The following is a 53,800-nucleotide window of genomic DNA, read 5'->3' as shown; positions in this document are numbered from 1 at the left end:
TAACCCAATGCTGAATGGCGACTAAGGCAAATAAACCGGGGATCCCAAGAAAACCAGAAACAGCAGAAGTGGCAAAATTAATAGGGACATGAATTCCAAAACTGTTTCCTGCAACATTTAGGAAAAATAAGAATAACGCACCAATCAATAATTTAATGGCGGCTTGGCCAACAAATTTTACTGGTTTAATAGGAGAACCAGAAAATAATAATAGAAGAATAAGTCCCCCTAAAACAGAAATGACAACAATTGGTTCCAAAAAAGCTATCCCCTTTCCAGATTACTTTTATTAATAACATATGTACAAGTTATTAAAAAAGACCTGTGAAGTGGATAGCCTTCTCTTTTCATCTTTTTATGGTAACATTCCGCTGTTTCGCTTCTCTTATAAGGAAGAAATATTTCGCTTCTGCAATTTTGGTTTCACAAATCACTTCTTCTGAAGGGTCAAAACTTTTTTCCAATAGAAGTTTTTGCCGTTGGGATTGTTCCTTAAACCGCTGTAATTGAGTTAATAGCTTTTCGTCATATTCATTGCGAAGCCTGCCTTTTCGCCGAAAAAACATGGTTGATTCCTCCGGTAGAGCAAATAAATAGCCCATCATTATTGTGATGCATTGGATGAATCCATTATCATTATAATTCTCTTCGTCCTTCCAATGCTTTTGATAAAGTAACCTCATCTGCATATTCAAGATCGCCGCCAACCGGCAGCCCGTGGGCAATTCTAGTTGTTTTGATCCCTGATGGCTTTAACAGTCGAGAAATATACATAGCCGTTGCTTCCCCTTCAATGTTAGGGTTTGTTGCTAATATGACTTCCTGGACCGATTCATCCTGCAGCCGTTTTAATAAATCAGGGATATTAATATCCTCAGGACCAATGCCATCCATTGGTGAAATCGCACCATGCAAGACATGGTACAACCCATTAAACTCCTTCATCTTTTCCATCGCAATAACATCCTTAGGATCTTGAACAACACAGATGATGCTCTTATCGCGGCGGACATCCTCGCAGATATAGCATGGATCCTGGTCTGTAATATGCCCGCATACAGAACAATACGTTAGATTTCTCTTTGCATTTACTAAGGCCTTAGCAAAATCTAATACAGTATCTTCCTTCATACTTAAGACAAAAAAAGCCAGACGAGCGGCTGTTTTCGGGCCGATACCTGGCAACTTCATAAAGCTGTCAATCAGCTTTGAAATCGGTTCTGGATAATGCATTTTTTATTATTCCTCTCTTAAAAAGGAAGATTCATTCCTTTAGTAAATTGCCCCATTGTATTGTTTGTCAGCTCTTCCGCTTTCTTAAGCGCATCATTGGTTGCTAATAGTACAAGGTCTTGAAGCGTTTCAACATCTTCCGGATCCACTGCCTCCGGGTTAATTTTTACTTCTAAAATCTCTTTATGGCCAGAAACCACGACAGTCACCATGCCTCCGCCTGCAGTTCCTTCAATCTTTTGCTGGCCTAACTCTTCTTGAGCCTCTGCCATTTTCTTTTGCATTTTTTGCATTTGTTTCATCATATTTTGCATATTTCCCATTCCGCCACCGCGCATCATTTTCATTACCTCCAATTTTTTTAATCAATTATTTCAACAAATTCAGCACCAAACAATTTTTTCGCCTCCGCAATGTGAGGCTCTTCTTCCGGCTTGGAGTCATTACTCTCTCCACCGTCGGTATGCTGGTTATTTAAAAAGTCTTCCCGGATCGCTGACCATTGATCTTCAGGAACACCTAGTAATAATAATTTTTTTCCTGTTAATTCATGCAAAGCATTTGTAATCGTGTCGAGAAAAACGCTGTTATCCATTGCCATTTGGCAATGTATTTCATGTTTGAATTTCAAAATAAAGGCATTGGCTGAGGCCGCAACGGGCTCAGCTTCATTTAATAAGGCTGCATGAGACTTCATCAACCTTGACCGCATTTCGGACCATATACCTTTGAGTTGATTCAAATCCCCTTTTGTAGCACTTCGTAACACTTCATTAATTTTCCCGACTGCCGGCTGAAATCCTTTTCTGGACGATCGATGAGCCTGTTTTTGTGCCGGTGCTGGTGTTTCATGCGAAACAGTCAGTCCGCCTGCTTTTAATTGATTTACTTCCTGTTCAAGCTGATCAATTTTGGCAAGCAATTTTGAGATTTGGTCAGACGGAACAGGTTCTGTCTGCTTTATCTCTGTCTGGCACATTTTCACGATGGCCACTTCCAAAAAAATCCTCGGGTGATTAGTCCACCGCATTTCCTGCTGTGTTTTATTCAGTAATTCAATCAACTGATAAATGGCTTGAGTAGGAATTGATTCTGCTATTAGGCGGAAGTCATCATCGAGCATAACTCTTTCAAGTGATTCTTCGAGTGTCGGTGCTGTTTTATACAGCAGCATATCCCGATAAAATAGAATCAAATCTTCAATAAACCGTGCAGGGTCCTTCCCATGAAACAAAAGCTCATCCAACACTTCTAAACCACTTGCAACATCCTTCTCTTGAAAGGCATGGGCTATTTTATTTAAAAAACCTTGTGAGACTGACCCCGTTACAGTTAATGCATCCTCTACTGTGACTCGCTCCTGGCTAAAGGAAATCGCCTGATCCAGTAAACTTAACGCATCACGCATTCCGCCTTCTGCTGCCCTGGCAACCATATGTAATGCTTGGTCGTCACAATCGACACCTGTTTCCTCAACAATTAACTTCATTCTGTTCACGATCGCTTGCGCGGTGATGCGCCTGAAGTCAAAACGCTGACATCTTGAAATAATCGTAAGTGGGATTTTATGAGGTTCGGTGGTTGCTAAAATAAAAATAACATGCTTCGGTGGTTCTTCTAATGTTTTTAACAGAGCATTAAAGGCGCTAATAGATAGCATATGCACTTCATCGATGATATAGACCTTGTATTTAACCGCAGTAGGAGCGAATTTGACTTTGTCCAAAACATCCCGCATTTCTTCGACCCTGGAGTTGGAAGCCGCGTCAAATTCTAAAACATCCGAAATGGTTCCATTTGTAATTCCTAAGCAGGCCGGGCATTCATTGCACGGTTCTGAAACAGGTGCACGCTCACAGTTAACTGCCTTTGCCAGAATTTTCGCTGCACTGGTTTTCCCTGTACCTCTGGGTCCGGAAAAAAGATAAGCATGTGAAATTTTCTGTTGAAGCAGGGCGTTTTGCAATGTCTTGGTCACATGCTCCTGTCCAACGACATCGAAAAATTGCTGTGGACGCCAAACACGATATAAAGCCTGATAAGCCAAGTAACACCGCCCCCTTCTAAATTTTCATCTCATTTATTATACCGTAACTGTCCACAAAGTGAAATCATAAGAATAGACAAAAAACTCATCTCGCGAATCTGAGATGAGTTAATGATAAAGGAATATGTAATAACTGCCGTGCACCTTCCTTTGACTGGCGCCCATAAGCGTTACTTAAGCAGTTAGCTCGGCCCAGGCGACCCTGCGGCACATGGGAGCGTCCACTTAATGCTGCTTCCTTCCGGACCTGACATGGTTCATGGATTCCCATTGCGCAGGACCCGGGCGTCAACACCACTTACTTAAGGCAGACCCTACAGGCCACCAGCCTCGGGAAGGGATTCAGTCCCGCTAGAGCGGATTGCGGATACAGGGCACCGCTACCTCCCCACCTAGCACGGCAAAGTTGATACCAATGTTTAGTGCGTCGTATCTGACGCTTTTTTAGTATACTAACATTTAATGAAAAAAGCAATCCTTATCATTTGTAAATTACTGTAAATCCCCATTGTTCTGTTTCTTCTCTTGCTTTCTTTTTTCCCGGATTTTGCGAAAAAATGCCGAAAGCAGTTGCCCGCACTCTTCCGCCATTACACCTTTTACAACTTCACTTTGATGGTTAAACCGGTCATCCTGTAACAGGTTCATAAAAGTCCCAGCACATCCTGCCTTAGGGTCAGATGCCCCATAAACCACCTTTTTTACCCGAGACAAAATAATCGCTCCGGAACACATGGGACATGGTTCTAACGTGACATAAAGAGTGGCATTTTCTAATCGCCACGAGCCAATTTCCCGGCATGCTTGATCAATCGCCAGCAATTCCGCATGTGCAACAGCACTTTGCTGACTTTCCCGTAAATTATGTGCCCGGGCAATAATCTTGTCCTCAATGACAACGACAGCTCCAATCGGTACTTCGTTTAACTCTTCTGCCTTTTTTGCTTCCTTTATTGCTTCTATCATAAAATGGTCATCATAATTCTGTTCCACTTACTTGTTCCTTTCATATAACTGGTTTAAATTTTCCACACTAAAGGGAAAGGAGTGATAATGATGAATGATATCCGCCCTGCCCTCATTATTATTGACATGATTAATGACTTTGATTTTTCCCATGGCCCTATTCTTGCCAAAAAGGCACTTAAAATCGCCATGCCTATTAAAAAATTAAAGGATGACTTTAATACCAGAAATCTTCCCGTCATTTTTATCAATGATCACTATAACTTATGGCAGGCTGACTATACAAAAATAATTGACTATTGCCGAAATAAATGGAGTAATCCTATTTTACAAATTTTACTTCCCGAAGAGAACGATTTTTTTCTAATCAAACCAAAGCATTCTGCATTTTATGAAACGGCTTTGAATACACTTCTCTTTCAATTAAAAGTAAACACTCTCGTATTAACGGGGATTGCCGGAAATATATGCGTTTTGTTTACAGCCAATGATGCCTATATGCGCGAGTACCGATTACATGTTCCAAAGAATTGTTTGGCATCTGCTGATGATGAGGATAACCGATATGCCCTAACGATGATGAAGAATGTTTTAAAAGCCAGCACCCAGCCAAGCAATCAGAAAATTTATTGGAAATAATAACATCTAAACCCTCCCGCATTCATAAATTAGTTATAGTGCAAGTTGTGTTCTAAAACAAATAATTGGGAACATACCTATCTAACAAGAAATAGAATGCAAAATGAAAAAGAGAAGGGGAGGTATTTTTGTGCATATTCATGTGGTTCAAAAAGGGGAAACTCCATGGCAGATAGCGCATCGATATGGTGTAAATTTAAATCAAATGCTGCTGATGAATCAGCTTCCTAACGAACATGCAATCCTTGTTGGGCAAGCACTTCTTATACAGGATCCGGAAAGCGAGTATGTTTTCCAGCGCGGTGATAATATCCAAACCATTGCAGCCCGGTACGGTATAACTGCAGATGAGCTTTTAAAAATGAACAATATTGTCAATGCCGGACTCATCTACCCGGGTCAGGTGTTGGAGGTTCCGATCCTTCATAAAGTTCTGCCTGGTGAAACACTGCCCGCCATTGCCCGTAGGCATGGAACGACTGTTCAAACCATTGTTTCGGTAAATCATTTATCCTCCACTCATATTCATGCAGGGCAAGTACTTAGAATACCAAGGCCAAAGGAACCATCTATTGAAGTGAATGCTTTTACAGAACCATCTGCACCGGGAACCCAAGAAGCACGACATGTCGCTCCTTATTTAACTTATTTAAGCCCCTTTGGCTATCGGATGCATGTGGATGGCAGTTTAGAGCCATTAAATGATACGGCACTGGTGCAGTCCGTAATTGCCAATAATGTTGTTCCAATGATGGCGATTACCAACTTTTCTACGACTGACCCTGGGACGAAAACGGCCCATGCGATTCTTAGCAATCCTGATGTCATTACAAAATTACTGGACAATGTTGTCAGTATCATGAAATCGAAGGGTTATCGCGGATTAAATATCGACTTTGAGAATGTCAGGGAAACGGACCGCGAGCTTTATAATCAATTTCTCAGGAAAACTGTCGACAGGCTTCATCCACTAGGTTATTTTGTCTCTTCTTCACTCGCACCAAAAACAAGCACCGGGCAAAAAGGGTTGTTATATGAAGCACATGATTACAAAGCACATGGAGAAATTCTCGACTTTGTTGTTCTCATGACTTATGAATGGGGCTACCGGTTTGGACCGCCGCAGTCCATTTCACCGATCAACCAAATCAAAGCCGTATTAGATTACGCCGTTACCGTCATTCCGAGAAATAAAATTTTTATGGGGTTCCAATTATATGCCCGCGACTGGGTACTCCCGCATGTTGAGCATGTTGAAGCGGAAACCTTTAGTATGCAGGAAGCGGTCCGCCGCGCAGTCGAGAACAAGGCTGAAATTCAATATGAACATAAAACAGAAACTCCATTTTTCCGGTACCATGGTGCGGATGGAAAGACCCATGAAGTTTGGTTTGAGGATGCACGGAGTGCGCAGGCAAAATTTGATCTAGCTAAGCAATATCGCCTCAGAGGCATTAGTTATTGGGTATTGGGTTATCCGTTCCCGCAAAACTGGGCCCTTCTTGGCAATAATTTTACGATCATTAAAAAGTAATCTTATATAAAATTTTATGACAAAAACTGTCGTCATTCGGCAGTTTTTTTATATATTTGACATAAAACTGACATCTACTAAATATTCCATATCCCTTCCTGCGACAGATTATGATAAAATATTCTTTGTGTCTTTTAGAAATGATAAATTACCTAGTTATATCTAGTTAAACATAGAAACAGCAGGCAGTTGGAGAAGGAGGACTTGCAATGGGGGATACACCCTTTATTACCGTTGAAGGGCCGATTGGTGTAGGCAAAACATCTCTTGCCAAGGCCATTTCAAAACAGTTCAATTTTGCTTTATTAAAAGAGATTGTTGATGAAAATCCATTCTTAGGGAAATTTTATGAAAATATCGAGGAATGGAGCTTCCAAACGGAAATGTTTTTTCTCTGCAATCGCTTTAAGCAATTAGGGGATATCAACACCCATTACTTGAGCAAACAACAATCAGTCGTTGCGGATTATCATATTTTTAAAAATCTGATCTTTGCTCAAAGAACACTAAATTCTGAGGAATACCAAAAGTACTTTAGAATTTATCAAATATTGACAGAAGATATGCCGAAACCCAATGTCATTATTTATTTAAATGCAAGCCTTGATACCCTATTAAAACGAATTAAAATAAGGGGACGGGAAGTCGAAAAAAATATTAGTCCCTTATATTTGGAACAGCTATCCATTGATTATGAAAATGCCATAACGAGCTTTGAACAGGCACATCCAGAGGTCCCCGTACTTCGCTTTAACGGCGATGAGCTGGATTTTGTAAAAAATGAAGATGACCTGCAACATATTTTTGATCAGCTGGCAAAATCGTTAAAACAAAAGACAAACACATTATAAGAACGGGGGATGTTCGTGAGTATCGTCATTGGTGGTATGATTGGACTTGGAAAAACAAGTGTCGCAGATACATTAAATGCACACTTTCAAAATAGAGGAATCGAAAGCAAGGTTTTTTATGAAGCGGTGGATGACAATCCCATTCTTCCCCTTTACTATGAATTGACACCTGAGGAACTAGATGCAAAGCGTATTCCTTTCCTCTTGCAGCTATTCTTCTTAAATAAACGTTTTAAAACCATAAAAGAATGCATCAATTGGCAGGAGCCCCTTTACACCATTCAGGATCGTTCCATTTATGAAGACTGGTATTTTGCCTATGTAAATAAAAACCTTGGCAGAATCTCTGATTTGGAATTTAAAATATATGAAGAGCTTGTTGAAAATATGATGGAAGAGCTGAATCAGCTTCCTAAAAAAGCTCCGGATTTAATGGTTTATTTAAAAGGCTCCTTTGATACCGTAATTGACCGCATTATGGCGCGCGGCAGAAGCTTTGAAATTAACCCGGAATTAAAAGAGTATTACTTTGAGGTTTGGAAAGGCTATGATGAATGGGTTATCAATCAATACGATGCCAGTGAAGTATTAATCATCGATATGGATACAACTGATGTGGTAAATAGTGATGAAGATGCCATTCGCGTTTGCCGCGATGTGGAAGAAAAATTAAATGAAATATTAGGTAAAACAAAAGCACATATCGGTTAAGATATGTGTTTTTTGTTTTTCGAACATAAAAAAACCGCTACATTTCTGTAACGGTTTTTTATCTCCAGTTTTATGCGCGATTGAATATTTGTAAGTTATGGCGGAGGAAGAGGGATTCGAACCCCCGCGCGGTTTAACCCGCCTGTCGGTTTTCAAGACCGATCCCTTCAGCCGGACTTGGGTATTCCTCCGTAACAACAAAAACTAATTTATCATATTCCGAATCCAATGTCAAACAATAAATAAATCATTTTCGGACGGAATTCCTCCCGCCCGAAAAAATAAATCTTACTCTGGTTTTATAACATTTCGATTGCCCATATATGGCTGTAAAACAGTCGGTATGACCACACTGCCATCCGCCTGCTGGTAATTTTCCAATATTGCGGCGACCGTACGGCCAATCGCAAGGCCAGATCCATTCAATGTATGCACATGCTCCGGCTTAGCCTTTGGATCGCGGCGGAAGCGAATATTGGCACGACGAGCCTGGAATGCCTCGAAATTACTGCAAGAAGAAATCTCCCGGTATGTTCCATAGCTTGGAATCCACACTTCAATATCGTACTTTTTCGCGGCCGTAAAGCCAAGGTCACCCGTACACATGCTAAGGACCCGGTATGGAAGCTCAAGCAATTGCAGAACACGTTCCGCATCATTTGTTAGTTTCTCGAGCTCGTCATAAGAATCCTCTGGCTTAACAAATTTAACCAACTCTACCTTGTTAAATTGATGCTGGCGAATCAGACCGCGCGTGTCACGTCCTGCAGAACCTGCTTCAGAGCGGAAACACGCACTGTACGCCGCAAAGCGAATCGGCAGATCCTCACCGCTTAAAATTTCGTCGCGATGATAGTTGGTGACAGGCACCTCTGCAGTAGGAATTAAAAAATAATCCTCACTTTCGATTAAAAAGGCATCTTCTTCAAATTTAGGCAACTGCCCTGTGCCTGTCATACTTGTTCGATTCACCATATAAGGCGGCAGGATTTCTTTATAGCCATGCTCATCGACATGAAGGTCCAGCATAAAGTTCATTAACGCACGCTCTAAACGGGCTCCAAGACCTTTATAAAAAACAAAACGGCTGCCGGTAACTTTACCAGCACGTTCAAAATCAAGGATTCCTAATTGGTCGGCAACGTCCCAATGCGGCTTTGCTTCAAAATCAAATTCACGTACCTGGCCCCACTTTCGAATCTCCACATTATCATCTTCAGATTCTCCAATCGGTGTGCTTTCATGGGGAATATTTGGAATACTTAATAGTAAAAGCTCCAATGTTTCTTCTACACCGCGCAGTTCATCATCCAATACCTTAATGCGGTCACCTACTTCACGCATTTCTTGAATCAAATGATCGGCATCCTGTTTCTCACGTTTTAATGCTGCAACCTGCTGTGAGACCTCATTGCGTTTGCTCTTCAGCTGCTCTGCCTCAACAATTAATTCACGCCGTTTTAGATCAAGCTCTTCAAATCTTCCGAGGTCGGTTAAATCTTCGCCGCGATGCTGAAGCTTTTCCTTTACTTCAACAAAATTTGCCCGTAATACTTTAATATCAAGCATGGACGTTTCACTCCTTTTTAAAAATAAAAAAACTCCCGCCCCTATAAACAGGGACGAGAGTTACCCGCGTTACCACCCTGGTTGACAGAAACTTCTGTCCACCTTGAAAAATTTAACGGTTTCTACCGAAAGTACTTACTTGCTCCAAAGAGCGTTCCGCACCTTGCTCGAGGATGGATTCACAAGTTCCATTCACCGGTTTACACCAGCCACCGGCTCTCTTTTAGAATGACTTCCTGCTACTAGTTCCTCTCATAGCTTTAAGCATATGAATGATTTGTATTTTATAATCTACTATAATTATCCACAAAATGCAATGTATTTATACAAATTGTTTCGCCTTCGCTTCTTTAACCATCTCAACAAAGTAAGCTGTAAAGAGATGATTTTCTGTTAATTCCGGGTGGAAGGAGCATCCCAGGAATTGGCCTTCCCGTGCGGCGACAATGCGGTCATTGTGCTTTGCTAGGATTTCAACCTCTGGTCCTGCTTCGACGATGTGCGGCGCACGAATAAACACGGCTGGGAAGCATCCGGCTACATCCTTGATATCAAGGTCAGCCTCGAAGCTGTCAACCTGACGGCCGAAGGAGTTGCGTTCGACCGTAACGTCCATTACCCCTATATGCGGCTCACCATAATCAACAATATTTTTCGCTAAAAGAATCAACCCCGCGCAAGTCCCGAACATCGGCTTACCTGCTTGAGCAAATTCCTTAAGGGCATCCATAAAATCATATTTATCAATCAATCGGCGCATGGCGGTGCTTTCTCCGCCAGGAAGGATGAGGCCATCTACCTCTTTTAACTGCTCTTTTCTTTTTATGGCAATGGCTTGCACACCGCATTCCTCTACTGACTTAATATGTTCACGTACAGCGCCTTGCAAGGCTAGAACTCCTATCGTTACCATAAAAATGCTCCTTATGCTTTGAACTTTAGAATACGGCGATTCTTTTTTCTTATTACCAGCCGCGCTCTTGCATGCGTGCTTCAGGGGCCAAGGAAGAAATTTCAATTCCCTTCATCGGTGTTCCAAGGTCTTTAGAAAGCTCGGCAATTAATTTATAGTCTTGGTAGTGTGTTGTTGCTTCCACAATCGCTCTTGCAAATTTTGCAGGATTTTCGGATTTGAAAATTCCGGAACCAACAAATACTCCGTCAGAACCTAATTGCATCATAAGAGCTGCATCCGCAGGAGTGGCTACTCCACCTGCTGCAAAGTTAACAACTGGAAGACGTCCAAGACGTTTGATTTCTAGAAGAATTTCATATGGTGCACCTAAAAGCTTTGCTTCAGTCATAAGCTCGTCCTCATTCATGGCAACAACCTTGCGCACTTGTGCATTTACCTTACGAATATGACGAACGGCTTCAACGATGTTCCCTGTTCCAGGTTCACCTTTTGTACGAAGCATGGAAGCACCTTCACCAATTCTGCGGGCAGCTTCGCCAAGATCACGGCAGCCGCATACGAATGGAACGGTATATTCCTTTTTATTTAAGTGGAACTCTTCATCAGCAGGTGTTAAAACTTCACTTTCATCAATGTAATCTACACCCATTGCTTCAAGAACGCGTGCTTCCACAATATGGCCAATTCTTGCTTTTGCCATAACCGGGATTGAAACAGCATTTAAAACCTCTTCAACGATTCGTGGATCAGCCATTCTGGCTACACCGCCGGCTGCACGAATATCGGAAGGTACACGCTCTAATGCCATTACAGCAACTGCTCCAGCCTCTTCTGCGATTTTTGCTTGCTCTGCATTGACAACGTCCATAATAACGCCGCCCTTTTGCATTTCTGCCATACCACGTTTTACACGATCCGTACCTGTTAACATTCCAAATCCCCCTTAACTTTACTATTAGAAATTTTTAGATAAATTCAAACGGAAATTATTATGCTTCCTTTATGACAATATCAACAAAAAAGGATTCATGTCAAGACATGAATCCTCTTTTCTTATCTTGGAATAATATCCAATGTTTCCCTCTATTTAAACCAGCCTTTTACTGTCGTGGATATTCCATGGAATACATCACCAAAAAAGCTGCCAACGCCTCTCATCATCAGAACAAACCAATTAGCTTTTTCAACATCCTGTGCGGCCACTACATCGATATTAGCACTCTTTTGTCCCTCTGGTGTTAAGAAACTTACCTTGTCGCCATTCTTGGAGGTTACTGTTAAATAACCAATTTTTTCCCCTTTTTTAATCGGAGCAGTCAAGTTTCCATTCTTGTCCAACATCTTCTTATCCAAAACTAGCACCGGTTGATAATTTTGTTTATCACCGTTCGCAATTGTCATGTTTAGAGCAGATTTTGTATAGATCTCGACTTCACTTGCTTTTCCTTTCGTTACAGGAAGAGTTTTATGTCCTTTTACCTGGTATTGGGCTGGCACCAATTCTTGGTTTGAAAACGTATTAAAGGCATAATCAAGCATTTTTCTTGTTTCGGTAAAACGGGCATTTTTATCACCGGTTTGCCCCTGTGCATTCTTTGCATTTTGGATAACTGTGATAAACCTTTGGCCATTACGCATTGCCGTACCCGTAAAACAAGCACCGGCAAAATTGGTTGTCCCTGTTTTTAATCCATCCATCCCTTGATAACCATAAATAAGACCTGGGAGCATCCAGTTCCAATTCTCCATGTTAATCGCATCAGGAGTGCCCGGACGGAATACCTTTTTTGGAATACTTGCCGTTTTTAAAACATCAGGAAAGTCATTAATTAAGTGAAATGCTAAAGTGGCAACGCTTCGAGCGGACATCGCATTTTCATCAGTAGGACCTGTCCCTTGCGGCTGTTCGCCATGATAATCACTATTATTTAAACCAGTAGAGTTAACAAATTTATAATCCTTTAACCCTAATGATTTTGCTTCATTATTCATTAATTTTAAAAAGTTTGTTTCAGAACCGGCAATAACTTCTGCAAGTGCAATGGTTTCAGCATTCGCAGAATAAATGGCCATTGCATCATATAATTCCCGTACCGTATACACACCATCACGACGCAAGGGAACATTGGATAATTCACGTTTTTGAGACATCTTATAGACAAGATCATCTACAGAATATTTTTGATCCCACTTCACTTTTCCATTTTTAACGGAATCAAGAAGAATATATTCCGTCATCATCTTGGACATACTCGCAATACCTAGCAAACTATCAGCGTTTTGTTCAAACAAAACCTTTCCAGTTTTACCATCGACGATAATGGCACTGTCAGCATTGACCTTTAATGGTGGTGCTGCTGCTTCAGCTTTATTTATCCCGGTAAATAGGCTAAAGAACATAATCAATGCCAATCCACCAGGTATACATTTTTGATAAAAACGTTTTTTCACTATAACGCCCTCCAACGAATTAATACACCTTGGTTATTTTAACACAAGTCTTTGGCAAATCCTAGCGAGAGCAAAGACCTAATCTTTTTCCATATTCTATACTTTTTTCCTAAAAAAAAGAGAAGCAGCTGCTTCTCCTGTTTATGATAGTGAATAATTAGGTGCCTCTTTTGTGATTTGCACATCATGCGGGTGGCTTTCTTTTAGACCGGCACCTGTCATCTTGATAAACTGTGCATTATTTCTTAATTGCTCTAAATCCTTCGTGCCGCAATATCCCATACCTGAACGCAGCCCGCCAATTAATTGATAAATTGTTTCGGCTAATGGACCCTTATAAGGAAGGCGGCCTTCAATCCCCTCAGGGACAAACTTTTTATTTTCCTCTTGGAAATAGCGGTCTTTAGAACCCTTTTCCATAGCGGCAACAGACCCCATTCCGCGATACACTTTAAATCGCCTTCCTTGGAAGATTTCCGTCTCTCCTGGGCTTTCAGATACACCGGCCAATAAACTGCCGAGCATAACCGCATGCCCGCCGGCAGCCAGTGCCTTCACAATGTCTCCAGAGTACTTGATTCCGCCATCAGCAATGATTGTTTTCCCATGCTTCATGGCCTCAGTGGCACAATCGTATACGGCTGTAATTTGCGGTACGCCGACCCCCGCCACGACTCTGGTTGTACAAATGGAGCCTGGACCAATTCCGACCTTCACAACATCGGCTCCTGCTTCGATTAAATCTTTTGTTGCTTCAGCTGTTGCAACATTCCCAGCCACAATCGTTAAATTCGGATAAGCGTTCCGAATCTCTTTCACTGTATCCAGCACGCCTTGCGAATGGCCATGGGCTGTATCCACTACGATGACATCGACGTTCGCTTTGACAAGCATATCCACCCGCTTCATCGTGTCCTTCGTAACGCCAACAGCTGCCCCTGCTAATAGACGGCCTTGCGTATCTTTGGCAGAATGAGGGAATTCAATCACCTTTTCGATATCCTTGATTGTGATTAATCCTTTTAACACACCATGATCATCTACTAATGGCAGCTTTTCAATTTTGTATTTTTGCAGAATTTTTTCTGCTTCTTTCAATGTAGTCCCTACTGGAGCCGTAACGAGATTTTCCTTCGTCATTACATCTGAAATTTTAAAAGAATAGTCCTGATCCTGAATAAAACGGAGGTCTCTGTTGGTGATTATTCCCACCAATTTCTGATCATCAATGTTATTAACAATCGGGACACCGGATATGCGATATTTCCCCATAAGATGCTCTGCATCAAATACTTGGTGCTCCGGAGTCAAGAAGAAGGGATCGGTGATGACGCCACTTTCCGATCTTTTTACCTTTTCTACCTGCTCGGCCTGCTGATCAATGGTCATATTTTTATGGATAATTCCTAAGCCGCCCTGCCGCGCCATTGAAATCGCCATTTCAGCTTCTGTAACTGTATCCATGCCCGCACTAATGATTGGTATATTTAGCTTTACATTTGGCGCCAATTCCACCTTTAAGCTAACATCACGCGGAAGTACTTCAGACTTACCTGGAATTAATAAAACATCATCAAACGTTAAACCCTCTTTTGAAAATTTGTTTTCCCACATCATTTAAAAGGCCTCCAGGACAAAATTTTTTTATTTGTAGGTTATCAATTGGACAAAATACTGTCAAGAGCCAAGTTTTAATTAGATTTTTCTGAAAAAGGTGATTATGTGGATATCCCATATTTAGGGTGGAAAAGCTTTTCCTGTTTTTTTTCGGCAGAATATTGTCAAACCTATTTGAAAAATAGCTATAAAAGGAATAATTTGGAGAATCCTGAACAAAAAAGCTACGAAAATTGTTATGCCTTTTTATATTATTTGGAGCATGGTCAAATCTATTACGAACAGGCGGAAGCAGCACCGCTTATTATTAAACCAATTCTCTTATTTTATGGGCTAGTCCACTTGATTAAAGCATGCATTCTTTCCATTGATCCCTTTTATCCGGAAACAACAACGGTGCTGGCACATGGGGTTTCAACAAGGAAGAGAAAAAAACAAAATTACCAATTCTTCCAAGATGAAGTCAAACTTCAAAAAAATGGCCTTTTTCCTTTTATGTCTGAGAAAATGTTCCACATGAAACAGTTAGAAGGAGAAAAAATCATTATGGAGGAATTGCTGCGGCTGATCCCCGAATTAGATGAGCTGATGTTTTTGTTTGAGGGAAAGCGCGCTTTTACAAAAATACAGGCTCAAGGAAATCAATATGTTATTCCAGAAAAGATTTTAGACTATTACCATATGACAGAAAGCCGCTTTCGAGAGTATTTAACTTCTAAAGCAAACATTGATTTTCCAAATGAGGGACTTAATTTTGAATTTAAAAAGAATACCCAAAGGGGAATTTCACCGCTCAAATTTCACTTTGAAGGTAAGTTTTATGTCCTGCCCTTAACCAAAAGTGAGCTTGCTCATTTTCCGGAGCTGTTGGTCCATTATTTGCTGTTATATAACTTAAGTATGATTGCCCGCTATGAAACGGAATGGTGGAGTGAATTAACGAAGATGATGCCTAATCGCGATTATCCGGTTATTCGATCATTTTTGGATGTTACGATACATAAAGGGCCGTTTCTTATTTATGAGTTTTTGATGGGGGGAATTTAGGTGATATTTTTTAGTTTGTAATTTGGGGGGATTTAAGAATTTTATGTGCCACTTTGAATGATTTATGTGACAACTTCCTTTTTCGGCAGTTAAAAAGGTAATTTTTCTTTCCTTTATTGTAGTAAAATTCCTTTTTTATTAAAAATCGTTTTATTACATTTTACGGTTTATGTGCCAACTTGAATGATTTATGTGCCGTTTTCGTTTATTTATGAGCTGCTTTTTTGAATTTATTTGTCACTTTCAACGGTTTATGTGCCACTTCACTTCCACCCATACAAAGAAGACAACCCATTACAGGTTGTCTTCTTTATTGCCTGGCAACGTCCTACTCTCACAGGGGGACAGCCCCCAACTACCATCGGCGCTGAGAAGCTTAACTTCCGTGTTCGGGATGGGAACGGGTGTGACCTTCTCGCCATTATTGCCAGACTATTTGCTTGAGAGATCGTTCCCTCAAAACTAGATAATACAGAAGAAGTTTTCGTAAAAACGAGGTAATCATTTTGGTTAAGTCCTCGATCGATTAGTATCAGTCAGCTCCACATGTTGCCACGCTTCCACCTCTGACCTATCAACCTGATCATCTTTCAGGGATCTTACTAGCTTGACGCTATGGGAAATCTCATCTTGAGGGGGGCTTCATGCTTAGATGCTTTCAGCACTTATCCCGTCCGCACATAGCTACCCAGCGATGCCTTTGGCAAGACAACTGGTACACCAGCGGTGCGTCCATCCCGGTCCTCTCGTACTAAGGACAGCTCCTCTCAAATTTCCTGCGCCCACGACGGATAGGGACCGAACTGTCTCACGACGTTCTGAACCCAGCTCGCGTACCGCTTTAATGGGCGAACAGCCCAACCCTTGGGACCGACTACAGCCCCAGGATGCGATGAGCCGACATCGAGGTGCCAAACCTCCCCGTCGATGTGGACTCTTGGGGGAGATAAGCCTGTTATCCCCAGGGTAGCTTTTATCCGTTGAGCGATGGCCCTTCCATGCGGAACCACCGGATCACTAAGCCCGACTTTCGTCCCTGCTCGACTTGTAGGTCTCGCAGTCAAGCTCCCTTATGCCTTTACACTCTGCGAATGATTTCCAACCATTCTGAGGGAACCTTTGGGCGCCTCCGTTACTCTTTAGGAGGCGACCGCCCCAGTCAAACTGCCCACCTGACACTGTCTCCCACCCCGATGAGGGGTGCGGGTTAGAATTTCAATACAGCCAGGGTAGTATCCCACCGACGCCTCCACCGAAGCTGGCGCTCCGGCATCTCAGGCTCCTACCTATCCTGTACAAGCTGTACCAAAATTCAATATCAGGCTACAGTAAAGCTCCATGGGGTCTTTCCGTCCTGTCGCGGGTAACCTGCATCTTCACAGGTACTATAATTTCACCGAGTCTCTCGTTGAGACAGTGCCCAGATCGTTACGCCTTTCGTGCGGGTCGGAACTTACCCGACAAGGAATTTCGCTACCTTAGGACCGTTATAGTTACGGCCGCCGTTTACTGGGGCTTCGATTCAGAGCTTCGCTTTTAAGGCTAACCCCTCCTCTTAACCTTCCAGCACCGGGCAGGCGTCAGCCCCTATACTTCGCCTTGCGGCTTCGCAGAGACCTGTGTTTTTGCTAAACAGTCGCCTGGGCCTATTCACTGCGGCTCATCGAGGCTATTCACCTCAATGAGCACCCCTTCTCCCGAAGTTACGGGGTCATTTTGCCGAGTTCCTTAACGAGAGTTCTCTCGCTCACCTTAGGATTCTCTCCTCGCCTACCTGTGTCGGTTTGCGGTACGGGCACCTTTTATCTCGCTAGAGGCTTTTCTTGGCAGTGTGGAATCAGGAACTTCGGTACTCTATTTCCCTCGGCATCACAGCTCAGCCTTCACGGTGAACGGATTTTCCTATTCACCAGCCTAACTGCTTACACGCACATATCCAGCAGTGCGCTTACCCTATCCTCCTGCGTCCCCCCGTTGCTCAAACGATAAAGAGGTGGTACAGGAATATCAACCTGTTGTCCATCGCCTACGCCTTTCGGCCTCGGCTTAGGTCCCGACTAACCCTGAGCGGACGAGCCTTCCTCAGGAAACCTTAGGCATTCGGTGGATGAGATTCTCACTCATCTTTCGCTACTCATACCGGCATTCTCACTTCTAAGCGCTCCACCAGTCCTTACAGTCTGGCTTCAACGCCCTTAGAACGCTCTCCTACCACTGACACCTAATGGTGTCAATCCACAGCTTCGGTGATACGTTTAGCCCCGGTACATTTTCGGCGCAGAGTCACTCGACCAGTGAGCTATTACGCACTCTTTAAATGGTGGCTGCTTCTAAGCCAACATCCTGGTTGTCTAAGCAACTCCACATCCTTTTCCACTTAACGTATACTTTGGGACCTTAGCTGGTGGTCTGGGCTGTTTCCCTTTTGACTACGGATCTTATCACTCGCAGTCTGACTCCCACGGATAAGTCTTTGGCATTCGGAGTTTGTCTGAATTCGGTAACCCGATGAGGGCCCCTAGTCCAAACAGTGCTCTACCTCCAAGACTCTAACAACGTGAGGCTAGCCCTAAAGCTATTTCGGAGAGAACCAGCTATCTCCAAGTTCGATTGGAATTTCTCCGCTACCCACACCTCATCCGCGCACTTTTCAACGTGCGTCGGTTCGGGCCTCCATCCAGTGTTACCTGGACTTCACCCTGGACATGGGTAGATCACCTGGTTTCGGGTCTACGACCACATACTCAAAACGCCCTATTCAGACTCGCTTTCGCTGCGGCTCCGTCTCTTCAACTTAACCTTGCATGGGATCGTAACTCGCCGGTTCATTCTACAAAAGGCACGCCATTACCCATTAACGGGCTTTGACTACTTGTAGGCACACGGTTTCAGGAACTATTTCACTCCCCTTCCGGGGTGCTTTTCACCTTTCCCTCACGGTACTGGTTCACTATCGGTCACTAGGGAGTATTTAGCCTTGGGAGATGGTCCTCCCTGCTTCCGACCGGATTTCACGTGTCCGGCCGTACTCAGGATCCACTCAGGAGGGAACGAAGTTTCAACTACAGGGCTTTTACCTTCTATGACGGACCTTTCCAGATCGCTTCATCTACCCCGTTCCTTTGTAACTCCATGTTGAGTGTCCTACAACCCCGAAAGGCAAGCCTTTCGGTTTGGGCTGTTCCCGTTTCGCTCGCCGCTACTCAGGGAATCGCGTTTGCTTTCTCTTCCTCCGGGTACTTAGATGTTTCAGTTCCCCGGGTCTGCCTTCAATATCCTATGTATTCAGATAAAGATACTGCTCCATTACGAGCAGTGGGTTCCCCCATTCGGAAATCTCCGGATCAAAGCTTACTTACAGCTCCCCGAAGCATATCGGTGTTAGTCCCGTCCTTCATCGGCTCCTAGTGCCAAGGCATTCACCGTGCGCCCTTTCTAACTTAACCTAAAAGGTTTTACTCTAATTCAATAGAGAGAAAAACTAAAATGGCGATTAACTCGATGTTTTACTTGACTTCTTCATTACGATTATCTAGTTTTCAAAGAACGAATTGGACGTTTAAAAACGTCATTGGTGGAGTCTAGGGGGATCGAACCCCTGACCTCCTGCGTGCAAAGCAGGCGCTCTCCCAGCTGAGCTAAGACCCCGTTATAAGAGAATGGTGGGCCTAAATGGACTCGAACCATCGACCTCACGCTTATCAGGCGTGCGCTCTAACCAGCTGAGCTATAGGCCCCTCACAACAGATAATTTAATTATAGAGAGTTCAATCGATCTCTCAAAACTAAACAAACAAAGAACGTGAAACTTGTCTGGCTCTTACGTCCAGCTTTTATCCTTAGAAAGGAGGTGATCCAGCCGCACCTTCCGATACGGCTACCTTGTTACGACTTCACCCCAATCATCTGTCCCACCTTAGGCGGCTGGCTCCTTACGGTTACCCCACCGACTTCGGGTGTTACAAACTCTCGTGGTGTGACGGGCGGTGTGTACAAGGCCCGGGAACGTATTCACCGCGGCATGCTGATCCGCGATTACTAGCGATTCCGGCTTCATGTAGGCGAGTTGCAGCCTACAATCCGAACTGAGAATGGTTTTATGGGATTGGCTCAACCTCGCGGTTTTGCAGCCCTTTGTACCATCCATTGTAGCACGTGTGTAGCCCAGGTCATAAGGGGCATGATGATTTGACGTCATCCCCACCTTCCTCCGGTTTGTCACCGGCAGTCACCTTAGAGTGCCCAACTGAATGCTGGCAACTAAGATCAAGGGTTGCGCTCGTTGCGGGACTTAACCCAACATCTCACGACACGAGCTGACGACAACCATGCACCACCTGTCACTCTGTCCCCCGAAGGGGAAAGCCCTATCTCTAGGGTTGTCAGAGGATGTCAAGACCTGGTAAGGTTCTTCGCGTTGCTTCGAATTAAACCACATGCTCCACCGCTTGTGCGGGCCCCCGTCAATTCCTTTGAGTTTCAGCCTTGCGGCCGTACTCCCCAGGCGGAGTGCTTAATGCGTTAGCTGCAGCACTAAAGGGCGGAAACCCTCTAACACTTAGCACTCATCGTTTACGGCGTGGACTACCAGGGTATCTAATCCTGTTTGCTCCCCACGCTTTCGCGCCTCAGCGTCAGTTACAGACCAGAAAGCCGCCTTCGCCACTGGTGTTCCTCCACATCTCTACGCATTTCACCGCTACACGTGGAATTCCGCTTTCCTCTTCTGCACTCAAGTCCCCCAGTTTCCAATGACCCTCCACGGTTGAGCCGTGGGCTTTCACATCAGACTTAAAGGACCGCCTGCGCGCGCTTTACGCCCAATAATTCCGGACAACGCTTGCCACCTACGTATTACCGCGGCTGCTGGCACGTAGTTAGCCGTGGCTTTCTGGTTAGGTACCGTCAAGGTACCGGCAGTGACTCCGGTACTTGTTCTTCCCTAACAACAGAGCTTTACGACCCGAAGGCCTTCATCGCTCACGCGGCGTTGCTCCGTCAGACTTTCGTCCATTGCGGAAGATTCCCTACTGCTGCCTCCCGTAGGAGTCTGGGCCGTGTCTCAGTCCCAGTGTGGCCGATCACCCTCTCAGGTCGGCTACGCATCGTCGCCTTGGTGAGCCGTTACCTCACCAACTAGCTAATGCGCCGCGGGCCCATCTGTAAGTGACAGCCGAAACCGTCTTTCAGCTTTTCCTCATGAGAGGAAAAGGATTATCCGGTATTAGCACCGGTTTCCCGGTGTTATCCCAGTCTTACAGGCAGGTTGCCCACGTGTTACTCACCCGTCCGCCGCTAACCAACGGGAGCAAGCTCCCATTGATTCGCTCGACTTGCATGTATTAGGCACGCCGCCAGCGTTCGTCCTGAGCCAGGATCAAACTCTCCAAGAAAGTTGATTAGCTCAAAAATGTTACGTTGGCTTCGTTTCAAAAAAGAAACGAATATTATTGTTTGTTTACACGTCTTGTTTGTTTAGTTTTCAAAGGTCGATTTTCTCAAATCGCTCAGAAGCGACTTTAATAATATAACATTTTTAAAAACCATTGTCAACATCTTTTTACTTTTTTCTTTTAGAAGAAGGTAAGTAATTTGCTGACTAAATGATTATAACAGGGGACAGACATATGTTCAAGTGAAAAATAAAAAAAGAGGAACAAAAATAATGTTCCCCTTTCAATCGATCTTATTCTTCATCTGGAGATTCGATATCATCGCCATCTTGAACATCTTCATCTTGTTCCTCTTGGACTTCTTCTTTCTCTACTTTTGCCACTGTTGCCACAAACTCATTTTCGCCTTCTTTCATGCTGATGAGTTTGACACCAATTGTGTTCCGCCCCATTGTGGATATACCTGCTACATCCATGCGAATCAGGACACCACCAGTTGTGATCAGCATGAGATCTTCTTCACCGGTCACGGCTCTCATTGAGACGAGATTTCCGTTTTTCTCTGTGATATGGCATGTTTTAATCCCTTTACCGCCTCTGCCTTGAATGCGATATTCAGAGGCCGGGGTACGCTTGCCATAGCCGTTTTTCGTTACAATCAGGATATCGTTGTTTTCTTCGAGCACTTCCATGCCGACGACCTCATCATCACTGTCTAAGGTAATCCCTTTTACTCCGGTAGCCGTTCTTCCCATGGATCTTACGTCTGTTTCCGGGAAGCGGATGAGCATCCCTTTCATGGTACCGATAATGATGTGCTTACTTCCATCCGTTAGACGGGCTGAGATTAACTCATCATCTTCACGAAGATTTAAGGCGATCAAGCCATTATTACGAATATTTGCAAAGGATGAGAGTGGTGAACGTTTCGATATTCCTTCTTTTGTTGTAAAAAACAAGAACCAGTCATCAACAAACTCTTCTACAGGAATAATCGCATTTACCCATTCTCCCTTTTCAACACCAAGAAGATTGATAATCGGAATTCCTTTCGCAGTACGGCTGTATTCAGGAATTTCATACCCTTTGGAACGGTAAACCTTTCCTTTATTTGTAAAGAATAGGATCGTATCATGTGTTGAAGTGGTGATTAGGTGCTCGACAAAGTCATCTTCATTCGTCCCCATACCTTGAATACCGCGGCCGCCGCGTTTTTGGGCACGATAGGTTGAAACCGGCAGTCGTTTAATGTAACCATTATGGGTTAAAGAAATAACAATATTTTCTCGTGGAATTAAATCTTCATCCTCAATATTCTCAAGACCGCCTGTCAAAATTTCAGTACGGCGGGTATCGTTAAACCGTTCTTTGATCTCAAGAAGCTCTTCTCGGATGATTTCAAGGACTTTCTCTTCATCCGCTAAAATGGCTTTTAATTCAGCAATTAGCTTCACTAAACCTTGATATTCTTCTTCAATTTTTTCTCTTTCCAATCCGGTTAAACGCTGTAAGCGCATATCCAGAATCGCTTGAGCTTGTTTTTCAGAAAGATTAAATTCAGTCATTAACCCTTCACGGGCAATATCCGTTGTCTGCGAGTTACGAATTAGGGTAATGACGGCATCTAAGTGATCTAACGCTATACGTAATCCCTCTAGTATATGGGCGCGTGCTTCCGCTTTCCTTAATTCAAACTCGGTTCTCCTGCGTATTACTACTTTTTGGTGGTCTAAATAATGCACTAAACACTGCTTTAGATTGAGCACCTTTGGATGGCCGTCAACAAGGGCTAGTGTGTTAATACCAAAACTTGTTTGAAGTGCCGTTTGTTTATAAAGATTATTCAAGAGGACATTTGCATTCGCATCTTTACGAACCTCAATGACAATTCTCATCCCTCTGCGGTCTGATTCATCTCTGAGGTCGGTAATTCCCTCAATCTTTTTATCACGGGCTAGTTCAGCAATCTTTTCAATCAATTTTGCTTTATTTACTTGGTAAGGTAATTCATTAACGATGATAACTTCTTTTCCATTTGACTTTTGTTCAATTTCTACTTTTGCACGTAGTGTTATTGATCCTCTTCCTGTTTCGTATGCTTTACGAATACCACTCCGACCAAGTATACTTCCTCCCGTCGGGAAATCAGGACCAGGGATAATTTCCATTAATTCCTGAGTGGTTATTTCAGGGTCATGACTTACAGCTAAGACTCCATCAATGACCTCACCAAGCTGATGCGGCGGGATATTCGTTGCCATCCCAACGGCTATTCCCGTAGTCCCGTTGACTAATAGGTTAGGAAAGCGTGCTGGCAGAACAACTGGCTCTTTTTCTTCACCGTCATAGTTAGGTTGATAATCAATGGTATCTTTGTTGATATCACGTAACAATTCCATGGAGATTTTGGACATTCTGGATTCTGTATAACGCATGGCAGCCGCGGCATCACCATCTACAGACCCAAAGTTTCCATGACCATCTACAAGCATATAACGATAGTTGAAATCCTGTGCCATACGGACCATGGTTTCATAAACAGCTGAATCACCATGCGGGTGATATTTACCGATAACATCCCCAACGATACGAGCTGATTTTTTATACGGTTTGTCTGAATGGATTCCAAGGTCATGCATAGCATAAAGAATCCGGCGATGTACCGGTTTTAGCCCATCGCGGACATCTGGCAGGGCACGTGAAACAATAACACTCATGGCATAGTCAAGAAATGATGTTTTCATTTCTTGACTAATATTAATCTCTTTAATTTGAGGATTTGGTGTTTCAGTCATTATTGGTACCTCCTATTTTGGGTGACAATAAACCTTAAACGTCTTCACTGTAAACGAAAAAAGGAGGATAGTGGTCACCCCTCTACCCTTTTTCTACTCTAACCTTTAAATATCCAGGTTCTTAACGTATTTTGCATTTTCTTCGATGAAATTTCGGCGTGGTTCTACTTTTTCACCCATTAACATTTCAAATGTTTCATCTGCTTCAATCGCATCTTCAAGATTAACTTGAAGCATGCTTCGGTTGGATGGATCCATGGTTGTTTCCCATAATTGTTCAGGATTCATCTCGCCCAAACCTTTATATCGTTGGATATTTGGCTTGGGTGAACTTGGCAGTTCGGCGAAAATTCGATCTAGTTCTTTGTCATCATAAGCATACTCAACTCGTTTACCCTGTTGAACTTTATATAATGGCGGCTGGGCAATATAGACATAACCAGCTTCTAATATTTGCCTCATGTAACGATAAAAGAAAGTTAGGATGAGTGTTCGAATATGAGCGCCATCCACATCCGCATCTGTCATAATTACGACTTTGTGATATCGGGCTTTCGATATATCAAATTCTTCTCCGATTCCTGTTCCAATAGCTGTAATCATCGCCCGCACTTCATTGTTAGAGAGAATTTTATCAAGTCGCGCTTTCTCTACATTAAGGATTTTCCCCTTTAATGGCAAAATGGCTTGGAAATGCCGGTCGCGTCCTTGCTTGGCAGAGCCGCCAGCAGAGTCTCCCTCTACGATATAAATTTCACTTTCAGATGGATCCTTTGAGGAACAATCCGCTAATTTCCCAGGTAAACTGGAAACCTCCAGTGCACTTTTCCGCCTTGTCAGTTCCCTTGCTTTCTTGGCCGCAAGTCTTGCTCTTGCTGCCATTAATCCTTTATCGACCACTTTTCTTGCCACTGTTGGATTTTCCAGCAGGAACTTTTCGAAGTGGGCTGCAAACACGGCATCTGTAATCGCTCTGACTTCAGAGTTACCGAGCTTCGTTTTGGTCTGGCCTTCAAATTGAGGGTCGGGATGTTTGATCGAAACAATGGCCGTCAAGCCTTCACGAACATCCTCCCCGGAAAGATTTGCATCATTTTCTTTAATAAGTCCATTTTTCCGAGCATAATCATTAATGACTCTTGTTAATGCCGTTTTAAACCCGGATTCATGTGTACCACCCTCATAGGTGTGGATGTTATTGGCGAAGGAGTAGATATTTTCGGTATAACCCTCGTTGTATTGCAGGGCCACTTCCACACTGATTCCTTCACGGTCGCCATCAATATAAATCGGCTCTTCATGGATGACTTCTTTTGTGCGGTTTAAATGTTCAACGTAGGATTTAATCCCGCCTTCGTAATGATACTCGTTATGTTTATTTTCAACGCGCTTATCATCGATGGTTATTTTGATCCCCCGGTTAAGGAAGGCAAGTTCACGCAGTCTCGTTGCAAGAATGTCATACTCATATTCCAATGTTTCAGTGAAAATTTCGCCATCAGGCTTAAAATGGGTAATTGTTCCTGTAACATCCGTTGTTCCGATTACTTTCAAATCCTCGACCGGTACACCTCGTTCATATTTTTGATAATGAATCTGTCCGTCGCGGTGAACAAACACTTCAAGCTCCGTGGAGAGTGCATTTACAACCGAGGCACCGACACCATGCAATCCGCCGGAAACCTTATAGCCCCCACCGCCAAATTTTCCGCCGGCATGGAGGACGGTCATGATGACCTCTACAGCAGGTCTGCCCATTTTCTCTTGAATTCCTACAGGTATTCCACGGCCGTTATCCTTTACTGTAATGCTGTTATCCTTTTCAATGACAACATTGATTTCATCGCAATATCCAGCTAACGCCTCATCAATACTATTATCAACGATTTCCCAAACGAGATGGTGCAGCCCTTTCCCGCTTGTAGAACCGATATACATACCAGGTCTTTTTCTTACAGCCTCTAGGCCCTCTAACACCTGTATTTGCTCTGCGCCATAGGCTTGTTCCTGAACTTCTTTTTGTTCCAATGTCACCTTCGTCACCTGCACTTTCTTACCAAAATAACGCTATAATTTCGTGCTAAATCTATATAAAATTTTAAAATTCCGGTATATTAATTTGACTTGAACGTTTTTTTAATGTTCCGGATGCAATTGGGGATAAATAGACTTTGTCCTGTGTAATCACAATTGACTTAAAGGGGTTTTTGGAAAGGTTGATTAATTGGTCTTCATGATGTTTTAAAAACTCTTCAACCATTTCAGAAGAATGAACACTCTCTTTATCTAGAATCGAAATAATATCCTTTGCCCTGATATTAAGGTCTTCCCCAATATGAATATACACATTTCCACCTCAATCCACTTTATGAATCACGCCAGAGGCGACATTAAATGTTGAAGCATCTTTTAACGTTTGATGATGAATGCCATCAACACTTGTGGTCGTCACAAATGTCTGAACCCTGCCTTGAATGGTATTAAGCAGATGGGATTGGCGGTAATCATCCAATTCTGATAACACATCGTCCAGGAGTAAGATGGGATACTCGCCAATTTGAGAATGAATTAATTCAATTTCAGCCAGTTTAACAGAAAGAGCCGTTGTCCGCTGTTGTCCCTGCGAACCAAATGTTTGCACATCCCGATTATTGACAAAAAACAACAAATCATCCCGATGCGGACCAAACAGAGTTGTCCCTCTGTCGATCTCTCTCTCCTTGACTTTTGCAAATTTTTCCTCGAATAGTGTTATCATTTTCGACAAATCTTGTTCTTCTAATACATCCACTGAAGGTTTGTATTCGATTTTCAGTGATTCCAATCCTCTTGAAATTCCGTTATGAATGGGTTCGGCCCATTTTTCCAGCATTCTGAGGAACTCAAACCTCTTCATAATGATCCTTGTGGCCACTTGAATAAATTGTTCCGTTAAGATGTCAAGCATGGTTTGGTCGGTTTGTTTTTTTATCTGCATCATTTTTAAAAAATGATTGCGCTGTTGAAGTATTTTTTGATATTGACTCATATCATGTAAATAAATTGGCGAAACCTGGCCAATTTCCATATCAATAAATCGCCGCCTTACCTGCGGGCTTCCTTTTACCAAGTTCAGATCCTCAGGTGCAAACATCACGACATTTAGATTGCCGACATATTGACTTAATTTCTGCTGCTCAATATGATTGCATTTTGCTTTTTTGCCCTTTTTGGAAATCACTAATTGCAAGGGCAGGGAACTGTATTGCTTTTGAACCCTTCCTTCTATTTTAGCATACTCTTGATCCCAGCGAATAAGATCTTTGTCATTGGACGTACGGTGGGACTTCGCCAGCGCTAAAACGTAAATGGATTCCATTACATTTGTTTTCCCCTGGGCATTTTCCCCCAGAATGACATTGACTTTATTTTCAAATTCCACAGATAATGTTTCGTAATTTCGATAGTTTGTTAAGGCTAATTGTTCAATATGCATGAAAAGACACCATAGCTACTCGACAATCAGAAATTCGCCGAAGCCGGGAATCTCCACTTTGTCACCTGCACGAAGCTTCCTTCCTCGTCTCTGATCTTGTTCACCATTTATAAAAATGTCATTTTCACTTAAAAACCATTTTGCCATTCCACCTGTTTGGATTACATCAGCCAATTTTAGAAATTGACCCAATGTAATATATTCCGTGTCTACTTTTATTTTTGCAGGCATCGTTTTTCACTCATTTCTGAAATGGTCTCAATACTTTATTTTACTAAAAAAATTGTCAAGTTACAAAGAAAACAAAAAAGAAAAGAAAGCCGCCAAACAAGTGGCGGCATTATTAGTCTTTAATACGTTCTGACAGGCAAAATGAGCTGTAAAATTGATTCATCATGAAGCGGGCGGATCACAAATGGACGCATTGCCCCTGTAAAACTGATTTGAATTTCTGTCCCTTCAAGAGCCTTAAGGGCATCCATCATATATTTCGCACTAAAGGAAATTTTTAATTCTTCTCCTTCAATGGATCCGCTTTGGATTTCCTCGACTACCTTCCCGATTTCCGGTGTATTGGAGGAAACTTCAATAATTCCTCCTTCATTTGTTGCAAATTTCACGACGTTATTTCTTCCCTCACGTGCAAGCAGGGACGCCCTGTCAATTGCTTGAAGGAATGCTTTTGTATTGATGGTCACATCGGTTTTGCTTTCATTTGGAATCAGTCTAGATGTATCAGGATAGTTTCCTTCCAGCAGTCGCGAGAAAAATAATAAATGCTTAGCTTTAAATAAAATTTGATTTTCGGTAATAACGATATCGATTAATTCATTTGAGTCATCAATGATTTTACTTAATTCATTTAAACTCTTTCCAGGAATGACCACATTATAGACTGTTTCAGTTTCTGTTTCGATCATTGCCTTTCTTAGTGCAAGACGATGGCTGTCTGTTGCAATACAGGTTAATTCCCCATTTTCAATTCTCCAGTTTACACCTGTCAAGATAGGGCGTGTTTCTGAGGTGGACACTGCGAAAAAGGTCTGTCTGATCATGGCTTTTAATAGATCAGTCGGGATATGGAATTTATTATTTTCTTCAATTTGCGGAAGATGCGGATATTCCTCTGCATCAAGGCCATTAAGGTTAAATTCGGATTTACCTGAACGAATGACCGTTTGTAAAGATTTTAGAACTTCGATTTCGACTGAATCAGTAGGGAGTTTTTTGACGATTTCACTAAAAAACTTCGCTTGAAGGACGATAGAACCCGACTGTTTTATTTCAACAATTTCATCCCCAGCTTCCTCTTTTGGAATAAAGGATTCAATTGAAATATCAGAATCACTGCCAGTTAAGGTAACTCCTTCATCCGTAGCAGTAATTTTAATTCCCGTTAAGATCGGGATAGTGGTTCTGGATGTGACGGCTTTCATGACATCTTGAACACTTTGAACGAGGTGATCCCGCTGGATTATAAATCTCATTTTCGTTACCCTCCGTTTTTTTAAGCATATTTTTAATGGCTATAACATATATTATTAAGATTTTAAAAAAATAGTAGAAGTACTAGTAGGGCCTGTTATTATGTGGATAACTAACTAAAACAAAGGAAACACAGTCTATCCACATGTGGACAGACTGTGTATAAATCTTAAGGGGTTATTCACAAAAGGAACAATGGATTTAGACCTTCAATAATTCATTTAGTTCTTTTACCTGTTTTTGCAGCTGAGAATCTGTCTGAAGCATTTTTGAAATTTTTTCATGGGCATGGATAACAGTCGTATGATCACGGCCACCAAACTCTTCTCCTATTTTCGGTAAAGAATGGTCAGTTAATTCGCGTGATAAATACATCGCAATCTGCCTTGGAAAAGCAACGGATTTCGTTCTCTTTTTTGCCTTAAAGTCCTCTAATTTTATACTGAAATGCTCACCAACTACCCGCTGGATTTCATGGATTGTAATCACTTTTGGTTTTGAGCTTGGAATGATATCTTTCAATGCCTCTGCTGCTAAGTCGGCATTGATATCTTTATTAATTAATGAGGAATAGGCAACAACACGGATGAGTGCGCCTTCTAACTCACGGATGTTCGAGTCAATTTGATTGGCGATATAAAGCATGACCTCATTTGGAATATCCAATCCTTCAGCCTTCGCTTTTTTTCGCAAAATAGCGATCCTTGTTTCCAGATCCGGCGGAGTAATATCCGTAATCAGTCCCCATTCAAATCGGGAGCGTAATCGATCCTCGAGCGTAGGAATTTCCCTTGGCGGCCGATCACTGGAGATAATAATTTGTTTACTTTCTTCATGCAGCGCATTAAAAGTATGGAAAAATTCTTCCTGGGTTGATTCTTTTCCCGCTAAAAACTGAATATCATCAATTAGCAGGACATCGACATTTCGATATTTATTGCGAAAACTCTCCGCTTTATTGTCACGAATCGAGTTTATGAACTCATTTGTAAATTTTTCCGATGATAAATAAACCACTTTTGCCGCTGGATTATGGTCCAATACATAATGGCCAATTGCATGCATTAAATGGGTTTTACCGAGCCCGACTCCTCCATAGATAAATAAGGGATTGTAGGCTTTTGCTGGTGCTTCCGCAACTGCAAGCGATGCCGCATGGGCAAAACGGTTGCCTGAACCGATAACGAATGTATCAAAAACATATTTAGGATTTAAAATATTTTGAGGAAATTCAGTTTGGTCCTCATCCTTTTTTGTCTTTTTTGGAGGTGATGGCACATCTGGCTCTTCCTCATTCTTATTATGCGGAATTATAAATTTTACAGATAGCTCTTCCCCGGTTATTTCATAAAGAATTCCGGAAATCAACTGAGAATAACGCTCCTCCAGCCAATCGCGGGCAAATTCATTCGGTGCTGTTATCACAAGCAAATCACCTTGCAGGGTATGTGCTTTTGTTGACTTTAGCCATGTATCAAAGCTGGGCTTGCTAATCTTTTTCTCTATATTGGCTAGCGCTGCATTCCAAAGATCCGCAATATTTTCCAACGAGTTTCCCTCCCTTTTTTCAGATTCTATTAATATGGATTAACTTCTCTTCTCTTTAAAAAAGAACTATCTGGCTCCTCATTTTCTAGGTTATACAAGCTGTACAATCTAGCAATTTATAATTATACAAAACGATGATTGTGGAAAAATATATAATAAGGAAATAAAGTGGAGTTTCGACAATATCCACTCCTTGTGGACAAGTTTCTGCAGTATCCAGAATAATCTATCCACACATTATCCACAATCTGTGGATAACAGATATGGGAGAAAAAGTTATTCAGAGTGAAAACACAAATATAATATCAAATAATAGCAAGGTGTGCAATGATTTTTCTGTATTTATCCACAACACCAGCATTATGTGCATAGAATTTGTCCACAAGGACTGGCTTTGTGAAAAACCTGTCGATAACTTGTGGGAAGCATAGAATTTTGTCGATTTTTTTATCCACAGCCAATTATTTCGCCTTTTAGAGATGTATTATTAGAATTTCTAACTTTTAGCAGAAAAATGTATTCAATAATAATTGGAAATGGGAAACAATATGAGGAGAGCAGTTGACAATTTCATGTGGACGTCTTTATAATAGATAAGACTCTGTTTTATTCGAGAGCTATTCCTCAGGGAGGTGTCATATAATGAAAAGAACGTATCAACCAAATAAACGTAAACATAGTAAAGTTCACGGTTTCCGCAGTCGTATGAGTTCAGCAAATGGACGTAAGGTTCTTGCTCGCCGTCGTCAAAAAGGAAGAAAAGTATTATCTGCTTAGGCCACTGAAACGCTCAGTGGTCTTTTTTCTAACCAAAAGGGAATAATGTTTACCAGTATTCTCCCTTAGGAAGGTGTTTTTTGTGAAAAAAGAATTGCGGATCAAAAAGAATAAAGAGTTCCAAACAGCATTCCAAAAGGGGCATTCTTTTGCCAATCGGCAATTTGTTGTCTATGCATTAAAGAAGGAAGAACAAGTTTCCTTTCGAATTGGATTGTCAGTCAGTAAAAAAATCGGAAATGCTGTGACAAGAAATCAAATTAAAAGATACGTAAGGCAAGCTATATTTGAATTAAGCGATGAATTAGCGGCAGGGAATGATTATGTGATTATAGCGAGAAAGCCTGCAGCTGAGATGGACTTCTTTGAGGTGAAAAAAAGCTTAACACATGTTCTAAAGGTCGGGAAGGTTCTGAAGAAATGACGACTTGGACATAATAATTATAAATTTTGCCAAATATCCGCTTGGAATTGCAGGTGAATTTTATAAAAAAATGCTAAAATAACCTTTGGAAAAACCTCTATACATAATGAATTACCACATATTTTATAGTTTCTTTTTAGATAGGAGGAAAATTTGGTTGAAAAAACGAATATTACCATTGGTCGGTTTGTTGTTATTATTCTTGCTGCTGTCAGGATGCTCGCAAATTAAGCAGCCGATCACGCCTGAGAGTACGGGTATTTGGAATCAGTACATTGTCTATCCGTTGTCTTGGTTAATAAAGGCGGTCGCGCATTCACTAGGGGGAAGCTATGGTCTCTCCATTATTCTTGTTACGATCCTGGTTCGATTGGCCATTTTGCCGCTCATGATTAAACAGACAAGAAGTTCCAAAGCGATGCAGGCGCTTCAGCCGCAATTAGCCGAGTTGAAAAAGAAATATAGCTCCAAGGATCAAAAGACACAACAAAAGCTGCAGCAAGAGACGATGGCGTTATTTCAAAAAAATGGGGTCAACCCAATGGCTGGCTGTTTTCCGCTAATAATCCAAATGCCAATCTTAATTGGGTTTTATCATGCGATCTCAAGAACTCGGGAAATTTCCCAGGACAGCTTCCTATGGTTCGATTTAGGGCATAAGGATCCCTATTATATTTTACCGATTATTGCCGGTATCACCACGTTTATTCAGCAGAAAATGATGATGGCCGGAACGGAAAGCCAGAATCCGCAAATGGCCATGATGGTATGGATGATGCCGATCATGATTGTGATTTTTGCTTTTAATTTCCCAGCGGCTCTTTCCTTGTATTGGGTAGTCGGGAATATGTTTATGATTGTTCAAACCTATTTTATTAAAGGACCGGATTTAAAGGCGCAGGCCACCGGCAAAGCGGGAGGAGCAAAAAAGTGAAACAGGTAACTGCTACAGGGCAAACTGTCGAAGAAGCAGTAGAATCAGCTTTAGCTCAATTACAGACAACAAAAGACCGCGCAGAAGTAGACATCATTGATGAGGGGAAAAAGGGGATATTTGGTATTTTCGGGTCGCGCCCCGCAGTAGTAAAGGTATCAGTGATTATTGACCCAATTGAAGAGGCAAAGAAATTCATCCGGCAGGTAAGTGAACAAATGGGCACAAGCGTGGAAATTGAGGTAAAACGTGAGGGTAAAAATGTTTACTTTGTCCTGACTGGTGAAAAAATTGCCCTATTGATCGGAAAAAGGGGTCAAACCCTCAATTCCCTTCAATATTTAACCCAGCTTGTGATTAATCGTTTTGCGAATCAATACTTAACGGTGATTTTGGATGCGGAGGATTACCGCAGCCGAAGAAACGATACGCTTATTCAATTAGCACACCGCTTGGCTCAGAAAGCCTTGAAAACTGGAAAAGATGTGGCATTAGAACCAATGCCGTCCTATGAGCGTAAAGTGATTCATACCGCTTTAGCTGAGAACAAACGGGTAAAAACCTTTTCAGATGGTGCAGAACCACACCGATTTATTGTGATTACCCCGGCAAAATAAATGTTCCGAGCAGACATCCTATCAATGAGATAGGATGTTTTTTTATGCCATTTTTCTGTTAGTTGTGTATAACATTTGGGCGGGAATATACGTTTTATTGTTATTCACATGTGGATAAGTTAAAATAATAAATAAACCATCTTTAGTTGTGGATAATTCGAATGCTTTTTATGCAGAAAATGATGTGGTATTCTAGTAATTTGGAATTCATAATCTCAACTTCAAATAGATCATTTTTTAGTAAGTGTGGTGAAAGAAATGGAATTTGATACAATTGCGGCAATTTCAACGCCAATGGGAGAGGGAGCAATCGCCATTGTCCGGCTTAGCGGTGATGATGCCGTCGCCATTGCTGACGCGCTGTTTAAAAGTATCAGCGGTAAAAGACTTGCAGCAATGCCAACCCATACGATTCATTATGGGCATTTAGTGGATCCGGAAAATGGCCAGGTCGTCGAAGAAGTGATGCTCTCGATCATGAAGGGGCCGAAGACCTTTACGAAAGAGGATGTTGTTGAAATCAATTGCCATGGAGGAATTGTCTCAGTTAATCGCGTGCTGCAGCTCGTCTTAAATAATGGAGCGAGATTGGCTGAACCGGGTGAATTCACAAAACGTGCCTTTTTAAATGGTCGAATCGATCTTTCTCAGGCGGAGGCCGTGATGGATTTAATCAGAGCGAAAACAGACAGAGCCATGAATGTTGCACTCGGACAAATGGAAGGACGCTTATCAAGACTCATTCGCGGATTAAGGCAGGAAATATTAGAAATCCTCGCCCATGTTGAAGTGAATATTGATTACCCTGAATATGATGATGTCGAAGAAATGACTCATAAAATGATGGTAGAAAAAGCCCTTTATGTCCGGGAGGAAATCAGGAAGCTTTTGCAAACCTCTCAACAAGGGAAAATTTTACGAGAGGGTTTGTCCACCGTTATTGTAGGCCGACCGAATGTCGGAAAATCTTCTCTGCTTAACAGCCTCGTTCATGAAAATAAGGCGATTGTCACGGACATTCCCGGGACAACCCGCGATGTGATTGAAGAATACGTCAATGTGAGAGGTGTTCCGTTAAGACTTTTGGACACAGCAGGAATTAGAGAAACGGAAGATATTGTGGAGCGAATTGGCGTGGAGCGGTCCCGCCAGGTATTAAAAGAAGCAGATTTAATTTTGCTCGTTTTAAATTACTCCGACCCGTTAACAATGGAAGATGAGAATCTTTTTAAAGCTGTGGAGGGGATGGACGTCATTGTGATTGTCAACAAAACAGACCTACCGCAGCAAATAGATATGGAACAAGTGGAAAAGCTGGCAGCAGACCATAAATTAGTCACGACATCGCTCCTTGAAGACCGCGGTGTGGACGAACTGGAAGAAGCAATCGCCTCCCTTTTCTTTGCAGGAACCATTGAAGCCGGTGATATGACCTACGTCTCGAACAGCCGCCATATTGCCTTATTAAATCAAGCACAAAAGGCGATTGAGGAAGCCATTGATGGTGCCGAATCGGGAACGCCGATCGATATCGTACAAATTGATCTAACAAGGGTCTGGGAGCTTCTTGGTGAAGTAATAGGTGAAAGTGTACATGAAAGCTTGATTGATCAGTTATTCTCGCAGTTTTGTTTAGGAAAATAATAATTTTTACATTCCGAGAAATTCGGAAATTGGAGGAGCAACAATGCAATACGAAGCTGGAAGTTTTGACGTCATTGTCGTCGGTGCCGGTCATGCCGGCTGTGAGGCTGGCCTTGCGGCGGCGCGGCTCGGTGCAAAGACTTTAATGATTACCATTAACCTCGATATGGTGGCATTTATGCCATGTAATCCATCTGTTGGAGGGCCTGCAAAGGGAATTGTCGTGCGTGAAATTGATGCCCTGGGCGGGGAAATGGGGAAAAATATTGATAAAACCTATATCCAAATGAGGATGCTCAATACTGGCAAAGGCCCTGCTGTCCGTGCCTTAAGAGCACAGGCTGATAAATTTGCCTATCAGCATGAGATGAAAAATACATTGGAAAATGAACCGAATTTGACCTTGCTGCAGGGAATGGTTGAAAAACTGATTGTTGAAGATGGCACTGCGGTTGGCGTCATGACGAAAACAGGTGCGGTTTATCGCTCGAAAACAATCGTGATCACAACCGGAACTTACCTTCGTGGTGAAATTATCCTCGGAGAATTGAAATATTCAAGCGGCCCGAATAATCAGCAGCCATCCATTAAATTATCCGAGCATCTGGAAGAGCTTGGCTTTGAACTTGTTCGTTTTAAAACAGGTACACCACCAAGAGTAAACAGTTATACGATTGATTACAGCAAAACGGAGATTCAGCCAGGGGATGAAACGCCGCGTGCTTTTTCCTATGAGACAACCAAATATATTACCGACCAGCTTCCATGCTGGTTAACCTACACAAATGAACAAACCCATTTATTGATTGATCAAAATTTGCATCGTTCCCCGATGTATTCCGGAATGATCAAAGGGACAGGTCCGCGTTATTGCCCTTCGATTGAAGATAAAGTGGTTCGTTTTAATGACAAACCAAGGCATCAGATTTTTCTAGAGCCTGAGGGCCGAAATACTCAAGAAGTATATGTTCAAGGACTGTCAACAAGCCTGCCTGAGGATGTTCAGCAGCAAATTCTAAAAACCATTCCAGGTCTTGAGAACGTGCAAATGATGAGGTCCGGCTATGCGATTGAATATGATGCCATCGTTCCTACTCAGCTGTGGCCGACTTTAGAAACAAAAGTGGTCAAAAACCTGTATACAGCGGGTCAAATCAATGGAACATCAGGATATGAGGAGGCCGCAGGGCAGGGCATAATGGCCGGTATTAATGCCGGATTAAATGCATTAGGCCTTGATGAGCTCGTGCTGAGCCGTTCCGATGCATATATTGGCGTCCTGATTGATGATTTAATTACGAAAGGAACTAATGAGCCGTATCGTTTATTAACTTCAAGAGCGGAATATCGTTTATTATTGCGCCATGATAATGCTGATTTACGGTTAACTGAAATTGGCCATAAGATTGGACTAATTCCAGATGAGCGTTATGAAAAATTTATCGCGAAAAAAGACGCGATTGAAAGAGAAAAAGAGCGGCTTTGGTCAACCATCATTAAACCGCAGGCCGCGGTTCAGGAACTCATTAAAAGTTTAGGCGGAAGTGAACTGAAGGATGGAATTCGTGCTTCCGATTTATTAAAAAGGCCAGAAATGACGTATGAGCATATTGAAATGCTGGCACCATGTGATAGTCCTTTAGATATGGATATTAAGGAACAAGTGGAAATCCAAATTAAATATGAAGGATATATTGAAAAATCACTGCAGCAGGTTGAGCGTTTAAAGAAAATGGAGAATAAGAAAGTACCCGAAGATATTGATTATGATGTGATTAATGGCCTCGCGACTGAAGCAAGACAAAAGCTGAAAAAAATCAAGCCATTATCCATTGCCCAAGCATCACGTATTTCCGGGGTAAACCCGGCCGATATCTCCATTCTCCTTGTGTACTTAGAACAAGGGCGGATCGCACGGATTTCGAATGAAATATAGAAAAGCGGAAGCGCCTTGTTCAGGGGCGACAAGCACAAGACGAGCCGGCAAGAAGGTTGCTCTTTAACCTTCTTGCGGATTGGCTTGTGACCTCGAGCCCCTAGGCGCTGTAGCTGGACAATTAGCGAGGAAGAGTTGCCAATGATTATTGAACAATTTACAGCCATGCTTTCAGAAAAGGGGATCACTCTTACCGATACACAGCTGGATCAATTTGAAACGTATTATAAGACCCTTGTGGGGTGGAATGAAAAAATGAACCTCACGGCGATCACGGATCAAGAGGATGTTTATTTAAAACATTTTTATGATTCCATCACGGCCGCCTTTTACTTTGATTTTTCCAAGCCCTTTCACCTTTGCGATGTCGGGGCTGGAGCGGGGTTTCCGAGCATTCCGTTAAAAATTGCTTTTCCGCACATTCAGGTAACCATTGTTGATTCACTCAACAAGCGGATTTCATTTTTGCATCACCTTGCAAGTGAATTAAAGCTGGACAAGGTTCAGTTTATTCATGACCGTGCCGAGACATTTGGAGTCAATCCAGATTTTAGGGAAACCTTTGATGTTGTCACGGCTAGGGCAGTGGCAAGAATGTCCGTATTGAGTGAGCTTTGCTTACCGTTGGTAAAGGTTGGCGGCCACTTTATTGCAATGAAGGCTGCTAATGCCAATGAGGAGCTGGAAATCGGGCAAAAAGCAATCACCACCCTTGGTGGAAAATTGGAACATAAGTATACCTTCACTTTGCCAATTGAAGAAAGTGAGCGGAGTATCTTAGTCATTAAGAAAGAAAAGCAAACACCTAAAAAATACCCGAGGAAGCCGGGGACACCTGGAAAAATGCCGATAGAATAAGGAAATTTTATGAATAATTTCATTTTTCCATAAAAGTCAAATGGTATAGCAGGATGTTAAGATAGAAATGGAGAATTAAATATTAGGGAGTTTTCGTAAAGGTGGTGTTGGGGATGAAACATACATTTACACGCTTTTTTGGCTTTGGAGAAAAAGAAGAGCAAGAGCAGGAGCTTGAGCTTGAGCTTGATAAAGACCTGAATATAGAAAAATCCGATGAAATTAGGAAAATACCCATTGACCTAATTGTGCCGAACCGTTTCCAGCCACGAACGGTTTTTGACGATGAAAAAATAGAAGAATTATCGCGGACCATTCATATTCATGGAATTATTCAACCCATTGTGGTCAGGCAGTTTGAAACAGAAAAATATGAAATTATCGCGGGTGAACGGCGCTGGCGTGCGATGAAAAAACTTGGCTGGGACACAGTGCCGGCTATTGTAAAAAATATGTCAGATACAGAAACAGCTTCGGTTGCCCTCATCGAAAACTTGCAGCGCGAGGAATTATCACCTATTGAAGAAGCGATTGCTTATGGCAAGCTGCTGGAACTGCATAATTTAACGCAAGAGGCTCTCGCCCAGCGCCTGGGCAAAGGGCAGTCAACCGTTGCGAACAAGCTTCGACTGCTTAAATTACCGCAGCCAATCCAAGAGGCCTTATTAAGTAAAGTCATTACCGAGCGGCATGCACGCGCATTAATTCCGTTGAAAGATCCGGAAAAACAGGTATTCCTATTAGGGGAAATCATTGAAAGAAATCTCAATGTGAAACAGACCGAAGACCGTGTCTACAAACTGCTGGAACAAAAAAATCAAAAGCCAAAGCCGAAAAGGAAGGCCTTTAGTAAAGATATGCGAATTGCTGTCAATACAATCAGGCAATCCTTATCAATGGTGTCGGATAGCGGAATAAATCTTGATTCAGAAGAAGAAGAATTTGACGAATTTTACCAATTTACCATTCGGATACCAAAGAAAAAATAAATGTACTTTTTAGGACCAAACGGAATATCGTTTGGTCCTTATTTTCACCCAAATTATGGTATATCATCTAATATTCTCTGTTTGAATATTTTTAGAAAAAAAGCAACATCAAAACTTTTCATGATAAAATAGGTAACATAGTCATTTTTTTTCAAGCGTTTTTGCAGTTTAATAGATTTATATTTGATAGAATATGTGTAAGAATCTAGGAAAAATTATTAAGGTAGGTGACATCGTGGGCAAAGTTCTTGCAATCGCGAATCAAAAAGGCGGAGTCGGCAAAACGACTACCTCTGTCAATCTAGGCGCCTGCTTAGCATACATAGGGAAAAGGGTCCTTCTGGTAGACATTGACCCTCAAGGAAATGCAACGAGCGGTATTGGAATTGAAAAGGCAGAAGTAGAACAATGTATATATGATGTGCTGGTAGATGATGTAGAAGTTAAAAATGTGATTAAGCCGACATCCCTTGAAAATTTGTATACTTTACCTGCTACAATCCAATTGGCAGGAGCAGAAATTGAACTGGTTCCGACCATCTCAAGAGAGGTTCGCTTAAAGCGTGCACTTGGAGAGATTAAAGATCAATTTGATTATATTATTATTGATTGTCCTCCGTCACTTGGCCTTTTAACCATCAATGCATTAACAGCCTCAGATGCAGTCTTGATCCCTGTACAATGTGAGTATTACGCATTAGAAGGTTTAAGTCAGCTATTAAATACCGTAAGGCTTGTACAAAAACACTTAAATCAGGATTTGAAAATAGAAGGTGTTTTATTAACCATGCTTGATGCCCGGACAAATCTTGGCATTCAGGTGATTGAAGAAGTGAAAAAGTATTTTCAAGACAAGGTTTATAAAACAATTATTCCAAGAAATGTCCGTCTAAGTGAAGCACCAAGCCACGGAGAACCGATTATCACTTATGATTCAAAATCTCGCGGAGCAGAAGTATATTTAGATTTGGCAAAGGAAGTGGTCTCAAATGGCTAAAGGATTAGGCAAAGGACTTGATGCATTTTTCCCTCAATCGGAACCAATTAAAGATGAAGCCGTTCAAGACATTAAGTTGAAGGAATTACGTCCCAACCCCTATCAGCCAAGGAAAAACTTTCAGAAGGAAGCCATCGAAGAATTAAAAGCATCGATTTTAGAGCATGGAATTCTCCAGCCTCTTGTTGTAAGAAAGAGCATCAAAGGCTATGAAATTGTTGTAGGGGAACGTCGTTTCCGTGCAGCGAAGGAAGCAAAGCTTGAAACCGTACCAGCGGTTGTGAGAGAACTTTCAGAACAACAAATGATGGAACTGGCAGTGATTGAAAATCTGCAAAGGGAAGATTTAAATCCTATTGAGGAAGGCCTGGCGTATCAAACTTTATTGGAAAAACTATCATTAACCCAGGAAGAAGTGGCAAAGCGTCTGGGAAAAAGCCGGCCGCATGTAGCCAACTATATCCGCCTCCTTTCCCTTCCTGCTAACATTCAAGAATTAATCTCAAGCGGTAAGATCTCAATGGGTCATGGCCGTGCCCTATTGGGGCTTCGCCAAAAAGTCAAAATTCCAATCTTAGTCGAAAAAGTAATCAATGAAAGTTTAAATGTCCGTCAGTTGGAAAAACTGATTCAACAACTAAATGAAAATGTTTCACGTGAAACAAAAAAGCCGGAAAAGAAAAAAGATGTGTTTATCCAGGAACGAGAAAACTCACTTGGCGAACGTTTTGGCACGACCGTTCATATTAAACAATCAAAAAACAAAGGGAAAATTGAAATTGAATTTTTTTCCAAAGCGGATTTAGAGCGGATATTAGAGATGCTCAACCAAGAATCTCCCTTATGAGTTTTGTCGAAAAGAGAGTTCGCCCCAAAAGGGTCTGACCCCCTCACTCAATTTTCAATATATAGGCGCTTTTAAGATTAGTTCAGCTATATATTGACGTTGTGGGGTCTGACCCTTTGTTTTGGGATAACCTCTCTTTATTTTTATGTCACTATAAGGAAAAAATAGGAGAATTCATCATGTTTTTAGTGGGAACAATTGTAAATGGTTTGTTAATTGTTGTGGGAACACTTTTCGGGAAGCTCCTCCATCGAATTCCTGAAAGTATGAAATCAACAGTTATGTATGCTATAGGGCTGGCTGTTATGGTGTTAGGCTTACAGATGGGACTGAAAAGTGATAATTTCCTCATTGTAATCCTAAGTTTGGTTATTGGAGCGGTAATCGGGGAGCTGTTAAAATTAGAAGAAAAGCTGAATGATTTAGGGCTCTGGATTGAAAAAAAGGTTGGCACGAGCGGAAAGGGCAGTATTTCTGAAGGATTTGTAACGGCTACACTCATCTTTGTTATTGGTGCGATGGCCATTATTGGCGCTCTTAACAGCGGAATCCGAGGCGATCATTCTGTTCTTTATACAAAGTCGATTATCGATGGTTTTACTGCATTGATTTTAACGACAACCCTAGGAATTGGCGTCATTTTTTCAGCCATCCCTGTGGTGCTTTATGAAGGGCTGATTGCCTTATTTGCTACCCAAATTGATCGGTTTGTCCCCCATGCGCTGATGAACCAATTTATTGTCGAAATGACCGCAACAGGCGGGGTCATGATTATGGCTATTGGGTTAAACCTGACAGGAATCATGAAGATAAAAGTAGCCAATTTCCTCCCGGGTATTGTTGTCACCGGAGTAATTGTCACCATTCTTTATAACTATCATCATTTTTTTAAATAAGTTATGTGAGAAGTTCATTCGAGTGGAAGGTGCGAGACTCCCGCGGAAAGCGAGCATCCTGTAACGGAAATCACCCCATTAAATAAAACAAACAGAAGCAATCGTCTAGTCCACGATTGCTTCTGTTTCGTTTTTCCAGTCAAGTTTGGGCCAATCCCGCTTGGCATAGTGTAAGCTGGCCAGATAAATTCCATTTGAAATGGTTTTTGCCATCTTCATAACAAGATTCAGCCGGGTATTTTGTAACACATAAAACTCCATAAAACCGCTCACGTTTACGATCCCGGTTATATGTATATCACCCACAGCAGGAAGATTTTTATTAACCCCTGCTCCCGGTTTGACAGGTCCATCCAGAAGCTGAATCAGACCAATATTTTTCATACGTCCAAGACAGGCATCAATTCCAATAATAAATGGATTCAAATGTTTCGACTCAATCTCCATTAATTTCTCATTTAGATTAACGGCATGGATAGGCTCATCCAATGTCCCGTACACATAGAAAGATTGGGGATTTTTTTCAGCCAGCAGAGTTCCGACAAGTGGTCCTAATGAATCTCCTGTGGAGCGATCCGTTCCGATACAAACAAACACAATGGGGCGGCTTGGATGATCCGGGAGATTTTTCATTAATTCTCCTGCAAGGCTTTCTGCTGCCTGAAAATCATCATAATTAATTCGTGTCCGCGACTTCCGTTCAAAAAAACCCACTTTGAGATTCATTCCTTCCACTCCTTTCATGTTCAGCAATTTTTATCAGTATAGGGGAATTTTATGGAATCTATACATAAGAAATTGTTAATAAATCACAATGCTACAAAGAGAGAAGAAATCTTGTTAAAATAGGATAGTGCTATTAGGTGTCAAAGGAAGGTGGTTAAATGAGTCTTACTGAAAAAGGTATTCATAATATTATTAATAAATTCCAAAATGAAGATACGTGGCTGACACTTGGGGAAGGATTTTTAAAAATTGCTGCTATACTGGTTATATCTAATATATTAATCAGAATTGGGAAAGTGACCATCCGCAACATTTTTAAAATTCGCAACCGGTCTCCCTTTAGAACAGAAGAACGCAGGGAAGAAACGCTTTCAAGACTGTTGGATAATATTCTTTCTTACGTTGTTTACTTTATTGCCTTTTTAATGATCCTTTCGGTGTTTGCGATTGATGTGAAGGCACTGCTGGCAGGAGCGGGAATCGTCGGATTAGCCGTCGGCTTTGGTGCACAAAGTCTCGTCAAAGACATCCTTTCAGGTTTTTTTATCATTTTTGAGGATCAATTTGCCGTTGGCGATCATATCCGCATAGGAGAATTTGAAGGTAATGTCGAATCCATTGGGTTAAGAGTCACAAAAATTAAAAATTGGACAGGAGAAATCCATATCCTTCCAAACGGAAGCATCACCCAGGTAACCAATTTTTCAATTAACAATAGTGTTGCCGTTGTCGATGTGGCCATTGCTTATGGTGAAGATGTGGAAAAGGCCGAAAAGGTGATTGGCGATCTTCTTGTCACATTGCCGGAGCGTTATGAAGAATTAATCAAACCGCCTGAGTTATTAGGTATTCAAAATATGGGACCTACCGAAATCGTCTTAAGGATTGTGGCGGAGACCCTGCCAATGAAGCAGGTATATATCGCCAGAATGATGAGAAAAGAAATTAAATTAGTGTTAGATCAGCATGAAATAGATGTCCCACTGCCGCGTCTTGTTGCGTACTCCCGTGAAAATAGTCCGTCAAAATAAATCAAGGTTATAAGGAGGATTGACCAATGGAGGAAAAGGAGTTTGCCTTAAATGATGTTGTGGAAATGAAAAAACAGCATCCTTGTGGGACAAATCGCTGGAAAATTATTCGAATGGGGATGGATGTCCGCATCAAATGCGAGGGCTGCGGACATAGTGTGCTCATTCCCAGGAAAGAATTCTCACGGAAAATGAAGAAAATATTGGTGAAGCATGAGCAATAAGCAGGTATTTCAATCGGCATGTCCGCTAAATTGCTGGGATAGCTGCGGCTTTCATGTCACGGTTGAGAATGATAAGGTCATAAAGGTAGATGGGGATCCGGGACATCCGATAACAAAAGGAAAAATTTGCGGACGCGGGCGGATGCTGGAAACCAGAACTAATTCTCCAAAGCGCTTATTATACCCCTTGAAAAAGGTGAATGGAGAATTTGTTCCAATTACTTGGGAACAGGCACTTGATGAAATATCCGCTAAATTATTGGAAATAAAAGAGAAATTTGGGACGACAGCCGTTTTACACAGCCATGATTATGCGAATAACGGGATTTTGAAAAATCTCGACCAGCGCTTTTTTAATGGATATGGCGGAGTAACGGAAGTGGTGGGTTCCCTTTGTTGGGGAGCAGGAATTGAAGCGCAAAGATGGGATTTTGGGGAAGCGTGGTCCCATGAGCCAAACGATGTTTTCAATAGTAAGAACATTATCATTTGGGGAAGAAATGTTGCACGAACCAACATGCATTTCTACGAAATGCTGCTCGAAGCAAAAAAACACGGCGCTACACTTTTCGTCATTGATCCCATTTTTAATGCAACAGCCAAAATTGCAGATGAATATATCACCATTAAGCCGGGAATGGATGGTCTGTTAGCTGTTGGAATCATGAAGGAAATGCTTCGTTTAGGATTGGCAGACCGAGAATTTATTGACCATTATACGCACGGCTTTTCGGATTTAGAGCAGCTCATTCATAGCGTTTCGATCGAGGAGATCAGTGACAAAACGGAAGTCCCTGTGGAAGTTATGACGAGGTTAGCTGCTGTTTTTGCGGATAAACCGACATCTGTCTATATGGGCCTTGGCATGCAAAGATATCAAAATGGCGGCAATACGATTCGGCTAATTGATGCCCTTGTGGCCATCAGCGGAAATATTGGGATTGCCGGCGGCGGGGCCAATTATGCGAATCGGCAGGTGGGGCAAAGCTTTGCCTTCGACGAATTGACCCTCAAGAGCAGAAAACAGAACCATCGACAGTTCCCCATTATGAAGCAGGCGGAAGAAGTCCTGACAGCCAAGGACCCTGCCATTCAAATGATTGTTGTAACCTGCGGCAACCCGCTGACACAGGTTCCGGATTCTTCAGTTGTGGTGAAGGCCTTTGCTTCTGTTCCAACCGTAGTGGTTATTGAACATTTTATGACGGATACAGCAAAGCTGGCTGATTATATTTTGCCGACAACAACGGTTTTTGAGGAAGAGGATTTCTATTATTCCTCGATGTACCATCATTATGTAAACTATGGGCCAAAGCTTGTTGAAGCCCCAGGTGAGTCCAAATCCGACTTGTGGATTTGGACTCAATTGGCAGAACGACTTGGCTTTGGTGAGGATTTTCATTTTACAAGAGATCAATTTTTCAATATGGCCTTGCAACCGCTAAAGGAAAAGGGATTTACATTGGAAAAACTGAAGGAACGAAAAACGCTGGAATTGCCAGTGAGGATGATTCCGTGGCAGGAAGGTAAATTTAGGACGCCAACGGGGAAATTTGAGTTTACTTCCACGCTGCCGGAAATTGAAAATGGTCAATTACAATTATCGCTGCCACAAGAATCGAAATGGGAAAATCCAAAGCTTGCTGAAGACTTTCCGTATCATTTATTAACGATCCATCCAATGCGTTCGAACCATTCACAGAATTATCACCTGCTGAAAGTGAAGCCGCAGTTGAAAGTGGAGATTGCGAAAAATATTGCGGAGGACCAGCACTTGCACGATGGGGATTATGTAAAGGTTTGGAATGACCGCGGTGAAGTCAAAGGATATGTATCGATTTTACAAAAATCCCATCCAGATATCATCAATATTGATGAGGGAATTTGGAAGGAGTTCGGCGGATCGGTTAATAACTTGACCTCAAGCAGACCATCTGACAACGGAGTTGGCAGCACCCTTTATGATTGTCTGGTCAATATTGAAAGAATAACTGACGAGGATGTCTAAAAGGCATCCTTGTCTTTTTTCGAACAAATCACTATAATTGTGAGAGGCTTTTTAAATCATTGTCAATGTTAGTGGAATTTTTGATTTTGCACGTTGTTGATTGGAGCGGAGGGTGCTCGACTCCTGCGGGATGCAGAGGTCACGGGAGACCCCGCAGGCGCCTAAAGCGCCGAGGAGGCTCCCGGACCTCCCCGCGGAAAGCGAGCACCCGGAGCGGAAATCAACAACCCTAATCATTCGAACTAAATTTTTATAATAGATATTTTTACTTGAGGAGTGACATGAATGGCACTAACAGCAGGTATTGTTGGATTACCGAACGTTGGAAAATCTACATTATTTAATGCAATTACACAAGCAGGTGCTGAATCTGCAAACTATCCATTTTGTACAATTGATCCGAATGTAGGGATTGTGGAAGTTCCTGACCACCGATTGAACAAATTGACCGAACTCGTACAGCCTAAAAAGACCGTTCCAACCGCATTTGAATTTACCGATATTGCCGGGATTGTGAAAGGTGCAAGTAAAGGGGAAGGGTTGGGGAACAAGTTCCTTTCTCATATTCGTGAAGTCGATGCCATTTGTCAGGTAGTCCGCTGCTTTGCAGATGATAACATCACCCATGTTTCCGGAAAGGTTGATCCAATCTCCGATATTGAAACAATCAATTTGGAATTAATTCTTGCCGACATGGAATCGGTGGAAAAAAGGATTAGCCGTGTGGAAAAATTGGCAAAGCAAAAGGACAAGGATGCAGCGGCTGAATTTGAAGCTCTCTCCATGCTTCGCGATGCATTTGAAGCGGAAAAACCGGCCCGTACTGTAGATTTTACAGAAGAACAGCTGAAATATGTAAAGCAATTGCATTTACTAACCATTAAGCCTGTTCTTTATGTGGCGAATGTTGGTGAGGATGATGTCGCCGATCCATCAGGAAATGAATATGTTCAAAAGGTCCGTGAATTTGCTGCAGCCGATAACGCAGAAGTCATCGTCATTTGTGCAAAGATTGAGGAGGAAATTGCTGAACTTGAAGGAGAAGAAAAGCAAATGTTCCTCGAAGAGCTTGGCATTGAAGAATCCGGTCTTGATCAATTAATTCGCGCTGCTTACAGTTTACTTGGTTTAGCGACCTATTTTACTGCTGGTGTTCAAGAGGTTAGAGCCTGGACATTCAGAACGGGGATGAAGGCTCCACAATGTGCCGGAATCATTCACTCTGATTTTGAACGCGGCTTTATCCGGGCAGAAACAGTCGCCTATGAAGACCTTTTAGCAGCTGGAAGCCATAATGCAGCAAAAGAAGCCGGGAAAGTTCGTCTAGAGGGTAAAGATTATATTGTAAAAGACGGCGATGTTATCCATTTCCGTTTTAATGTGTAGCAGTTTCCTGATTGATCAGGAACTATTTGCTGAGTTGAATTTTACTGGCCAATGAAGGTCGTTGCTTTTTCTTAATACCTATGCTATAATCTTAACTTGTGAGTAATGAATAATTGCTCCTTGCCCATAAACGGGCCGTTAGACCAAAAGGAGGTGACTGTGATGAATAAGTACGAAATCATGTACATCATCCGCCCAAATATTGAAGATGAAGCTAAAAAAGCTCTTGTTGAGCGTTTTAACACAATTCTTCTTGAAAATGGTGCGGAAGTGGCAGAAACAAAAGATTGGGGTAAGCGCCGTCTTGCATATGAAATCAATGATTTCCGCGACGGATACTACCAAATCGCTAAAACAACGTCTTCAGCTGATGCAGTACAAGAATTTTCTCGTCTTGCAAAAATCAACGAAGATATCATTCGCCATATTGTAATTAAAGAAGAAGAATAAAATTAATATATAGGTTTTATTGCTTTAAATGTTTCACATGAAACAAAGGAGTTGATTCTGATGATGAATCGTGTCGTACTTGTTGGCCGTTTAACAAAAGACCCTGAGCTGCGTTATACGCCAAGTGGAGTTGCTGTTGCGACGTTTACTTTGGCTGTAAATCGCCAATTTTCCAATCAGTCGGGGGAGCGCGAGGCAGACTTTATAAATTGTGTTGTTTGGCGTAAACCAGCTGAAAATGTGGCGAACTTTTTGAAAAAGGGCAGCTTAGCAGGTGTTGATGGCCGGATTCAAACCCGCAACTATGAAGGACAAGATGGAAAACGTGTTTATGTTACTGAGATTGTAGCAGAAAGTGTTCAATTCCTTGAGCCTAGAAATTCATCAGGCGGCGGCAGCGGCAGAAACGACAACGAGTACTTCGGTGCTCCTCCGAGAGAACCACAAGGAAATCCTTTTGGTGGAGGAAATCAGAACCAACGCCAGGGCAATAACAACCAAGGCTATACACGCGTGAATGATGATCCGTTCGCTGGCAGCGGTCAAATTGACATCTCTGACGACGATCTACCATTCTAAACGGAACACTTATTGAACGTTCATATAATTAAACAATAAAGGAGGGAATTTTCATGGCAGGAGGACGCAAAGGCGGCCGCGCAAAACGCCGTAAAGTTTGCTACTTTACAGCTAACGGCATCACTCGCATCGATTATAAAGATGTGGATTTACTTAAAAAATTCATCTCTGAGCGTGGAAAGATTTTACCACGTCGTGTAACTGGTACAAGCGCTAAATACCAACGTAAACTAACAGTTGCAATCAAACGTGCACGTCAAATGGCATTATTACCATTCGTAGCTGGTGAATAAAAAAATGTAAGGCAGCGGGACCTCTGGTCTTGCTGCCTTTTTCTTTATTAATTTGTAAAAGTTGAATCCAAGCGTGTGACTGGCTAAAATAAAAGAATGGGTTTCGATATTATTTAGGGGTGAAGAAGTGAAAAATGCTCGGAGATTAACAGAAGGCGCAGTACTTTTAGCAGCCTACACAGTTCTTTTATTACTAACCATTTACGTGCCAGTAATCGGCATAATCACGAATCTGGTCCTACCGCTGCCTTTTATCCTGTTTGCGGCAAAATATAAGCTGAAATATTCGGGTGCACTCTTTGCTGCTGCTATATTTCTTTCCTTTCTGGCGGGTTCGATCATGGGTCTTGTTCTCTTATTTATTTATGGGACCGTCGGATTTGTAATGGGCTATATGCTCCAAAGAAATAAAAGCAGAGCTGCAATCCTTATTTCAAGCACACTCACATTTATGTTTTTTGCTTTAATCATGTACGTCATAAGTGCAGCCTTTTTCCATATGGATATGTTCCATGAAATCCTGAGTGTTGTGAAGCAATCAAATATTCAGTCGCAGGAATTGCTTAAATCAAGAATTCCGGATGATCAGCTGAATTTGATGGTGAAGCAAAACAACGAAGCGATTAAATTGCTGGAGGTTTTAGCGCCCACCATTCTCCTCTTCAGTTCGATATTTTCCGTTTTGATTATCCAACTGGTGTGCTTCCCTATTGCAAAAAGATTTGGATTAACAGTACCCACTTGGGGCAAATTCAGAAACCTTACATTGCCAAGAAGCCTGTTGTGGTACTATTTAATAGCCTTGGCAGCCAATTTCCTGCTGCATCCTAAAGAAGGCACCTATTTATTTGCAGCTCTCATTAACCTTACATATGTATTGGAATTTTTTATGATCATACAAGGCTTTTCCTTGTTATATTTCTTTTTTCATCAAAGAAATTTTCCAAAAGGCCTGCGTTTAGTCATTACGGTTCTAGCGTTATTGCCAATTTTCCGTTATATTATAAGGATATTAGGAATTATTGATTTAGGTATGGATTTGAGAAAGCGCTTTGATAAAAAAGAGTGAGACTTGGCGTTAGGAGCTGAAAAAATGCCTGCATTTTTAGAAAAGCGGTCAATTCGTTATCCCTTTTACGGGTTGATAGGCGTGACAATAGTCCTCGACATCATCCTATTTTTATATAATTGGATACTAAGTGTGGGTGGGCTGTTGTTAATGTTTTTTCCGCTGTATTATATGCTTGTCATTGACCATCGTCAACGGAAGGAAATGGCTGAGTATATTTCGACCCTTTCCTATCGTGTGAAAAAAGTTGGGGAAGAAGCACTGATGGAAATGCCCATAGGTATTATGCTGATCAATGATGAGTATTATATTGAGTGGACGAATCCTTATCTATCATCGTGCTTTGACGAAGATACCCTTGTAGGGAGATCACTTTACGATGTGGCGGATGCGTTAATCCCTTTAATTAAGCAAGAGGTGGAAACGGAGATTATTTCTCTTCATGATCGAAAGTTTCGAGTGATACATAAGCATGAGGAACGCCTTCTCTACTTTTTCGATGTGACAGAGCAAACGGAAATTGAAAAAATGTATCAAGATGAGCGAACCGTTATTGCTATCATCTTTTTAGATAATTATGATGATCTGACACAGGGTATGGATGACCAAATGCGTGGAAGCATCAATAATCTCGTAACTTCCATCTTGAATAAGTGGGCACAGGATAATGGGATTTTTATAAAAAGAATTTCCTCAGAACGCTTTATTGCTGTTTTTAGTGAAAGAATCCTTCATATTCTTGAAAAAGCGAAGTTTGCGATTCTCGATGATGTCAGGGAGATGACCTCCAAACAGAATGTATCGTTTACCTTGAGTATTGGGGTTGGCGCAGGTGTTTCTTCCCTGCCCGAATTAGGAAGTCTGGCCCAGTCAAGCTTGGATTTAGCCTTGGGGCGCGGCGGTGATCAGGCTGCCATTAAGCAGCCAAATGGCAAGGTGAAATTTTATGGGGGCAAAACAAACCCTATTGAAAAAAGAACTAGAGTTCGAGCAAGAGTCATCTCTCATGCACTCAAGGATTTGATTATTGCCAGTGACAAAGTCATCATTATGGGCCATAAAAATCCGGACATGGATTCCATTGGCTCCTCTATCGGAATTTATAAAGTAGCACAAATGAACCAAAAGGATGCCTATATCGTCGTTAACTTTCAGGAAATCGATATCGGTGTAAGGCGCTTAATAGATGAAATCCGAAACCATGAACATTTGTTTTCCCGTTTTATTGGTGCTGAAGAGGCATTGGAAATTGCTACTGATAAAACATTGCTGGTCGTGGTAGACACACACAAGCCGGCGCTCGTCATGGAAGAAAAGCTGTTAAATAAAATTGATAATGTTGTCGTGATTGACCACCATCGCCGCGGGGAAGACTTTATTAAAAATCCTCTCCTCGTCTATATGGAGCCCTATGCTTCATCAACGGCAGAGCTGGTGACAGAGTTTCTTGAATACCAGCCAAAACGCGGTAAAATAGAAATGTTAGAAGCAACAGCATTGCTGGCAGGAATAATTGTCGATACGAAAAGCTTCACATTACGGACAGGTTCGCGCACCTTTGATGCGGCCTCTTACCTAAGGGCACATGGAGCGGATACCGTTCTTGTCCAAAAGTTTTTACGGGAAGATGTGGAAACCTATATTAAGAGGTCGAAGTTAATTGAATCTGTTTCTTTTTATCGAGATGGGATTGCCATTGCTTTAGGAAATGAAAGTGAAATGAATGATCAAATTGTCATTGCTCAAGCAGCAGACACTTTACTAACCATGGATGGTGTAATTGCCTCCTTCGTCATTTCAAAACGCAGTGAAGCGGTCATCGGCATCAGCGCCAGATCTCTAGGAAATATCAATGTCCAGGTCATCATGGAAATAATGAAGGGCGGCGGACATTTAACGAACGCGGCCACTCAGCTGAGCGGTGTTTCATTAGAAGAAGCAAAAATACAATTAACGCATGCCATTGATGAATACTTTGAAGGGGGAAAAAAGGAATGAAAGTCATTTTTCTAAAAGATGTTAAAGGAAAAGGAAAAAAAGGCGAAGTGAAGAATGTTGCCGATGGATATGCCCATAACTTTTTAATTAAACAAGGGTTGGCGATTGAAGCAAACACTTCCAATATCAGCACGTTGGATGCCCAGAAGAAAAAGGAAGAAAAACAGGCTGCCATTGAGTTTGAGGAAGCCAAAAAATTAAAGGAATCCTTGGATAAAATTACGGTTGAGCTTTCTGCAAAAGCTGGCGAAGGCGGCAGATTATTCGGATCGATTACGACAAAGCAAATTGCCGAAGAGCTGCAAAAGAAACATGGAATCAAAATTGATAAGCGGAAAATGGAACTGGGCGACGCCATTCGTGGTCTCGGAGTTACAAAGGTACCAGTAAAGCTTCATCATGATGTACTCGCTACGTTAAATGTTCATGTGAAGGAAGTTCACTAATTTTTTACAGTGCAGAATTTCTGAGAAACATGTTAGAATATAAAAGTTGGCAAGAACGTGATCGGTTTTAACTGGTCACTTTTCTTCTTTATGGATATAATTGGATGGAACTATTAATATATTATCCTCTTGAACGGGAGGTTTTATAGATTGAGTGATTTATTTGCAGATCGTCTGCCACCGCAAAATATTGAAGCTGAACAGGCCGTTTTAGGTGCCATTTTTCTTGAGCCTTCATCACTTACGATGGCTTCAGAAATTTTAATACCGGAAGACTTTTATCGAGCTGCCCATCAGAAGATTTTTAATGTGATGTTGAATCTTAATGATGCGGGTAAAGCAGTCGACTTAATTACGGTTACTGAGGAACTTGCTGCTGCTAAGCTGTTGGAGGATACAGGCGGGGTTAGTTATTTAAGTGATTTAGCCGGGTCTGTGCCAACGGCAGCGAATATTGAATACTATGCGAGAATCGTAGAGGAAAAATCGTTGTTACGCCGATTAATTCGCACAGCTACAACGATTGCATCTGATGGTTATTCCCGCGAGGATGAAGTAGAATCACTATTAAGTGAAGCAGAAAAAAGCATTCTTGAGGTAGCCCAAAGGAAAAATGCCGGTGCTTTCCATAATATTAAGGATGTCCTTGTAAGGACCTATGATAATATTGAAATCATGCATCAGCGCGTCGGTGAAATTACAGGGCTGGAGACAGGCTTCGTTGAACTTGACCGAATGACGGCAGGCTTCCAGCGAAATGACTTAATCATTGTCGGTGCCCGTCCGTCTGTAGGTAAAACGGCGTTCGCACTAAATATAGCGCAAAACGTGGCCCAAAAAACGGGTGAAAACATTGCGATTTTTAGTCTTGAGATGGGTGCAGAGCAGCTTGTCATGCGTCTGCTTTGTGCGGAAGGCAATATTGATGCGCAACGGCTTCGTACCGGCTCCCTGACAGAGGAAGACTGGGGTAAGCTGACAATGGCGATGGGAAGTCTGGCGAGCACTGGTATCTTTATTGATGATACTCCAGGTGTCCGGATTAGTGATATCCGTTCGAAGTGCCGCCGTTTAAAGCAGGAACATGGCTTAGGAATGATCCTGATTGATTACTTGCAGCTTATTTTGGGAAGCGGCCGCTCAGGTGAGAACCGTCAGCAGGAAGTATCGGAAATCTCACGTTCTTTGAAGCAGCTAGCCCGTGAGCTTCAAGTTCCAGTTATTGCCCTTTCTCAGTTATCCCGTGGTGTCGAGCAGCGTCAAGATAAACGCCCGATGATGTCCGATATTCGTGAATCTGGTAGTATTGAGCAGGATGCGGATATTGTTGCCTTCCTTTATCGTGATGATTACTATGATAAAGAATCCGAGAATAAGAATATTATTGAAATTATCATTGCCAAGCAGCGTAACGGCCCAACTGGTACGGTATCGCTGGCATTTGTAAAGGAATATAATAAATTCGTGAACCTGGAGAGGCGCTTTGATGATCCTCCTGGTGCGTAGAAGGGTGGCTCTTGAGTCATCCTTTTTTGCTATATTCATAAATTAATATTTTACGAACATATTTTATTAATGTTATATAAATGTTCGTGTTTAATTGACTTTTGGGCAGCGTAATTGATAAAATAACAGAGGATATTAATTAAAAGCAAATAATTCGGAGGTGCCTTTAATGTCATCAGTAGTAGTAGTTGGGACGCAATGGGGAGATGAAGGAAAGGGAAAAATCACCGACTTTCTTTCTGAAAATGCAGAGGTAATTGCTCGTTATCAAGGAGGCAATAATGCAGGGCACACCATCCAATTTAATGGAGAAACCTACAAATTGCACTTAATTCCATCAGGGATTTTCAATAAAGAAAAAATCAGTGTAATCGGAAATGGAATGGTAGTTGATCCAAAAGCACTTGTTACGGAACTTGCATACTTACATGAAAAAGGTGTTTCGACGGATAATTTGCGCATCAGCAACCGTGCCCATGTCATCCTGCCTTACCATCTAAAATTGGATGAAGCAGAAGAAGCTAGCAAAGGCGCCAATAAAATTGGAACAACCAAAAAGGGTATTGGTCCAGCCTACATGGATAAAGCGGCACGGGTCGGAATTCGAATTGCCGATCTGCTCGACCGCGAAGTATTTGAAGAAAAGCTTGAGCGCAATTTAGCAGAAAAAAATCGCTTATTTGAAAGAATTTATGAGACAACCGGTTTTACAAAAGAAGAAATTTTAGACGAATATTATGAGTATGGACAACAATTTAAACAATATGTATGCGATACCTCCGTTGTCTTAAATGATGCATTGGATGAAGGCCGCCGCGTTCTTTTTGAGGGCGCTCAAGGCGTTATGCTTGATATCGACCAAGGAACCTATCCATTTGTAACTTCCTC

The 53,800-nt window shown here is 42.0% G+C and carries 47 protein-coding genes, 3 tRNA genes, 3 rRNA genes, 1 other RNA gene and 1 other annotated feature (2 of these 55 only partly in view); of the genes, 28 read left to right on the top strand and 26 right to left on the bottom strand.

Features of this window, described 5'->3' with window-relative positions; translation table 11 throughout:
• From ACZ5XR_RS27300 to tadA, 7 genes are all read right to left on the bottom strand, one after another.
• Positions 1 to 259, bottom strand: the 5' portion of a protein-coding gene (locus tag ACZ5XR_RS27300; protein ID WP_464499557.1) for a pro-sigmaK processing inhibitor BofA family protein. 5 nt of this gene lie to the left of the window's left edge; only the first 259 of its 264 coding nucleotides appear in the window; it begins with the start codon at positions 257 to 259; its stop codon lies off the left edge, out of view.
• A gap of 88 nt (positions 260 to 347) precedes the next feature.
• Positions 348 to 566, bottom strand: a complete 219-nt coding sequence (locus ACZ5XR_RS27295) for a YaaL family protein (RefSeq protein ID WP_464499556.1) — start codon at positions 564 to 566, stop codon at positions 348 to 350.
• A 70-nt stretch (positions 567 to 636) separates the two neighbouring features.
• Positions 637 to 1,233 (bottom strand): recombination mediator RecR, encoded by a 597-nt coding sequence (gene recR, locus ACZ5XR_RS27290; RefSeq protein WP_464499555.1) that lies wholly within the window; start codon positions 1,231 to 1,233, stop codon positions 637 to 639.
• A 17-nt stretch (positions 1,234 to 1,250) separates the two neighbouring features.
• A complete protein-coding gene (locus ACZ5XR_RS27285; RefSeq protein WP_464502455.1) occupies positions 1,251 to 1,571 on the bottom strand; it encodes a YbaB/EbfC family nucleoid-associated protein in 321 nt (106 codons plus the stop codon).
• A gap of 23 nt (positions 1,572 to 1,594) precedes the next feature.
• Positions 1,595 to 3,280 (bottom strand): DNA polymerase III subunit gamma/tau, encoded by a 1,686-nt coding sequence (dnaX, locus tag ACZ5XR_RS27280; protein ID WP_464499554.1) that lies wholly within the window; start codon positions 3,278 to 3,280, stop codon positions 1,595 to 1,597.
• Positions 3,281 to 3,416: 136 nt separating this feature from the next.
• An RNA gene (gene ffs / locus ACZ5XR_RS27275) (signal recognition particle sRNA large type) lies at positions 3,417 to 3,681 on the bottom strand.
• Positions 3,682 to 3,772: 91 nt separating this feature from the next.
• Positions 3,773 to 4,273 (bottom strand): tRNA adenosine(34) deaminase TadA, encoded by a 501-nt coding sequence (gene tadA, locus ACZ5XR_RS27270; RefSeq protein WP_464499553.1) that lies wholly within the window; start codon positions 4,271 to 4,273, stop codon positions 3,773 to 3,775.
• A gap of 63 nt (positions 4,274 to 4,336) precedes the next feature.
• On the opposite strand from tadA, the gene ACZ5XR_RS27265 reads away from it, so the two are divergent.
• From ACZ5XR_RS27265 to ACZ5XR_RS27250, 4 genes are all read left to right on the top strand, one after another.
• Positions 4,337 to 4,885, top strand: coding sequence for a cysteine hydrolase family protein (locus ACZ5XR_RS27265; RefSeq protein ID WP_464502454.1), 549 nt, complete (start codon positions 4,337 to 4,339; stop codon positions 4,883 to 4,885).
• A 130-nt stretch (positions 4,886 to 5,015) separates the two neighbouring features.
• Positions 5,016 to 6,419, top strand: coding sequence for a glycoside hydrolase family 18 protein (locus ACZ5XR_RS27260; protein ID WP_464499552.1), 1,404 nt, complete (start codon positions 5,016 to 5,018; stop codon positions 6,417 to 6,419).
• Between the two features lie 209 nt (positions 6,420 to 6,628).
• The gene (locus ACZ5XR_RS27255) at positions 6,629 to 7,270 is read left to right on the top strand and encodes a deoxynucleoside kinase (protein ID WP_464499551.1); all 642 of its coding nucleotides are present in this window, start codon (positions 6,629 to 6,631) and stop codon (positions 7,268 to 7,270) included.
• 9 nt (positions 7,271 to 7,279) lie between these two features.
• Entirely contained in the window at positions 7,280 to 7,981 is a 702-nt protein-coding gene (locus tag ACZ5XR_RS27250; RefSeq protein ID WP_464499550.1) for a deoxynucleoside kinase, read from the top strand.
• A 98-nt stretch (positions 7,982 to 8,079) separates the two neighbouring features.
• Here ACZ5XR_RS27250 and ACZ5XR_RS27245 read toward each other — a convergent pair.
• From ACZ5XR_RS27245 to guaB, 6 genes are all read right to left on the bottom strand, one after another.
• Positions 8,080 to 8,172 (bottom strand) — tRNA-Ser (locus ACZ5XR_RS27245).
• A gap of 97 nt (positions 8,173 to 8,269) precedes the next feature.
• On the bottom strand, positions 8,270 to 9,550 hold the full coding sequence (gene serS, locus ACZ5XR_RS27240; protein ID WP_464499549.1) for a serine--tRNA ligase: 1,281 nt from the start codon (positions 9,548 to 9,550) through the stop codon (positions 8,270 to 8,272).
• A gap of 46 nt (positions 9,551 to 9,596) precedes the next feature.
• Positions 9,597 to 9,815: a binding site (T-box leader), on the bottom strand.
• A 57-nt stretch (positions 9,816 to 9,872) separates the two neighbouring features.
• Positions 9,873 to 10,463 carry a pyridoxal 5'-phosphate synthase glutaminase subunit PdxT gene (gene pdxT / locus ACZ5XR_RS27235; protein ID WP_464499548.1) on the bottom strand — a complete coding sequence of 197 codons (591 nt, stop codon included), beginning with the start codon at positions 10,461 to 10,463 and terminating at the stop codon, positions 9,873 to 9,875.
• A gap of 52 nt (positions 10,464 to 10,515) precedes the next feature.
• Positions 10,516 to 11,397, bottom strand: coding sequence for a pyridoxal 5'-phosphate synthase lyase subunit PdxS (pdxS, locus tag ACZ5XR_RS27230; protein ID WP_464499547.1), 882 nt, complete (start codon positions 11,395 to 11,397; stop codon positions 10,516 to 10,518).
• 152 nt (positions 11,398 to 11,549) lie between these two features.
• Entirely contained in the window at positions 11,550 to 12,866 is a 1,317-nt protein-coding gene (locus ACZ5XR_RS27225) for a serine hydrolase (RefSeq protein WP_464502453.1), read from the bottom strand.
• Positions 12,867 to 13,058: 192 nt separating this feature from the next.
• Entirely contained in the window at positions 13,059 to 14,531 is a 1,473-nt protein-coding gene (guaB, locus tag ACZ5XR_RS27220; protein ID WP_464502452.1) for an IMP dehydrogenase, read from the bottom strand.
• Between the two features lie 108 nt (positions 14,532 to 14,639).
• Between guaB and ACZ5XR_RS27215 the strand changes: the two genes are divergently transcribed.
• A complete protein-coding gene (locus tag ACZ5XR_RS27215; protein ID WP_464499546.1) occupies positions 14,640 to 15,581 on the top strand; it encodes a YaaC family protein in 942 nt (313 codons plus the stop codon).
• Positions 15,582 to 15,896: 315 nt separating this feature from the next.
• Here ACZ5XR_RS27215 and rrf read toward each other — a convergent pair.
• From rrf to dnaA, 12 genes are all read right to left on the bottom strand, one after another.
• A 5S ribosomal RNA gene (gene rrf / locus ACZ5XR_RS27210) occupies positions 15,897 to 16,013 on the bottom strand.
• A 74-nt stretch (positions 16,014 to 16,087) separates the two neighbouring features.
• Positions 16,088 to 19,027, bottom strand: a 23S ribosomal RNA gene (locus tag ACZ5XR_RS27205).
• A 126-nt stretch (positions 19,028 to 19,153) separates the two neighbouring features.
• A tRNA-Ala gene (locus ACZ5XR_RS27200) sits at positions 19,154 to 19,229 on the bottom strand.
• A gap of 12 nt (positions 19,230 to 19,241) precedes the next feature.
• Positions 19,242 to 19,318: transfer RNA gene (locus ACZ5XR_RS27195), tRNA-Ile, on the bottom strand.
• Positions 19,319 to 19,424: 106 nt separating this feature from the next.
• A 16S ribosomal RNA gene (locus ACZ5XR_RS27190) occupies positions 19,425 to 20,974 on the bottom strand.
• The 16S, 23S and 5S rRNA genes sit together here with 2 tRNA genes alongside, the layout of an rRNA operon.
• A gap of 293 nt (positions 20,975 to 21,267) precedes the next feature.
• Positions 21,268 to 23,769, bottom strand: coding sequence for a DNA gyrase subunit A (gene gyrA / locus ACZ5XR_RS27185; RefSeq protein ID WP_464499545.1), 2,502 nt, complete (start codon positions 23,767 to 23,769; stop codon positions 21,268 to 21,270).
• 105 nt (positions 23,770 to 23,874) lie between these two features.
• Positions 23,875 to 25,797 (bottom strand): DNA topoisomerase (ATP-hydrolyzing) subunit B, encoded by a 1,923-nt coding sequence (gene gyrB / locus ACZ5XR_RS27180; RefSeq protein ID WP_464502451.1) that lies wholly within the window; start codon positions 25,795 to 25,797, stop codon positions 23,875 to 23,877.
• 70 nt (positions 25,798 to 25,867) lie between these two features.
• Positions 25,868 to 26,116: an extracellular matrix regulator RemB gene (gene remB, locus ACZ5XR_RS27175; RefSeq protein ID WP_464499544.1), complete on the bottom strand. Its 249-nt coding sequence runs from the start codon at positions 26,114 to 26,116 to the stop codon at positions 25,868 to 25,870.
• A gap of 9 nt (positions 26,117 to 26,125) precedes the next feature.
• A complete protein-coding gene (gene recF, locus ACZ5XR_RS27170; RefSeq protein WP_464499543.1) occupies positions 26,126 to 27,244 on the bottom strand; it encodes a DNA replication/repair protein RecF in 1,119 nt (372 codons plus the stop codon).
• Between the two features lie 15 nt (positions 27,245 to 27,259).
• Entirely contained in the window at positions 27,260 to 27,475 is a 216-nt protein-coding gene (gene yaaA, locus ACZ5XR_RS27165; protein ID WP_464499542.1) for a S4 domain-containing protein YaaA, read from the bottom strand.
• Positions 27,476 to 27,594: 119 nt separating this feature from the next.
• Positions 27,595 to 28,731, bottom strand: a complete 1,137-nt coding sequence (gene dnaN, locus ACZ5XR_RS27160) for a DNA polymerase III subunit beta (RefSeq protein WP_464499541.1) — start codon at positions 28,729 to 28,731, stop codon at positions 27,595 to 27,597.
• A gap of 199 nt (positions 28,732 to 28,930) precedes the next feature.
• Positions 28,931 to 30,277 (bottom strand): chromosomal replication initiator protein DnaA, encoded by a 1,347-nt coding sequence (dnaA, locus tag ACZ5XR_RS27155; protein WP_464499540.1) that lies wholly within the window; start codon positions 30,275 to 30,277, stop codon positions 28,931 to 28,933.
• A gap of 642 nt (positions 30,278 to 30,919) precedes the next feature.
• Between dnaA and rpmH the strand changes: the two genes are divergently transcribed.
• The 11 genes from rpmH to ACZ5XR_RS27100 all read left to right on the top strand — a co-directional run bounded on the left by rpmH (position 30,920) and on the right by ACZ5XR_RS27100 (position 41,196).
• Positions 30,920 to 31,054: a 50S ribosomal protein L34 gene (rpmH, locus tag ACZ5XR_RS27150; RefSeq protein WP_063255153.1), complete on the top strand. Its 135-nt coding sequence runs from the start codon at positions 30,920 to 30,922 to the stop codon at positions 31,052 to 31,054.
• 82 nt (positions 31,055 to 31,136) lie between these two features.
• Positions 31,137 to 31,478, top strand: a complete 342-nt coding sequence (gene rnpA / locus ACZ5XR_RS27145; RefSeq protein ID WP_464499539.1) for a ribonuclease P protein component — start codon at positions 31,137 to 31,139, stop codon at positions 31,476 to 31,478.
• Between the two features lie 157 nt (positions 31,479 to 31,635).
• Entirely contained in the window at positions 31,636 to 32,412 is a 777-nt protein-coding gene (gene spoIIIJ, locus ACZ5XR_RS27140; protein WP_464499538.1) for a YidC family membrane integrase SpoIIIJ, read from the top strand.
• On the top strand, positions 32,409 to 33,029 hold the full coding sequence (gene jag / locus ACZ5XR_RS27135) for an RNA-binding cell elongation regulator Jag/EloR (protein ID WP_464499537.1): 621 nt from the start codon (positions 32,409 to 32,411) through the stop codon (positions 33,027 to 33,029). The genes spoIIIJ and jag overlap by 4 nt, the downstream gene beginning before the upstream one ends.
• Before the next feature lie 258 nt (positions 33,030 to 33,287).
• A complete protein-coding gene (mnmE, locus tag ACZ5XR_RS27130) occupies positions 33,288 to 34,673 on the top strand; it encodes a tRNA uridine-5-carboxymethylaminomethyl(34) synthesis GTPase MnmE (RefSeq protein WP_464499536.1) in 1,386 nt (461 codons plus the stop codon).
• A 43-nt stretch (positions 34,674 to 34,716) separates the two neighbouring features.
• On the top strand, positions 34,717 to 36,609 hold the full coding sequence (mnmG, locus tag ACZ5XR_RS27125) for a tRNA uridine-5-carboxymethylaminomethyl(34) synthesis enzyme MnmG (RefSeq protein ID WP_464499535.1): 1,893 nt from the start codon (positions 34,717 to 34,719) through the stop codon (positions 36,607 to 36,609).
• Between the two features lie 141 nt (positions 36,610 to 36,750).
• Positions 36,751 to 37,467, top strand: a complete 717-nt coding sequence (gene rsmG, locus ACZ5XR_RS27120; RefSeq protein ID WP_464499534.1) for a 16S rRNA (guanine(527)-N(7))-methyltransferase RsmG — start codon at positions 36,751 to 36,753, stop codon at positions 37,465 to 37,467.
• 113 nt (positions 37,468 to 37,580) lie between these two features.
• A complete protein-coding gene (gene noc, locus ACZ5XR_RS27115; protein WP_464499533.1) occupies positions 37,581 to 38,456 on the top strand; it encodes a nucleoid occlusion protein in 876 nt (291 codons plus the stop codon).
• A 235-nt stretch (positions 38,457 to 38,691) separates the two neighbouring features.
• On the top strand, positions 38,692 to 39,453 hold the full coding sequence (locus ACZ5XR_RS27110; RefSeq protein ID WP_464499532.1) for a ParA family protein: 762 nt from the start codon (positions 38,692 to 38,694) through the stop codon (positions 39,451 to 39,453).
• A complete protein-coding gene (locus ACZ5XR_RS27105) occupies positions 39,446 to 40,300 on the top strand; it encodes a ParB/RepB/Spo0J family partition protein (protein WP_464499531.1) in 855 nt (284 codons plus the stop codon). Before ACZ5XR_RS27110 ends, ACZ5XR_RS27105 begins: the two co-directional genes overlap by 8 nt.
• A gap of 179 nt (positions 40,301 to 40,479) precedes the next feature.
• Positions 40,480 to 41,196 (top strand): DUF554 domain-containing protein, encoded by a 717-nt coding sequence (locus ACZ5XR_RS27100; RefSeq protein WP_464499530.1) that lies wholly within the window; start codon positions 40,480 to 40,482, stop codon positions 41,194 to 41,196.
• A 105-nt stretch (positions 41,197 to 41,301) separates the two neighbouring features.
• Here the strand turns inward: ACZ5XR_RS27100 and yyaC are convergent, their stop codons facing one another.
• Positions 41,302 to 41,922, bottom strand: a complete 621-nt coding sequence (gene yyaC / locus ACZ5XR_RS27095; protein ID WP_464499529.1) for a spore protease YyaC — start codon at positions 41,920 to 41,922, stop codon at positions 41,302 to 41,304.
• A gap of 158 nt (positions 41,923 to 42,080) precedes the next feature.
• Here yyaC and ACZ5XR_RS27090 point away from each other — a divergent pair, with 158 nt between their 5' ends.
• From ACZ5XR_RS27090 to ACZ5XR_RS27035, 12 genes are all read left to right on the top strand, one after another.
• Positions 42,081 to 42,953, top strand: a complete 873-nt coding sequence (locus ACZ5XR_RS27090) for a mechanosensitive ion channel family protein (RefSeq protein ID WP_464499528.1) — start codon at positions 42,081 to 42,083, stop codon at positions 42,951 to 42,953.
• A 26-nt stretch (positions 42,954 to 42,979) separates the two neighbouring features.
• Entirely contained in the window at positions 42,980 to 43,177 is a 198-nt protein-coding gene (locus ACZ5XR_RS27085; protein ID WP_464499527.1) for a DUF951 domain-containing protein, read from the top strand.
• Positions 43,167 to 45,185 carry a molybdopterin-dependent oxidoreductase gene (locus ACZ5XR_RS27080; RefSeq protein WP_464499526.1) on the top strand — a complete coding sequence of 673 codons (2,019 nt, stop codon included), beginning with the start codon at positions 43,167 to 43,169 and terminating at the stop codon, positions 45,183 to 45,185. Before ACZ5XR_RS27085 ends, ACZ5XR_RS27080 begins: the two co-directional genes overlap by 11 nt.
• A gap of 285 nt (positions 45,186 to 45,470) precedes the next feature.
• A complete protein-coding gene (gene ychF / locus ACZ5XR_RS27075) occupies positions 45,471 to 46,571 on the top strand; it encodes a redox-regulated ATPase YchF (RefSeq protein ID WP_464499525.1) in 1,101 nt (366 codons plus the stop codon).
• A gap of 162 nt (positions 46,572 to 46,733) precedes the next feature.
• Positions 46,734 to 47,021 carry a 30S ribosomal protein S6 gene (gene rpsF, locus ACZ5XR_RS27070; protein ID WP_464499524.1) on the top strand — a complete coding sequence of 96 codons (288 nt, stop codon included), beginning with the start codon at positions 46,734 to 46,736 and terminating at the stop codon, positions 47,019 to 47,021.
• 60 nt (positions 47,022 to 47,081) lie between these two features.
• Complete coding sequence (ssb, locus tag ACZ5XR_RS27065) at positions 47,082 to 47,600, top strand: single-stranded DNA-binding protein (RefSeq protein ID WP_464499523.1); 519 nt, start codon at positions 47,082 to 47,084, stop codon at positions 47,598 to 47,600.
• Between the two features lie 53 nt (positions 47,601 to 47,653).
• The gene (gene rpsR / locus ACZ5XR_RS27060; RefSeq protein WP_007088219.1) at positions 47,654 to 47,893 is read left to right on the top strand and encodes a 30S ribosomal protein S18; all 240 of its coding nucleotides are present in this window, start codon (positions 47,654 to 47,656) and stop codon (positions 47,891 to 47,893) included.
• Positions 47,894 to 48,020: 127 nt separating this feature from the next.
• A complete protein-coding gene (locus tag ACZ5XR_RS27055; RefSeq protein WP_464499522.1) occupies positions 48,021 to 48,962 on the top strand; it encodes a YybS family protein in 942 nt (313 codons plus the stop codon).
• A gap of 24 nt (positions 48,963 to 48,986) precedes the next feature.
• Entirely contained in the window at positions 48,987 to 50,960 is a 1,974-nt protein-coding gene (locus tag ACZ5XR_RS27050; protein WP_464499521.1) for a DHH family phosphoesterase, read from the top strand.
• Positions 50,957 to 51,406: a 50S ribosomal protein L9 gene (rplI, locus tag ACZ5XR_RS27045; RefSeq protein WP_464499520.1), complete on the top strand. Its 450-nt coding sequence runs from the start codon at positions 50,957 to 50,959 to the stop codon at positions 51,404 to 51,406. Before ACZ5XR_RS27050 ends, rplI begins: the two co-directional genes overlap by 4 nt.
• Positions 51,407 to 51,556: 150 nt before the next feature.
• The gene (dnaB, locus tag ACZ5XR_RS27040) at positions 51,557 to 52,912 is read left to right on the top strand and encodes a replicative DNA helicase (RefSeq protein ID WP_464499519.1); all 1,356 of its coding nucleotides are present in this window, start codon (positions 51,557 to 51,559) and stop codon (positions 52,910 to 52,912) included.
• Between the two features lie 169 nt (positions 52,913 to 53,081).
• Positions 53,082 to 53,800, top strand: the 5' portion of a protein-coding gene (locus ACZ5XR_RS27035; protein WP_464499518.1) for an adenylosuccinate synthase. Its footprint extends 574 nt past the window's final position; only the first 719 of its 1,293 coding nucleotides appear in the window; its start codon is at positions 53,082 to 53,084; the stop codon falls past the right edge of the window.

Source organism: Neobacillus sp. Fa239 (assembly GCF_055395235.1).
Note: the sequence above shows the minus strand (reverse complement) of the source record. Positions and strands in the feature narration are given on the sequence as shown.

Coding starts and splice junctions, on each gene's coding strand:
- recR (WP_464499555.1), bottom strand. CDS start 1,233: ATGCATTATCCAGAACCGATTTCAAAGCTGATTGACAGCTTTATGAAG.
- rsmG (WP_464499534.1), top strand. CDS start 36,751: ATGATTATTGAACAATTTACAGCCATGCTTTCAGAAAAGGGGATCACT.
- ACZ5XR_RS27295 (WP_464499556.1), bottom strand. CDS start 566: ATGTTTTTTCGGCGAAAAGGCAGGCTTCGCAATGAATATGACGAAAAG.
- rpmH (WP_063255153.1), top strand. CDS start 30,920: ATGAAAAGAACGTATCAACCAAATAAACGTAAACATAGTAAAGTTCAC.
- rpsR (WP_007088219.1), top strand. CDS start 47,654: ATGGCAGGAGGACGCAAAGGCGGCCGCGCAAAACGCCGTAAAGTTTGC.
- guaB (WP_464502452.1), bottom strand. CDS start 14,531: ATGTGGGAAAACAAATTTTCAAAAGAGGGTTTAACGTTTGATGATGTT.
- rpsF (WP_464499524.1), top strand. CDS start 46,734: ATGAATAAGTACGAAATCATGTACATCATCCGCCCAAATATTGAAGAT.
- gyrA (WP_464499545.1), bottom strand. CDS start 23,769: ATGACTGAAACACCAAATCCTCAAATTAAAGAGATTAATATTAGTCAA.
- ACZ5XR_RS27080 (WP_464499526.1), top strand. CDS start 43,167: ATGAGCAATAAGCAGGTATTTCAATCGGCATGTCCGCTAAATTGCTGG.
- ACZ5XR_RS27285 (WP_464502455.1), bottom strand. CDS start 1,571: ATGCGCGGTGGCGGAATGGGAAATATGCAAAATATGATGAAACAAATG.
- ACZ5XR_RS27255 (WP_464499551.1), top strand. CDS start 6,629: ATGGGGGATACACCCTTTATTACCGTTGAAGGGCCGATTGGTGTAGGC.
- yyaC (WP_464499529.1), bottom strand. CDS start 41,922: ATGAATCTCAAAGTGGGTTTTTTTGAACGGAAGTCGCGGACACGAATT.
- mnmE (WP_464499536.1), top strand. CDS start 33,288: ATGGAATTTGATACAATTGCGGCAATTTCAACGCCAATGGGAGAGGGA.
- ACZ5XR_RS27050 (WP_464499521.1), top strand. CDS start 48,987: ATGCCTGCATTTTTAGAAAAGCGGTCAATTCGTTATCCCTTTTACGGG.
- pdxT (WP_464499548.1), bottom strand. CDS start 10,463: ATGGTAACGATAGGAGTTCTAGCCTTGCAAGGCGCTGTACGTGAACAT.
- ssb (WP_464499523.1), top strand. CDS start 47,082: ATGATGAATCGTGTCGTACTTGTTGGCCGTTTAACAAAAGACCCTGAG.
- ACZ5XR_RS27085 (WP_464499527.1), top strand. CDS start 42,980: ATGGAGGAAAAGGAGTTTGCCTTAAATGATGTTGTGGAAATGAAAAAA.
- ACZ5XR_RS27105 (WP_464499531.1), top strand. CDS start 39,446: ATGGCTAAAGGATTAGGCAAAGGACTTGATGCATTTTTCCCTCAATCG.
- mnmG (WP_464499535.1), top strand. CDS start 34,717: ATGCAATACGAAGCTGGAAGTTTTGACGTCATTGTCGTCGGTGCCGGT.
- serS (WP_464499549.1), bottom strand. CDS start 9,550: ATGCTTGATATTAAAGTATTACGGGCAAATTTTGTTGAAGTAAAGGAA.
- yaaA (WP_464499542.1), bottom strand. CDS start 27,475: ATGCCTGCAAAAATAAAAGTAGACACGGAATATATTACATTGGGTCAA.
- ACZ5XR_RS27250 (WP_464499550.1), top strand. CDS start 7,280: ATGTTCGTGAGTATCGTCATTGGTGGTATGATTGGACTTGGAAAAACA.
- dnaN (WP_464499541.1), bottom strand. CDS start 28,731: ATGAGATTTATAATCCAGCGGGATCACCTCGTTCAAAGTGTTCAAGAT.
- rplI (WP_464499520.1), top strand. CDS start 50,957: ATGAAAGTCATTTTTCTAAAAGATGTTAAAGGAAAAGGAAAAAAAGGC.
- ACZ5XR_RS27265 (WP_464502454.1), top strand. CDS start 4,337: ATGAATGATATCCGCCCTGCCCTCATTATTATTGACATGATTAATGAC.
- ACZ5XR_RS27100 (WP_464499530.1), top strand. CDS start 40,480: ATGTTTTTAGTGGGAACAATTGTAAATGGTTTGTTAATTGTTGTGGGA.
- pdxS (WP_464499547.1), bottom strand. CDS start 11,397: ATGTTAACAGGTACGGATCGTGTAAAACGTGGTATGGCAGAAATGCAA.
- recF (WP_464499543.1), bottom strand. CDS start 27,244: ATGCATATTGAACAATTAGCCTTAACAAACTATCGAAATTACGAAACA.
- ACZ5XR_RS27225 (WP_464502453.1), bottom strand. CDS start 12,866: ATGTTCTTTAGCCTATTTACCGGGATAAATAAAGCTGAAGCAGCAGCA.
- ychF (WP_464499525.1), top strand. CDS start 45,471: ATGGCACTAACAGCAGGTATTGTTGGATTACCGAACGTTGGAAAATCT.
- ACZ5XR_RS27090 (WP_464499528.1), top strand. CDS start 42,081: ATGAGTCTTACTGAAAAAGGTATTCATAATATTATTAATAAATTCCAA.
- noc (WP_464499533.1), top strand. CDS start 37,581: ATGAAACATACATTTACACGCTTTTTTGGCTTTGGAGAAAAAGAAGAG.